This is a genomic window from Cyanothece sp. BG0011 (assembly GCF_003013815.1).
Lineage (GTDB): Bacteria > Cyanobacteriota > Cyanobacteriia > Cyanobacteriales > Microcystaceae > Crocosphaera.
On sequence record NZ_PRLH01000095.1, the window covers coordinates 1 to 57,671 of the forward strand.

General features: G+C 39.0%; 50 protein-coding genes and 4 pseudogenes (1 of these 54 running past the window's edge). 33 read left to right on the top strand and 21 right to left on the bottom strand.

The window, feature by feature from the left end:
- Positions 1-359, top strand: a pseudogene (locus C4E06_RS29545) (ester cyclase); the annotation flags it as partial.
- Between the two features lie 74 nt (positions 360-433).
- Here C4E06_RS29545 and ctpC read toward each other — a convergent pair.
- A complete protein-coding gene (ctpC, locus tag C4E06_RS11975) occupies positions 434-1,735 on the bottom strand; it encodes a carboxyl-terminal processing protease CtpC (RefSeq protein WP_107668275.1) in 1,302 nt (433 codons plus the stop codon).
- 200 nt (positions 1,736-1,935) lie between these two features.
- Here ctpC and C4E06_RS11980 point away from each other — a divergent pair, with 200 nt between their 5' ends.
- From C4E06_RS11980 to tal, 4 genes are all read left to right on the top strand, one after another.
- The gene (locus C4E06_RS11980) at positions 1,936-2,769 is read left to right on the top strand and encodes a cell division protein FtsQ/DivIB (protein WP_107668276.1); all 834 of its coding nucleotides are present in this window, start codon (positions 1,936-1,938) and stop codon (positions 2,767-2,769) included.
- A gap of 118 nt (positions 2,770-2,887) precedes the next feature.
- On the top strand, positions 2,888-3,157 hold the full coding sequence (locus C4E06_RS11985; RefSeq protein ID WP_107668277.1) for a hypothetical protein: 270 nt from the start codon (positions 2,888-2,890) through the stop codon (positions 3,155-3,157).
- Positions 3,158-3,247: 90 nt separating this feature from the next.
- On the top strand, positions 3,248-3,850 hold the full coding sequence (locus C4E06_RS11990) for a hypothetical protein (protein WP_107668278.1): 603 nt from the start codon (positions 3,248-3,250) through the stop codon (positions 3,848-3,850).
- A gap of 300 nt (positions 3,851-4,150) precedes the next feature.
- The gene (gene tal, locus C4E06_RS11995) at positions 4,151-5,302 is read left to right on the top strand and encodes a transaldolase (RefSeq protein WP_107668279.1); all 1,152 of its coding nucleotides are present in this window, start codon (positions 4,151-4,153) and stop codon (positions 5,300-5,302) included.
- A gap of 76 nt (positions 5,303-5,378) precedes the next feature.
- Here the strand turns inward: tal and C4E06_RS12000 are convergent, their stop codons facing one another.
- Positions 5,379-5,783 (bottom strand): 4a-hydroxytetrahydrobiopterin dehydratase, encoded by a 405-nt coding sequence (locus C4E06_RS12000; RefSeq protein WP_107668280.1) that lies wholly within the window; start codon positions 5,781-5,783, stop codon positions 5,379-5,381.
- 152 nt (positions 5,784-5,935) lie between these two features.
- Between C4E06_RS12000 and queC the strand changes: the two genes are divergently transcribed.
- Positions 5,936-6,640, top strand: coding sequence for a 7-cyano-7-deazaguanine synthase QueC (queC, locus tag C4E06_RS12005; RefSeq protein ID WP_107668281.1), 705 nt, complete (start codon positions 5,936-5,938; stop codon positions 6,638-6,640).
- Here queC and C4E06_RS12010 read toward each other — a convergent pair.
- Positions 6,606-7,661: a hypothetical protein gene (locus tag C4E06_RS12010; protein WP_107668282.1), complete on the bottom strand. Its 1,056-nt coding sequence runs from the start codon at positions 7,659-7,661 to the stop codon at positions 6,606-6,608. The two genes, queC and C4E06_RS12010, sit on opposite strands and share 35 nt — an antisense overlap.
- Positions 7,662-7,786: 125 nt before the next feature.
- Here C4E06_RS12010 and C4E06_RS12015 point away from each other — a divergent pair, with 125 nt between their 5' ends.
- Complete coding sequence (locus C4E06_RS12015) at positions 7,787-8,377, top strand: chromophore lyase CpcT/CpeT (protein ID WP_107668283.1); 591 nt, start codon at positions 7,787-7,789, stop codon at positions 8,375-8,377.
- Between the two features lie 4 nt (positions 8,378-8,381).
- On the opposite strand, the gene C4E06_RS12020 is transcribed toward C4E06_RS12015, so the two are convergent.
- The 3 genes from C4E06_RS12020 to apcB all read right to left on the bottom strand — a co-directional run bounded on the left by C4E06_RS12020 (position 8,382) and on the right by apcB (position 10,274).
- Entirely contained in the window at positions 8,382-8,777 is a 396-nt protein-coding gene (locus C4E06_RS12020; RefSeq protein WP_107668284.1) for a shikimate kinase, read from the bottom strand.
- A 325-nt stretch (positions 8,778-9,102) separates the two neighbouring features.
- On the bottom strand, positions 9,103-9,663 hold the full coding sequence (locus C4E06_RS12025; protein ID WP_198648576.1) for a shikimate kinase: 561 nt from the start codon (positions 9,661-9,663) through the stop codon (positions 9,103-9,105).
- 101 nt (positions 9,664-9,764) lie between these two features.
- Complete coding sequence (apcB, locus tag C4E06_RS12030; protein ID WP_107668285.1) at positions 9,765-10,274, bottom strand: allophycocyanin subunit beta; 510 nt, start codon at positions 10,272-10,274, stop codon at positions 9,765-9,767.
- 203 nt (positions 10,275-10,477) lie between these two features.
- Between apcB and C4E06_RS12035 the strand changes: the two genes are divergently transcribed.
- A complete protein-coding gene (locus tag C4E06_RS12035) occupies positions 10,478-11,089 on the top strand; it encodes a DUF1997 domain-containing protein (protein ID WP_107668286.1) in 612 nt (203 codons plus the stop codon).
- Positions 11,090-11,166: 77 nt separating this feature from the next.
- Here the strand turns inward: C4E06_RS12035 and C4E06_RS12040 are convergent, their stop codons facing one another.
- The gene (locus tag C4E06_RS12040) at positions 11,167-11,412 is read right to left on the bottom strand and encodes an RNA-binding protein (protein ID WP_107668287.1); all 246 of its coding nucleotides are present in this window, start codon (positions 11,410-11,412) and stop codon (positions 11,167-11,169) included.
- Positions 11,413-11,733: 321 nt separating this feature from the next.
- Between C4E06_RS12040 and clpB the strand changes: the two genes are divergently transcribed.
- The 3 genes and pseudogenes from clpB to C4E06_RS29220 all read left to right on the top strand — a co-directional run.
- On the top strand, positions 11,734-14,352 hold the full coding sequence (gene clpB, locus C4E06_RS12045) for an ATP-dependent chaperone ClpB (RefSeq protein WP_107668288.1): 2,619 nt from the start codon (positions 11,734-11,736) through the stop codon (positions 14,350-14,352).
- Positions 14,353-14,403: 51 nt separating this feature from the next.
- Entirely contained in the window at positions 14,404-14,910 is a 507-nt protein-coding gene (locus tag C4E06_RS29215; protein WP_255412147.1) for an Rpn family recombination-promoting nuclease/putative transposase, read from the top strand.
- 1 nt (position 14,911) lies between these two features.
- A pseudogene (locus C4E06_RS29220) lies at positions 14,912-15,193 on the top strand (DUF2887 domain-containing protein); the annotation flags it as partial.
- An 11-nt stretch (positions 15,194-15,204) separates the two neighbouring features.
- Here the strand turns inward: C4E06_RS29220 and C4E06_RS12055 are convergent.
- On the bottom strand, positions 15,205-15,795 hold the full coding sequence (locus tag C4E06_RS12055) for a Uma2 family endonuclease (protein ID WP_107668289.1): 591 nt from the start codon (positions 15,793-15,795) through the stop codon (positions 15,205-15,207).
- Between the two features lie 272 nt (positions 15,796-16,067).
- On the opposite strand from C4E06_RS12055, the pseudogene C4E06_RS12060 reads away from it, so the two are divergent.
- Positions 16,068-16,791: pseudogene (locus tag C4E06_RS12060) on the top strand (DUF3120 domain-containing protein).
- Positions 16,792-16,856: 65 nt separating this feature from the next.
- Positions 16,857-17,831, top strand: coding sequence for an adenylate/guanylate cyclase domain-containing protein (locus tag C4E06_RS12065; protein WP_107668290.1), 975 nt, complete (start codon positions 16,857-16,859; stop codon positions 17,829-17,831).
- On the opposite strand, the gene C4E06_RS12070 is transcribed toward C4E06_RS12065, so the two are convergent.
- Positions 17,832-19,292 (bottom strand): carotenoid oxygenase family protein, encoded by a 1,461-nt coding sequence (locus tag C4E06_RS12070; protein ID WP_107668291.1) that lies wholly within the window; start codon positions 19,290-19,292, stop codon positions 17,832-17,834.
- Between the two features lie 11 nt (positions 19,293-19,303).
- Complete coding sequence (locus C4E06_RS12075) at positions 19,304-19,804, bottom strand: alpha/beta hydrolase (protein WP_107668292.1); 501 nt, start codon at positions 19,802-19,804, stop codon at positions 19,304-19,306.
- A 523-nt stretch (positions 19,805-20,327) separates the two neighbouring features.
- On the opposite strand from C4E06_RS12075, the gene C4E06_RS12080 reads away from it, so the two are divergent.
- From C4E06_RS12080 to C4E06_RS12090, 3 genes are all read left to right on the top strand, one after another.
- Positions 20,328-20,906: an HMA2 domain-containing protein gene (locus C4E06_RS12080; RefSeq protein WP_107668293.1), complete on the top strand. Its 579-nt coding sequence runs from the start codon at positions 20,328-20,330 to the stop codon at positions 20,904-20,906.
- A 72-nt stretch (positions 20,907-20,978) separates the two neighbouring features.
- Positions 20,979-23,099 carry a heavy metal translocating P-type ATPase gene (locus C4E06_RS12085; protein WP_107668294.1) on the top strand — a complete coding sequence of 707 codons (2,121 nt, stop codon included), beginning with the start codon at positions 20,979-20,981 and terminating at the stop codon, positions 23,097-23,099.
- A 17-nt stretch (positions 23,100-23,116) separates the two neighbouring features.
- The gene (locus C4E06_RS12090; RefSeq protein WP_107668295.1) at positions 23,117-23,359 is read left to right on the top strand and encodes a hypothetical protein; all 243 of its coding nucleotides are present in this window, start codon (positions 23,117-23,119) and stop codon (positions 23,357-23,359) included.
- A 133-nt stretch (positions 23,360-23,492) separates the two neighbouring features.
- Here C4E06_RS12090 and C4E06_RS12095 read toward each other — a convergent pair whose 3' ends face one another.
- Both C4E06_RS12095 and C4E06_RS12100 read right to left on the bottom strand, forming a co-directional pair.
- Positions 23,493-23,789: a DUF5132 domain-containing protein gene (locus tag C4E06_RS12095; RefSeq protein WP_107668296.1), complete on the bottom strand. Its 297-nt coding sequence runs from the start codon at positions 23,787-23,789 to the stop codon at positions 23,493-23,495.
- Between the two features lie 107 nt (positions 23,790-23,896).
- Positions 23,897-26,806: a starch-binding protein gene (locus tag C4E06_RS12100; protein ID WP_107668297.1), complete on the bottom strand. Its 2,910-nt coding sequence runs from the start codon at positions 26,804-26,806 to the stop codon at positions 23,897-23,899.
- 472 nt (positions 26,807-27,278) lie between these two features.
- Here C4E06_RS12100 and mutS point away from each other — a divergent pair, with 472 nt between their 5' ends.
- From mutS to gyrA, 8 genes and pseudogenes are all read left to right on the top strand, one after another.
- Entirely contained in the window at positions 27,279-29,933 is a 2,655-nt protein-coding gene (gene mutS / locus C4E06_RS12105) for a DNA mismatch repair protein MutS (protein WP_107668298.1), read from the top strand.
- A gap of 6 nt (positions 29,934-29,939) precedes the next feature.
- On the top strand, positions 29,940-30,569 hold the full coding sequence (locus C4E06_RS12110; RefSeq protein ID WP_107668299.1) for a class I SAM-dependent methyltransferase: 630 nt from the start codon (positions 29,940-29,942) through the stop codon (positions 30,567-30,569).
- Between the two features lie 192 nt (positions 30,570-30,761).
- Positions 30,762-32,000: a permease gene (locus C4E06_RS12115; RefSeq protein WP_107668300.1), complete on the top strand. Its 1,239-nt coding sequence runs from the start codon at positions 30,762-30,764 to the stop codon at positions 31,998-32,000.
- 263 nt (positions 32,001-32,263) lie between these two features.
- A pseudogene (locus tag C4E06_RS29550) lies at positions 32,264-33,462 on the top strand (ATP-binding protein).
- Positions 33,463-33,478: 16 nt separating this feature from the next.
- Positions 33,479-33,838: a phosphomannose isomerase type II C-terminal cupin domain gene (locus C4E06_RS12125; protein WP_107668301.1), complete on the top strand. Its 360-nt coding sequence runs from the start codon at positions 33,479-33,481 to the stop codon at positions 33,836-33,838.
- A 207-nt stretch (positions 33,839-34,045) separates the two neighbouring features.
- Entirely contained in the window at positions 34,046-34,867 is an 822-nt protein-coding gene (locus C4E06_RS12130; protein WP_107668302.1) for a pentapeptide repeat-containing protein, read from the top strand.
- A complete protein-coding gene (locus C4E06_RS12135) occupies positions 34,809-35,282 on the top strand; it encodes a TspO/MBR family protein (RefSeq protein ID WP_107668303.1) in 474 nt (157 codons plus the stop codon). The genes C4E06_RS12130 and C4E06_RS12135 overlap by 59 nt, the downstream gene beginning before the upstream one ends.
- A 200-nt stretch (positions 35,283-35,482) precedes the next feature.
- Positions 35,483-38,071 carry a DNA topoisomerase (ATP-hydrolyzing) subunit A gene (gene gyrA, locus C4E06_RS12140; RefSeq protein ID WP_107668304.1) on the top strand — a complete coding sequence of 863 codons (2,589 nt, stop codon included), beginning with the start codon at positions 35,483-35,485 and terminating at the stop codon, positions 38,069-38,071.
- 299 nt (positions 38,072-38,370) lie between these two features.
- Here the strand turns inward: gyrA and C4E06_RS12145 are convergent, their stop codons facing one another.
- The 3 genes from C4E06_RS12145 to C4E06_RS12155 all read right to left on the bottom strand — a co-directional run bounded on the left by C4E06_RS12145 (position 38,371) and on the right by C4E06_RS12155 (position 41,536).
- Entirely contained in the window at positions 38,371-39,147 is a 777-nt protein-coding gene (locus C4E06_RS12145) for a hypothetical protein (protein ID WP_107668305.1), read from the bottom strand.
- Between the two features lie 229 nt (positions 39,148-39,376).
- Positions 39,377-40,369 (bottom strand): pentapeptide repeat-containing protein, encoded by a 993-nt coding sequence (locus C4E06_RS12150; protein ID WP_107668306.1) that lies wholly within the window; start codon positions 40,367-40,369, stop codon positions 39,377-39,379.
- A 21-nt stretch (positions 40,370-40,390) separates the two neighbouring features.
- Entirely contained in the window at positions 40,391-41,536 is a 1,146-nt protein-coding gene (locus C4E06_RS12155; RefSeq protein ID WP_107668307.1) for a hypothetical protein, read from the bottom strand.
- Positions 41,537-42,011: 475 nt separating this feature from the next.
- Between C4E06_RS12155 and C4E06_RS12160 the strand changes: the two genes are divergently transcribed.
- The 6 genes from C4E06_RS12160 to C4E06_RS12185 all read left to right on the top strand — a co-directional run bounded on the left by C4E06_RS12160 (position 42,012) and on the right by C4E06_RS12185 (position 46,929).
- Complete coding sequence (locus C4E06_RS12160; RefSeq protein ID WP_107668308.1) at positions 42,012-42,305, top strand: helix-turn-helix transcriptional regulator; 294 nt, start codon at positions 42,012-42,014, stop codon at positions 42,303-42,305.
- Positions 42,306-42,324: 19 nt separating this feature from the next.
- On the top strand, positions 42,325-43,179 hold the full coding sequence (locus tag C4E06_RS12165; RefSeq protein ID WP_107668309.1) for a phosphate ABC transporter substrate-binding protein: 855 nt from the start codon (positions 42,325-42,327) through the stop codon (positions 43,177-43,179).
- Entirely contained in the window at positions 43,136-44,014 is an 879-nt protein-coding gene (pstC, locus tag C4E06_RS12170) for a phosphate ABC transporter permease subunit PstC (protein WP_107668310.1), read from the top strand. The genes C4E06_RS12165 and pstC overlap by 44 nt, the downstream gene beginning before the upstream one ends.
- A gap of 142 nt (positions 44,015-44,156) precedes the next feature.
- Positions 44,157-45,002, top strand: a complete 846-nt coding sequence (pstA, locus tag C4E06_RS12175) for a phosphate ABC transporter permease PstA (RefSeq protein ID WP_107668326.1) — start codon at positions 44,157-44,159, stop codon at positions 45,000-45,002.
- Entirely contained in the window at positions 44,999-45,784 is a 786-nt protein-coding gene (locus C4E06_RS12180; RefSeq protein ID WP_198648580.1) for a phosphate ABC transporter ATP-binding protein, read from the top strand. The genes pstA and C4E06_RS12180 overlap by 4 nt, the downstream gene beginning before the upstream one ends.
- A 65-nt stretch (positions 45,785-45,849) precedes the next feature.
- Complete coding sequence (locus C4E06_RS12185) at positions 45,850-46,929, top strand: hypothetical protein (protein ID WP_107668311.1); 1,080 nt, start codon at positions 45,850-45,852, stop codon at positions 46,927-46,929.
- Between the two features lie 5 nt (positions 46,930-46,934).
- On the opposite strand, the gene C4E06_RS12190 is transcribed toward C4E06_RS12185, so the two are convergent.
- Positions 46,935-48,086 carry an alanine--glyoxylate aminotransferase family protein gene (locus tag C4E06_RS12190; RefSeq protein WP_107668312.1) on the bottom strand — a complete coding sequence of 384 codons (1,152 nt, stop codon included), beginning with the start codon at positions 48,084-48,086 and terminating at the stop codon, positions 46,935-46,937.
- Positions 48,087-48,329: 243 nt separating this feature from the next.
- On the opposite strand from C4E06_RS12190, the gene thyX reads away from it, so the two are divergent.
- Together thyX and dut are read left to right on the top strand one after the other, a co-directional pair.
- Positions 48,330-48,983 carry an FAD-dependent thymidylate synthase gene (gene thyX, locus C4E06_RS12195; protein ID WP_107668313.1) on the top strand — a complete coding sequence of 218 codons (654 nt, stop codon included), beginning with the start codon at positions 48,330-48,332 and terminating at the stop codon, positions 48,981-48,983.
- A 147-nt stretch (positions 48,984-49,130) separates the two neighbouring features.
- Positions 49,131-49,559, top strand: a complete 429-nt coding sequence (gene dut, locus C4E06_RS12200) for a dUTP diphosphatase (RefSeq protein ID WP_107668314.1) — start codon at positions 49,131-49,133, stop codon at positions 49,557-49,559.
- 69 nt (positions 49,560-49,628) lie between these two features.
- On the opposite strand, the gene C4E06_RS12205 is transcribed toward dut, so the two are convergent.
- The 5 genes from C4E06_RS12205 to C4E06_RS12225 form a co-directional block, all read right to left on the bottom strand.
- Positions 49,629-50,837: a class I SAM-dependent methyltransferase gene (locus tag C4E06_RS12205; RefSeq protein WP_107668315.1), complete on the bottom strand. Its 1,209-nt coding sequence runs from the start codon at positions 50,835-50,837 to the stop codon at positions 49,629-49,631.
- 89 nt (positions 50,838-50,926) lie between these two features.
- Entirely contained in the window at positions 50,927-52,495 is a 1,569-nt protein-coding gene (locus C4E06_RS12210; RefSeq protein ID WP_107668316.1) for a hypothetical protein, read from the bottom strand.
- Positions 52,496-52,549: 54 nt separating this feature from the next.
- The gene (locus C4E06_RS12215; RefSeq protein WP_107668317.1) at positions 52,550-53,923 is read right to left on the bottom strand and encodes an NAD(P)/FAD-dependent oxidoreductase; all 1,374 of its coding nucleotides are present in this window, start codon (positions 53,921-53,923) and stop codon (positions 52,550-52,552) included.
- A gap of 56 nt (positions 53,924-53,979) precedes the next feature.
- Positions 53,980-54,957: a glycosyltransferase family 2 protein gene (locus tag C4E06_RS12220; protein WP_107668318.1), complete on the bottom strand. Its 978-nt coding sequence runs from the start codon at positions 54,955-54,957 to the stop codon at positions 53,980-53,982.
- A 35-nt stretch (positions 54,958-54,992) separates the two neighbouring features.
- Positions 54,993-55,865, bottom strand: coding sequence for an FkbM family methyltransferase (locus tag C4E06_RS12225; RefSeq protein WP_107668319.1), 873 nt, complete (start codon positions 55,863-55,865; stop codon positions 54,993-54,995).
- Between the two features lie 622 nt (positions 55,866-56,487).
- On the opposite strand from C4E06_RS12225, the gene C4E06_RS12230 reads away from it, so the two are divergent.
- Positions 56,488-57,671, top strand: the 5' portion of a protein-coding gene (locus C4E06_RS12230; protein ID WP_198648584.1) for a hypothetical protein. 532 nt of this gene lie beyond the right edge of the window; 1,184 of the gene's 1,716 nt are visible here — the first part of the coding sequence; its start codon is at positions 56,488-56,490; its stop codon lies beyond the right edge, outside the window.

Consider the following 57,671-nt stretch of genomic DNA (forward strand, 5'->3'; position numbering starts at 1 on the left):
GATGTCAGTGATCAAGGCACCTATAACCTTTTTATTGACAAAAACCCCCGGTTACGATCCCACCGCAGAAGACTTTGAATCCTCTTTTCAACTGTTTCATAAAGCCTTTCCCAATGGGTTTTTAATGGGAACTGATCGAAGTCTTATCCGGTCCACCGAATGTAACCTTTAAGTGGCGACATTGGGGAACCTTTAGCGGTCCCTATAAAGATCATCAACCCACAGGAGAAACCATCGAAATTACAGGAATGAGTCTCGCTAAAGTGACCGATGACCTTAAAATCTTATCCGTTGAACATTATTTTGATAATAGTACCTTCCTCAAAAAATTAACCTCTGGTTGTCCCGTTGCTCATTAACTCAGATATGGCAAAAAAAAGGAAGAAAGTTGAACTTTCTTCCTGTCATCATCAACTTTTTTGCTTAATTGAGGTTATCGCATAGCACCCCTGGCATTAGTAGCACCGGACTTGGCGATCTCTTTTTTCAACTCTTCATAAGCTTGGTCAAATTGAGGATCACCAAAGTCTCCAATTTTATCCCGTTCCTGTTGAAGGTCTTTTCTTTGTTCCTCGGTCAATTCCACCACAATATCAGGGTCAATTCCCTGTTTGTTAATATCTCGACCACTGGGAGTCAAATACTTAGCAATGGTGACAGCTAATCCTGAGGTACCATCCCCTAACCGTCGTACTGACTGAACTAAACCCTTACCAAAGGTTTTGGTTCCGACTAAAGTCGCCCGGTCGTTATCCTGTAAAGCTCCCGAAAGAATTTCACTAGCACTGGCAGAACCCCCATCGACTAAGACAACCATTGGTTTATCGGTTAAAGCGCGATTCGTAGCTTTTTGGGCTTCTAGTTCCCCATTGCGGCTAACTGTAGAGACGATTCTACCTTCATCAAGCCACATCCGAGCAATTTCTACGCTAGAGTAAAGCAGTCCTCCTGGATTAGACCGTAAGTCTAAGATATAACCAGTCACTTTCTCCGCTTCAGCCTCACGAATTGCGTCCCGCATTTCTTCACTGGCATGGGCGCTAAACTGAGTTAAACGAATGTAACCCACCTTACCCGTCGGAGTCTCTTTAACCTGAGCTTTAACGGGATGGAGTTCGATGCGCGCTCTGACGATGGGATAATCAATTTCTTGATTGGTGCGACGAATGGTTAAAGTAACTTTACTTCCTGGTTTACCCCGGATCAGTTTAACCGCGTCTTCAACTTCCATCCCTTCGGTGGTTTTGCCATTGATCTTAATAATGACATCTTTCGCCAAAATGCCGGCTTCAAAAGCTGGCGTATCTTCGATGGGCGCAACAACTGTTAATTCTTTGGTTTCTTCATCCTTGGTGAGCTGAATACCTACCCCAGTTAGTTCTCCGGAGGTATCAATTTGCATATTTTTGAACTCTTCGGGGTCCATAAAACGGGTGTAGGGATCACCCAATTTTTCTAACATTTCCCGAATCGCTTTATAAGCTTCTTCTTTCGTGCCGTAAGTTTTAGACTCCCCGACATATTCCTGACGAACGGCAAGCCAATCGACTTGATTAAACGTAGCATCTACATAGGTATCATTAATAACTTGCCAAACTTCGTCGACTAATTTCTTTGGATTATCTTCTAAATAGGCAAAGCTACGAGAAAGACGTAACCCGGCTCCAGTTACAGCGACGGCGGTCAAAACTGCTGCAGTTGCACCGAGAACTAACCCTTTTTTGTAATTGACCATAAGCTAAGTAGTGTGTTTATGAAACTTCTATAACAGGCGAGTGCTGACTCTAAGACAGGAACTTGTCTGAATTATTTTTATTCAGTATATCTTAGACTTTTGTTACTTGACTTAGTAAACTCATTTTATCGAGTTATTTTTTTATAGAGTAAGCCTCCCACCAATCATAACATTGTCTTCATGGTGATGATATAAATCTTATGACAGATAGTAACTTAATTCCTTCAGATTCCTTACAAGATCAACGTCAAACAGATTCCTTACAAGATCAACGTCAAACCTTACGTCATCAACGCCGTTTAAAAGCATGGCAAGGAGTATGGCGATTTCTATTCCTCTGCGGTATGACAGGGGGATTAATCTGGAGCGTTAGTTTGCCCCATTGGCTCATTCGAGAAAAATCACAAATTAAAATTCTGGGTAACCAACGACTGCACACCGAACAAATTCACACCATGCTGGAGATGAATTATCCTCAGTTAATTTGGAAGTTACCTATCCATGACTTAAGAGAAAAACTTGAAAACCAACCTCCTCTAGAAAGCGTTTATCTGACTCGTCAGTTACTTCCCGTAGAAGTGACCATTATGGTCAAAGAAAGAGAACCGGTAGCAGAGGCAACCATGGGAGGTAAGGCCGGTTTTATCGATGATGAGGGGGTTTGGATTCCTCAAACCGTCTACCAAGACGCGAAGGAAAAACCCTCTGTTAAGCTCAAAGTGTTAGGGTTAACTCCACAAAGTTTAACCTACTGGAAAAGTATTTATCCTTTAATTCTCAATTCCCCGATCGAAATCACCACAATCGACTGGGATGATCCCAGTAATTTGATTTTACACACCGCCTTAGGAAAGGTACATTGTGGAACCTATACCAATCAAGAGCGGTTTGTTGAGCAACTCCAAGGGTTAGGCAAACTCCGTCAACTCTCTTCTACTGTGGCCCGAGAAAGGATTATTTATATCGATTTATCTAAACCGGATGCTCCTTCTGTTCATCTTAAAGATATTCCCCCAGAATCTGATCAACCCTGAATCTATCACTTGAGGGAAATGATCTCGGCTTGAGAATCTAACTTTTTAGGGATGGTTACTGCCAACAAAAGTGTTTAGATTGAATTAGACAAGTTGAATTCAATTTAATTATTAACTTATGAATAACTCCACAGAAAACGAAAATAAAAGAGTGCTTAACGAAGGCGATCGCGTTAAAGAACCAAATAAAAGCATTGAAGAAAAATCAGAACAAATCGCAGTGGATACCTGGGATATTGTGGGTCACGAGGTTGTCCCTACTTACTTCGTTGTTGAAAATGAAGACGGTTCTCAAGAAGCATTACACCACATTAAAGACGCAGAAGAAATTAGTGACGTTATTCGTCAAGCTAGAACGGATGAAAACGGTGAACGCCAATGGTGGTAACACTAACCTTAAATCATCAATCACAATTATAGTCCCCAACTGCTTTAGGTTGGGGATTATTTTTATTGAAAAAATATCTAATAACTTTTTATGATATCTAAAGAAACATTGGAGATCCGTTGGTATGGGTTAGACTTATTACCCCCCAACATTTATAACTGGTTTAAGTCTGATTGTCCTGGTAAAATTTTAGATCAGTCTCATGGTCGCACCGATTATTATTTATGGACAAAAAATAATCCCTCCATGAGTATAAAGTTAAGGGAAAATGTTATAGAAATGAAGTGGAAAGATAATCATTTTGATTCACTATGGTTAAATTTAGACCGCGATCCTACCAGTTTTTGGCAAGGGGATATTGAGCGTTGGATCAAATGGACACACAACCAACCCTTATCTTCTGATTTACAAAAAGTAATTAGAAACAAGGATGATAATTGTCCTTGGATAGCCGTTCATAAGAAAAGATGGCAAAAACTTTATAATAATGTAGAAATTGAAATCACTGAAATTACCATTAATCATCAACAATATTGGAGTTTAGCCTTTGAAATGGAAGAAAGTTTAGAACAATCAATTGGTCGTTTTTCCCAAACTATTAAAGATGTTTATCAAACGACACATCAATTACATTTAGATAATCAACAGTGTTACGCTTATCCTCGTTTACTACTGAATCAATTCGGTCACTGATAACTGTTTATTGATAGCGTTTCTCACTCTTATGAGGTACACTTTCAATTTGTTATTACTATTGCCTATTGCCTATTGCCTATTGCCTATTCCCTTAAAGCGATCACCTGTGTACCTCGCGAGCATGAGAACTGCTATTTACTTATGTCTTTTGATAGAAGTGAGAAAGCTTTATTTTTTTTATAATAGTAAATGGGGATGACGTGACAAAAAGAGAGGAAAATGTAAGTAAAAAGTATTTAAATTAATCAACCATACAGTAGAAAAAATAATTGTTAATTTTCAGGAGATAAACAGCCTATGAGTACCAACCCTTTACTACAGATGCAAAACTATGGCCAAAGCATTTGGATGGATAATTTAACCCGTGATGCCATAGAAACAGGGGAACTTAATCAATTAATAGAAAATCGGGGTTTACGGGGTTTGACTTCTAATCCAGCGATTTTTGAAAAGGCAATAACAGAAAGCGATCGCTACGATCAAGCCATTAAATCCGGTCACGAAGCAGAAAAATCCAGTCAAGAAATTTATGAATCTTTAGTGTTTGAAGATATTCGCAAAGCTTGTGATCTTTTTCGTCCTATTTATGAAGAATCAAACGGGTTAGATGGCTATGTAAGTATCGAAGTTTCTCCCCACCTTGCCCACGATATTAAAGGAACCATTGCCGAAGCCATTCGTTTTTATCAGGCCATTGATAAAGAAAATGTCATGATTAAAGTTCCTGGAACCTTTGAAGGATTTGCCGCCATTGAACAGTTAATTAGTCGGGGCATTAATGTTAATGTAACCCTCCTGTTTTCAGTGGATAACTATCAACAAGCGGCTTGGGCTTATATTAGAGGGTTAGAAACCAGAGTTAACAACAATCAACCCATTGATAATATTGCTTCGGTTGCCAGCTTTTTCCTCAGTCGTATCGATACAAAAGTAGATCAACGCATTGAACAAAGAATCCGAGAATTAGGAACAGAAAGCTTAAATAAATCCATCCGTTTACGGGAACTTAAAGGGGATATAGCAGTGGCTAATGCCAAAGTTGCTTATCAAACCTTTAAAGAAATTATTGCGAGTCCTCGCTGGAAAGCATTAGAAGAAAAAGGGGCAAAATATCAACGACTGTTATGGGCAAGTACCAGTACCAAAGATCCCGACTATAGTGATGTTAAATATGTCAACGAATTAGTGGGAGAAAATACAATTAATACCTTACCTCCTAACACTTTAGAAGCTTGCGCCGATCACTGTGATCTCAGCCCTAACCGCATCGAAACTAATGTGGATGAAGCTTATCAAGTGTTTGAAAGTTTAAAGCATCCTGATATTAACATTGATATGGATCAAGTGCTTGATGAATTACTCAAAGAAGGGATCGAAAAATTTGTGAATCCCTATGATTCTTTACTGGAATCTATCGAAAATCAAGCAAAACAATTAACCCCCGGTTAAAGCTTGACAATTTGATAGTAAAGGGATAACTAAGATAAAACCTCTCCTAAAATGGAGAGGTATTCTATTCGTTTTTTTATTGTTTAGCCAGTTCATTAGCTTTTTGAGCTAATTCTAAATCCTTATTCGTAATACCACCAGCATCATGGCTAGTTAAATCAATCGTGACACGATTATAAACATTAAACCATTCAGGATGATGCCCCATCGACTCAGCCACTAATGCAACACTAGACATAAAACCAAAGGCTTCAACAAAGGAATTAAATTGAAATTCCCGATGTAATTTTCCGTCTTTTTCTGTCCAACCCTCTAGTTGTTTTAACTTGTTTTGTAAATCGTCAGTGGATAATACGGTAGCGTTACTCATAATCATCTCATTGTTAACAGCAGCAGCTAGATTCGTAGAAAAATGAAAGGGGTTAAGATTGCTTATTATCAGCATAAAAATAACCGTCACAACTAATAATAATCCTTTCATTTCATTACCCTACAGTGTCTAACATTTTTTCTTCTATTAGCTTAGCAAAAAATGGGTGATATTCGTTAATCAATTATCGCAAATATAACTCAAATAGGATAGGATAGTGATGAAAAAATTATGATAGTCTTTCTATTGTTGATTCCCTCGTTATGACTCATCAACCCCTTGCCGTTGTTCTTTTATCAGGAGGCTTAGACTCTGCCACTTCAGCAGCGATCGCCATTAACCAAGGTTATGAAGTGATCGCCCTTTCCCTACGCTATGGACAACGTCACCACAAAGAGTTAGACGCAGCCAAAAATATTGCTCAAGCCTTGAATATTGCTCAACATTACATTATAGATGTCAATATGGCTCAATGGGGAGGCTCATCTTTAACGGATAGTTCCTTATCGTTGCCCCAAAGTGGGGTAGATGCCTCTGTGATCCCCTCAACCTATGTGCCTGGTAGAAATACGGTTTTTATTGCCTTAGCCCTCTCTTTAGCCGAAGCCAAAGGCGCACAAGCCATTTATTTAGGCATTAATGCAGTGGATTATTCTGGTTATCCTGACTGTCGCCCCGACTATCTCCAAGCCTATCAAACTTTAGCGAATCTTTCTTCTAAAGCAGGACTCGAAGGAAAAGCCCCTCAGCTAGTTGCTCCCTTGATCACCAAAACAAAAGTCGATATTATTAAAGATGCGATTAAATTGGGGGTTCCTGTATCTAAAACTTGGTCATGTTATCAAGGAAAACAAGAACCCTGTGGCTTATGCGACTCTTGCCGTATCCGGGATCGCGCTTTAATTGAAGCAGGATATCCAGAGTTAGCCACAGCTAAGGGTAGAGACTTTTACGAACAAAACCGATAAACCCTGTTATTGCGATTAATAAGAGCATTTTAAGGGAACTAGGTTCAGGAATCGTTTTTGAGAGTATTTGTAAACTATTTTGCTCAGTTTGATTATTTTCTCCTATAGTTTCAACATCCTGACGATTAATTTGAGTGGCATTGATACTACTTTGATTAGCAATTCTATTGATAAACAGATCGATATCAAAATCAAGATTAGGATCATTAGATGGGGTTATAGGACTAGATAAACTTGGATCAGTGTCAGTAAAATAAAACCAATTAATAGCATGGATAAATTGATTAATATTTTGATGAATTAGATTATTATTATTATCCATAAAGGTTTCTTGAATAGTCAATTGAAAAATATTTAAATCTTCCTCTAAATTATCAATCCATTGACTAAAATCATTATTAGTCAAAATAGTATATTCAATCCTTTGCTCAATGGTTTGAGAGACAAGATTATTATTCCCCAAGATGACAGTATCTTGTAAGCTTAACTGAAGAAAGTCAATGAAACTATTTTCCATAATTTGCTTAAATAACACATTTAAATCCAACAAATCAATCGTATTAGAAAGAGGGTTTAAATAAAAAATGTTATTTAATTCTTGCTGACTCTTTTGAGATATATTGTTATCGTTTCCCTTAAGAAAAGCTGTTTGTAAGTTGAAGTGACTACCCTCACTAATATCATTAGAGTCAAAAAGATAATTGACATCCAACCCATTCAAATCAGTTGTTGCTGAGTCGAGTCCAAAAACAGTTTGATTAAGCTGTTGGTCAATAAGGTTATTGCTATTACTATTAACAGTTATAAAATTTCCCCGAAGATTTAAAACAGGAATTATAGACGCTTCAAGAGAAGGCAAAGAAATAAAATTAAAACTAATAGTTTGTTGAATCTCTTGATCAACCTCATTCAATTCACCCTCAATTAAAACTTCTTGAATAGCTATTTGAGGTATCATCCCTTGAACAGAGATAGGGATCATAAAAGATAAATTAACGATAATAAAACTAAACCACTTCATCGGACAATTAACCTCACTTCACAAAGACTTATCTATTGATAACGTAATTGTTTGTAATGTGTCCACTATTCAAGATACAATAACAATCAGGTTCACTTTCTATCAATTTAGACGGAATAAGTATTATGTCTCATGCTACAGATGTAAAAACCTTAGCGCGTTGGATGTGTTCTGATTTTAGTAATCAAGAACAAGCCTTTGAAAATCCACCTTTTTATGCGCATATTCGGGTCTGTATTCGTCCTTTACCTGTTGCTAATTTCCCCGAACCCAGTTTATTTTTAGAACAAGCTTATGATTATGCTTTAAACCAACCCTATCGAGTTAGAGTATTAAAATTAAACATTGTCGATGAAAGAATCGAATTAGAAAATTATAAATTAAAAGACAAAGAAGCCTTTTTAGGAGCGTCCCGTGAGCCAGAAAAATTAAAAAAAATCACCCCTGATGATATCGAATTAATGCAGGGGTGTGATATGTTTGTTGATTGGACAGGAACCAGTTTTAAAGGAATGGTTAAACCGGGGAGAAATTGCCGTATTGTTCGTAATGGAAAAGAAACCTATTTAGACAATAGTTTTGAGATAACTGAGCATCAATTAATTAGTCTTGATCGCGGTTATGATCCCGTTACCAACGAATTAGTGTGGGGATCGGTTGCCGGCCCATTTCACTTTCAACGTCGTCAAAGTTTTGCTGATGAAGTCGAATTTTAAGCCCTTAGTTTGGGTTAATTCGGCCGCCATTTAACACTTGATCAATCCGTATTTGATGCGGAGATTTTTGCGGTTCATTATCACCCCCGATCATTTGGGTACAAGTGGGACTACTAAAACAAGCTTGAATATCTTTTTCGGCTTCTTCTCTGGTAGAAACTTGAGGATTTTTATCCTCTTCTAACTCGGTATTTTCTTCAGGTTTTGACTGAGAATTGATAGGAGTAGAAGGAATAACATTAGTCTCAGAAGAGGGAGTACATAACCCCGATAAATCAATGGTATTTCCTGCTTGATCAACCCCATAGCAACTGGGGAAAGCTTGAACTTTATCAGCAATAGCAGTTATCCCTATTAAAGAAGAGAAAATTAATAAACCAGTTGTGAAAAATTTTTGCATAAAACTTGCCTATCATTGCGATCAATAGTCACTGCGATCGTAATAGTGGATGATTATGATAGACATCGCCAAATCTACGGAAACAGGGGATTAAAATTCAGTAGATCGAAAACTTACTTGTTTGGGCTGTAAGGGAGCAGGGAGTGGGGAGAAGGGGAGATCATTTTAAAGTATTTTAGAGTAAATAAAGGTTTAAATAGCTACAAATCTCTAAAAATATAAATTATACTCACTAAATTTTTAGTCTTATCCTATTTTTTCTCCCCCGCTCCGGTCTCCGAAGCTCCCCTGGAATCCTAACTAGGATCTTTATGATCTACTTAAATTAGTTAAGCTCTTGGGAAATGTTTAACTTAGGTTGAATTACAGTCGGCACTAATTCTAAAATTTGCTCAACAACATCCTCAGAGGTTTGATGTTCATCAATGATAATTTGTAAATCACTTTGAGCATATAAAGAGCGACGTTCCTCTAACAAAGATTGTAACTTTAACCCTAAATCTGTTTCTTGCAAGAGGGGACGAGTTTTATTTTTCGCTAAACGTTTGCTGAGGACAGAGACAGGGGCATCTAACCAAACAATTAAACCATGATGTAAATAACTCCAATTAATTGGCTTTAAAACAATGCCACCCCCGGTGGCAATGACACTTTTGGTACAAGATGATAATTCTGAAAGGACTTGACTTTCAAGATCACGAAAAGTCTCTTCTCCTTGGGTCGCAAAAATATCAGTAATACTTTGTTTTGTCACTCTTTCAACTAACACATCACTATCAAAAAAACGATAATTTAAACGCTGTGCTAATTTTTTTCCCACTGTTGTTTTACCACTTCCCATCATACCGATGAGAAACACATTAACCCCTTGGAGTAGATTGTCCATAGTTATGATTAAATCTCTAAGTCTGTCCGCCGATTTAATTATAAAGAAAAAAGCGATCGCTTCTGAGAAAAGCGATCGCCTCTCTTCCTTAAAAAAAGTCATTAAACAGAGATTTCACTAAACTCACGACTCATGTGATCAAAGGGTTGATCCACAAACGAAGTGTCTTCAATCCCTGCATCAGCGGCCATGGCTTTGACCTTTTCTTTCATGATTTGGATACCTCTAACCGTGGGGGCAATGGGAACCCCTAAGGAGTTATAGGTTTCCCGTAACCCTTGTAAGACTCGTTCGTCGAGAACGGTGGGGTCTCCGGCGACTAAAGCATAACTCGCGTAACGGAGATAGTAATCCATATCCCGTAAACAAGCTGAATAACGACGGGTGGTGTAAGCGTTACCCCCTGGACGAATGAGTTCTGGAACTTCTTCAAAGAGTTGAAGTCCTGCTTCTTTAACGATCTCAGGGGAATTAGCGTTAATTAAGGCAGCCACATTGATGCGATCGGTTCCTGACTCAAAATAGGATTTGAGGTTGGCCATAGCATCCCGATCTAAATAGCGGCCCGTTAGATCATAGTTTCTAATTAACGTGGTAACGGCATCTCGCATTAAAGTTTTCTCCCAACAACAATTTTTTATGGCTTACCAAGAAGCCGAGTTTTTCCAGTGAGAAGGAATTTATCTCATCATAAACCCCTAGATCCCTTCCGTCTAGGGGTGTTAGAATAGGTTCTTAAGCAAAATTATAGATTTTACCGATTTTCCTGTAGTGTATTTCTTATCACACTACAAGAGAACTCATAACATTTTCAATGCCTAATCAAAATTTTTCACACCCGATTCAGTTTAAAGCGTCCGAATCCCTTTCTTTACCGGTTCAACAAACACCTATTCCCATTCACCATTATCTGAGACAACCCCAACGATTAGTAAAGGCGATCGCCGATCCTAAGTTAATGGAACAGTTATCGGATAATGAGTTTCGTCTTAAGATGCGTCCTTTAAATTTTATGGAGATGTATCATTTTCAACCGACGGTGATTTTAGGGGTTTGGTCTGATAATAAAGGGACGGTTTTTTTAAGATCCCAAGATTGTGACATTCGGGGAATTGACTATATTAACGATCGCTTTTCTTTAACTCTCAAAGGGAAATTATGCCCTCAAGAAAAAGAGGGAAAAACCTATTTACAAGGACAGGCCAATTTAACTGTTGAAGTGGATTTACCTCCCCCATTAAGATTAACCCCTGAGTCTTTATTAAAAATGACGGGTAATGGTCTTTTAAGAGGGGTTCTCAATCGCATTAAAAATCGTTTGCTTAATCAATTATCCCAAGATTATCACCACTGGGTTGATTCTCAGTCTCAATCTCTTAAAAATGAAGAGGTTAGTCGTTTTGGTGAACCTTGTCCGGAATCTTAACCTGCTGTTCAAATCATAAAAAAAGAGATTCATCTAACGAATAGATGAATCTCTTCCATACGATAAACTTAGTAATACTATCTACGAGGACGGGCTTCATCGACTTTCATCGTACGTCCCATCCATTCAGCCCCATCTAGGGTCTCAATGGCATTAGTTTCGTTTGCTTTTGTTTCTAATTCCACAAAGGCAAATCCTCTAGGACGGCCCGTATCTCTATCTGTGGGGACATGGACTCTTTTGACTGAACCATAATCCGAAAAAACAAAGTTTAGGTCTGCTTCTGTTACCTCGTAAGGGAGGTTTCCGACGTAAATTGACATGAACGATCTATCTTGATTTCAACGTTTCGAGCGTAATCTTCGGAGAAAATATTACCGATACTAAACAAATAAAACGGCTAATTCTAATTAACTTATTTTTCTCTCAGTTTGTAATGCTCATAATTAATTATAACACAATTTCGGGGGAATTTGTCAAATTTTTCCCTTCAAGTCTTGTCTTTTATCTGTTGATTGTTGACTGGTGACTTCTGCCTCTAGGCCATTGGTAAACCCAACCTAGAAAAGTAGGGTAAACCGCCGTTATTAATAGAGTCAGGCAGATTACAATTACAGTGTAATTAATTATAGATAATTCTAACAATGCAACCAACTAATCCTAATCAATTTACAGAAAAAGCCTGGGAAGCCATTGTGCGAACCCCTGATATTGCTAAACAAAATAGTCAGCAACAAATTGAAAGTGAACACTTAATGAAGTCTCTAACGGAACAAGAGGGACTTGCAACCAGTGTCTTCAATAAAGCTAACATTAGTGTTCCGAAATTACGCGATCGAACCGAAGATTTTATTCGCCGTCAACCGAAGGTATCTAACCCTGGAGAGTCAGTTTATTTAGGTCGTAGTTTAGATAGTTTACTTGACAGGAGTGAGACGTTTCGCAAAGAATTTGAAGATGACTATATTTCCATTGAACATTTACTCTTAGCCTATTGTAAAGATGACCGTTTCGGCAAAAATTTGTTCAAGGAATTTGGTCTAAGTGAAAACAACTTAAAAGAGATTATTAAACAAGTGAGAGGAAATCAAAAAGTGACCGATCAAAATCCTGAAAATAAATACGAAGCCTTAGAAAAATATGGACGAGATTTAACCCAATTAGCCAGAGAAGGTAAACTTGATCCGGTGATTGGTAGGGATGATGAAATTCGCCGAACCATTCAAATATTGTCCCGTAGAACCAAAAATAATCCCGTTTTAATTGGGGAACCTGGGGTGGGTAAAACGGCTATTGTAGAGGGTTTAGCACAACGAATTATTAACAGAGATGTCCCTGAATCTTTACGGGATAGAAAGTTAATTGCTTTGGATATGGGGTCACTCATTGCTGGTGCAAAATATCGTGGAGAATTTGAAGAAAGATTGAAAGCTGTTCTCAAAGAAGTTACCGATTCTCAAGGTAATATTATCCTCTTTATTGATGAAATTCATACCGTTGTGGGTGCCGGTGCCACTCAAGGGGCTATGGATGCAGGGAACCTATTAAAACCGATGTTAGCACGGGGAGAATTGCGCTGTATTGGGGCAACAACCCTGGATGAATATCGGAAGTATATTGAGAAAGATGCAGCCCTAGAAAGACGGTTTCAAGAGGTATTAGTAAATGAACCGAATGTAGTGGATACCATTTCTATTTTACGGGGACTGAAAGAGCGTTATGAAGTCCATCATGGGGTTAAAATTGCTGACACTGCACTCGTTGCAGCAGCCATGTTATCTAACCGTTATATTAGCGATCGCTTCTTACCGGATAAGGCCATCGATTTGGTAGACGAATCAGCCGCTAAATTAAAGATGGAAATCACTTCTAAACCCGAAGAATTAGACGAAGTTGATCGCAAGATTCTTCAGTTAGAAATGGAACGCTTATCTTTACAAAAAGAAGAAGATGAAGTGTCCCGCGAACGGCTAGAAAAATTAGAAAAGGAATTAGCTGATCTTAAAGAGGAACAATCCCAACTTAATGCCCAATGGCAAGCAGAAAAAGAAGTCATTGATCAGATTCGGGAACTCAAAGAAACCATCGATCAAATTAACTTAGAAATTCAACAAGCAGAACGGGATTATGACCTTAATAAAGCGGCTGAATTACGCTATGGTAAACTGACAGATTTACAGCGACAAGTTAAAGAGTTAGAAAGCAAAATTGAAGAACGACAAACCACAGGTAAAACTTTATTACGGGAGGAAGTTGTCGAGTCAGATATTGCTGAGATTATCTCCAAATGGACAGGAATCCCTATCAGTAAATTAGTGGAATCTGAGAAGGAAAAACTATTACATTTAGAAGACGAATTACACGAGAGAGTGATTGGACAAGAAGAGGCGGTAACCGCCGTTTCAGAAGCAATACAGCGATCTCGTGCTGGACTTTCTGATCCCAATCGTCCGACTGCCAGCTTCATTTTCTTGGGTCCCACTGGGGTAGGTAAAACGGAATTAGCCAAAGCGTTAGCGAAGAATCTTTTTGATACCGAAGAAGCCATCGTTCGTATCGATATGTCTGAGTATATGGAGAAGCATAGTGTATCCCGTTTAATTGGTGCGCCTCCAGGGTATGTAGGCTATGATGAAGGGGGACAATTAACAGAAGCAATTCGTCGTCGTCCTTACTCAGTAATTCTCTTTGATGAGATAGAAAAAGCACACGCTGATGTCTTCAACATCATGTTACAAATTCTCGACGATGGACGCTTAACAGACTCTCAAGGTCGGGTAGTAGATTTCAAAAATACTATCATTATTATGACCAGTAATATCGGTTCTCAATACATTTTAGATGTAGCGGGAGACGATACTCGTTATGATGAAATGCGTTCTCGTGTCATGGACGCAATGCGTAATAATTTCCGTCCTGAATTTCTCAATCGTATCGACGAAATTATTATCTTCCACAGTTTACAAAAAGAACAACTACGAGAAATTGTTAAGCTACAAGTTCAACTTCTCAGAAATCGTTTAGAAGACCAAAAAATGTCCCTCAAATTAGCTGATGTGGCCTTAGATTTTGTTGCTGATATCGGTTATGATCCTGTCTATGGTGCAAGACCTTTAAAACGGGCGGTTCAACGGTACTTGGAAACTCCCATTGCTAAGTCAATTTTAAGGGGAGAATTTAAACCCGGGGATACTATTTTCACAGACGTTGAAGATGAAAGATTGACTTTCAAACGGCTACCTTCTGAGATGTTAACTGTTTAATTTGTCGGGTGGGCATTGCCCACCTTTTTTATGTAAAATTTATTTTCAATCATGAAAACTGATCCTATTTTTTATCGACTGTTTCAAGAATATCCGAGTAGTTTCTTTGAATTAATTGGAGAATCTACTAACTTAGTCGATGCTTATAAGTTTGATTCTTTTGAAGTGAAACAAACTGCATTTAGAATTGATGGATTATTTATTCCGAAAGCGTCTAATAGGGATAAAAAACTCTATTTTATTGAAGTCCAGTTTCAAAAGAATAATTATATTTACTCTAATCTCTTTTCTGAGATTTTTTTATATTTAGATAAAAATGATCCCTTTCAAAATTGGCAAGCTGTTGTTATTTACCAGAAAAAGAGTCTCGAACCCACAGAATTAACCCCTTACCAAGAATTATTGAACTCTGATAAAGTTATTCGTATCTATTTAGATGAATTATCCTCAGACACCTCTAGTCTTGGTTTAGATATAATAAAATTAGTGGTTAGTCAATCCCCAGAAGTTCCTCAAAAAAGCCAAACAACTCTTAAATCAAGCAACAGAAGAACTTAACGATAGACCCACTTGTCAAAATGTTCTTAATTTGATAGAAACTATTGTTATTTACAAGTTTCCAGAAAAAAGTCGAGAGGAAATCGAAGAAATGTTAGGATTAAATGATTTAAAGCAAACTCGCTTTTATCAAGAAGCCCATGACGAAGGTAAAGCAGAAGGTAAACTTGAGGCAAAATTAGAGTTAATTCCTACTTTGATTAAACAAGGGTTTACTATCGAAAAAACAGCTAGTTTATTAGAACTAGATATAGAATTAGTTAGAAAGTTAGTCTCATCTTAAGAATTAAAAAATTATTCTAACCCTTCCGTAAACAATTTTTTAGCTTGTGGTCTAGAGGGCAAATTAACACATTTGACTAATAAATGAATATCTAATTCTGGTAATAAAACACTATTATTAACCTGTTCATATTCTCCATGACGTAAATAGTAAATTGATAACTGATTATTTTGCCAAAACCAAACTTCTGTTACCTCAAATCGTTTATATTTTTCTAACTTATTAATTCCTCCACTGGTGAAGATAACTTCTATGGCTAAATCAGGATTTTCTCTAGTTTTATCGAGATAATAAGACTCATCAGGTTGAAACGATGCACCTTTTATTTCTGCTTCACGGGTTGCACTTCCCACAGGAAGATAATCAATATCTTTTTCACATAAATAGAGTTCAATTAAAAACCCTAATATCGTTTTAATTCTTTCATGTTCTTCCCCTGTTGTTGTCAGTTGAATTTGTCCATCTAAATAACTTATTTTCGCGGTTGATTGTTCATTAATAATAGATTGTATCGTTTTAAATTGTTGCCAATTATAGCAGCCTGGAAAAACAATAATTTGTTCAGCCGTCGAGTTAGTTTCTAGATTTAATTGTGTGGTCATATTATTATTTTTATTTCACAATTTTTCTATTTTCAATAATTATGCTCAGAAACTTAATAATATTATAACCCTATAAATTTTTGTCAGGGCTTAGGGGCATAACACTCTAGTAGGGGTTGAACAGTGTTCAACCCCTACGTATTGACGGATCTAGAGAATTTCGTTAATATAAAATCATATGCCCCCCTAGGGGATATACCCTAAGAAGAAGTTTTGCGATAAGTTAAGTAAAGTAAAGAAAAACTCATAATATACATAAAGGTTAACAAACGTTGATTTCTACCCCATCCACCGTGACCACTCATTCTCTAACGTCCCCCGATCACTCCTCTGCGGGTGAACCGTTTTTCAGTCGCCCAATGGTCAAAAATTGGCTCACCTTCTTGGCCGCTGGCTTTTTTGGTGTCTGTTCCCGTATTCATAGAAGCTCCCCTAGTGCGTTTCTGCCCTGAAATTAGCGTGATTATGACCGGGGGGTGGTTATGGTTAGCCTTTTACTTAATGAAGCGTCCTAAAACCCATTTATGGGGAGATTTGTTATTCGGGTTTAGTTGGAGTTGGTTAGCCGGTGCAATATACTGGGGTTGGTTTCGTTGGGAACCCTTAATCCATCTTCCGGTTGAATCTATCGGTGTTCCCGTTGCTGTGTGGTGTCTCTGGCGAAGATGGGGGAAAGTGGGTAATTTCTTTTACGTCGGTTCCCTGTTAGGAACTGCCATCACCGATGTTTATTTTTACGTTACGGGTTTGATTCCCCATTGGCGACAATTGATGCAAGTAGACCCCAGTTTAGCCACCCCTATCTTTCAATCTGCCTTAGAACAAGTGCAAACCCCCTGGGGGACCAGTTGGGCCGTGGTATTAGCTAATGCACTCTTGGGAATTGGATTATGGGCCATGCAAAAATCCGATCGCCATTGGTGGGCGTTATCAGGTGCGGTATTGAGTACAATCTTAGTAGATAGTCTATTTTGGGTTGCTGCTTCTTTTGCATAACTCGGTACAATGTAATAGGCTTTGTCCCTTGACTTATTCTTGTACTGCCACCCTGTCAAACATCTGTGGATAATCTCGCCAAGACTCCCCATCTGTTGCTAGATACTGCTAAAGGTAAACGTTATTTTCCTTTGGTAGGGAGGAATTATTGGACCATTGGCCGAGGAAGAGATAATGATTTTGCCATCGGCGATCATTGTATTTCTCGTAACCATGCCATTTTGCAATCTACAGAAACAGGAGATTTCTTATTAATTGATTTAGGCAGTCGAAACGGAACCTTTGTTAATGATCGTCGTGTCAGTATTCCTGTCACCCTGAAAAGTGGGGATAAAGTGACCTTTGGTAAGACTGATGTGGGGTTTTACGGTCCGCCCCGTCATCGCAATGATATCACCCCTCCAGAGTTGGCCGATCGCGATACAATGGTTTTACATGAACGTCGCTTAACCTCTGTGATGGTGGTGGATATGAGGAACTTTACCTCCTTAACCAGACAATTAGATGAAGAAATTCTGTCCTCTTTAATTGGTAACTGGTTTCGTCAGTCCGGTGAGATTATTCGTAACGCCGGCAGTTGGGTGGATAAATATATCGGTGATGCGGTGATGGCCATTTGGTTTCATGGAGAAAATGAAGTCACCCAAGGGGATGTGATGCAAATTTTTCAAGCAGTCTGCGATCTCAACCAGATGACTAAACAGCTAAGTGAAGAATATCCCGTTCCTTTTGAGTTAAAAATTGGTGCCGGAATTAATACCGGGTATGCTATGGTGGGTAATACTGGCAGTGGGGATCATCCTGATTATACGGCCATTGGAGACACGGTTAATGCAGCCTTTCGCCTAGAATCTGCCACAAAGGAGTTAGGGTTAGATGTAGCTATCGGAGAAGATACCTATCTCTATTCGGTGGACTTTAAAGACATTGATCAGTTATTTTCTCAGTACACGGTTAAGCTGAAAGGATATGAGCAACCAACCATTACCTATGGCATAACCTTTCAAGAGTTAGAGAAGTTATTAATTAATCATCAATAATTATCCTGCAATCCAATTCCCATGAAAACCACTGGGGACCCGAACCGGTAAATGAATGGTTGCAATGGGTTCAGATTGAAAATTGTTAGGATCAATGATCACAAAATCACTGGTCTGGGTGTTTTCATTATACACAAAAGTAACCACATAGCCATCTAATTCAGATTGACCATTACCACTGGGAATAAAGGCAGCTTCACCCCCATAACATCCAGGTTTAAATTGATGAATTTTATGATTGTTCTTGGCCAAATCATATTGAATTAATGAAGGAAAATAATTGGGGATTTGTTTCTTAGATAAGATTTCAGTGTCAATATGGGGGGCGTAACCAAAGCGATAAGCTTGCCCTAATTTTTCATTGTTGATGGTAGGAAAATCAACATAATGATCGTCTAGTTTCTCTGACACAATAGCATGAGTTTTCAGATCAATAGACATTCTTTGCAAGTTGGATTTATTACTTAAAATCGCTTGCCAATGACTTTCCATATTAATCTCAGGATAGTGAACAAAATCAATAACTATTTTCTCATTTTCCTCAAATCCATTCATAAAATGCCACACCCAAAAAGGATCAGTTTTGATGTAAATTGGCTTTTTATTGCTATCATGACGATCCACTAAAATAATGGTGGTTCCTTGTTCGGGTTGCCATAGAAAAGGCTTTTTATTGGCTTTTGCTTGTTCTAAATTAAATACGAGGGGACAATCAAAAAAGATAGCATAATTCTCTGTAAGAACCATATCATGAAACATGACCGGCCGAGGAATATCAATGGCTGTTTCTCTGATAATCGTATTGTTTTGATCGGCAATATAATAATGTAAATACGGAGCATTAAAAAAAGAATAACGATAAAAATGTAACTCTCCCGTCTTAGGATCTAGTTTAGGATGGGCCGTCATTGATTGTTCTAATTGTCCTTGAAAATTCCACTCTCCTATGGTGTCTAAATTCTTATCAATTTCGTAAGGTAAACCAATTTCATATAATGCTAACAATTTATCGCCATAACCAATAACATTAGTATTAGCATAATTTTTGAATTTTAATTCATCTAGTTCTTGACCTTCAAACATTTCATAAACCAGTCCACTGGTGGTTATCCAGCGATTTTTATAACTGACTTCTCCGTTGTTAAAATAAACCCCATGTAACATACCATCCCCCTCTAAAGGATAATTATATGAACTTGGTTTAAACATAGGATTAGGACCATTTCTAACATACATTCCCTGTAATTCTTGGGGAATATGACCCGATATTTTTAAATTCGTAATATCCACTTCTTTAAATACCGGTGCATTAATTCCTTGTAAAAAACTATTGTTACTTTTCCAACTTTTATAGGATTTATACTGTTTATAAATGGGACTGGATTGACTGGGCAATTGATGATAGGCGATCGCAGTCATGGCCGCCAGGGAAGATTGAATTAAAAATTGTCTTCTTTTCATAATATTTTTTCTTAAAATTGAGTATTTTTAAGCATTTTTTGAGCAAGTTTCGTATCAATTGAAATCCCTTCTGTGGGAAAATGGCGCATAATATCAATAGCGGTCCATCCCTCTTCTCCTTGATGAATAGCTGCGGAAATTAATGCTCCTCGAATGGCATAAAATCCATTAGAATTAGGATGGGTACTAAATACTTCTCCCATGCTTTTTAATAAGTCTTCCATTAAAGGCGTTCTTAATAAACGAGAAAACCTAACCCCGTCTATAGTATGGCGTTTTTGCAAGGTTTTTCTTAATTCTAATAGGGCTTCTTCGTCAAATTGACTGGCATAAAAAGCAAATTCTTTGGTAATTCTACCTTCTTTTGCGTAAATTTCTAAAGAATCAACCGATAAAGAAAACTTTAACGGCCCATAAATTAAATAAAGAGTTTCTGCACTGAAAACAGGCCGGGGCATTAAAGGAATTAAAAATAAAGAAATCCCTAAGCAAATACGAGTGATACACTTCATTTTTGGTATAAAAAGCTACTATTTTTTTACTCATCTTTTCTGATTCTGTTCACTCTAATGCAGCTTTTAGAGTTGACCCATATTTACTAACAAAATTTTAAGAAATAATTGCTCCAATAACTTATGGAAACTAATTTTCAAGAAAATAGGGAGCGCCGAAGAGGGAATCTAACGTTAAGAGATGGTAAAGAATAGGTTACATCTCTTCTCCATTCTCGACAGTCGTTATAAAATACTATTGAGAACAATTTTTATTAACTTCTCAGTCAGGGGTAAGGAGTCAAGACAAAGTGTGTTCTACTGTCTGTGATTAGTAGAGAGCTAAAAACCAGTCAACTCAAGACCTTTTCAGTAGTGATCTCAGGGAGGGTCAAAAATAAGGGATAAAGTGGGTTAAATAATCCCTTATAATTAAAGTAGAAAGCCCTATTGTTTATTGCTTTAAGAATAAGCATAGAGCAAATCTTAGATTGTCTCAGCCAATAACGGTCATTAATTCAGTGAATTGATAGGAGAAAGTATCATGATAGATAATGCTTTAGGAGCCGTAACGAACGAACAAGACCATAGTCAAACCATCGGCGAACAAATTGGAGCCACCGAGGAACAATTAATTAATTATTTAAGACAACATAATGAAATTGAGATGATTGCTCCTGTTCTGATTGGGGTCTTTGTTACCAGTCGATTTCAACTCCGTGGGGCTAATGCGTTATTGGTGAATTTAGCAGTTGCTAGTTTATGTCGACAAGTTTTTGCTACTATCAAAAGTCAAACCCCAACAACACAAAGAACCGAAGCAACAAACGGTAGAATGAACTCAACTGATGAATCTGAAAGTGAATATCAAATCGTTCATTCTGTTCCTGGAAGAATCCGTATTAAAGTTCCTCAACTCGCAGAAGATGCTGACTTTGCCAGACGATTAAAACAGTTATTAAATAACGATGAATATGTTATTAAAGTTCGCGTAAACCGTTCTGCTGCATCGGTTGTCATCAACTATGATGGGCAAGGGGTATCCGATATGGAGCTTGGTTTACGATTACTCAGTATTTTGAATGAAGCAAAAGAAACTGAAGGAGTAGGGAGCATGGGTTAGAAGAATTCATAATCATTAAAAATACAAAAAGACAACGAGGAAACCCTCAAAACTATAAGGATAAAAAATGAAATGAAATCCCTACCTTTGATGATTCATCAAGTCCCTGGAAGAGTAAGGGTTAGAATACATCGTTTAAGTTATGATCAATCCTTTGCTAAACTTCTTAAGGAACATTTGATAACAGTAAAGGGGATAAAAAAGGTACGTTTAAATTGTTGGTCAGCTTCTGTTATTATTCATTATGAAAAAAATAGAAATATCAATATTCATTATCAGATTCTTTTGAGTATTAACCAAGCAGAAACCACTAACGGGGTTCGCCCAAAAGAAGATAGTAATAACAGTAAAAAGCTAGAGGAATGGTCGAGTCTAACCTATCCAGGGTTAGCCACCCTTTTCTCCTTAACTGCCCTCAAAATCAAACTACCCGGTTTAAGATTGATCGCGATTTTAATGTTACTGCGGGCTGCGTTTCCTGTGGTACAAAGGGCTTATGATAGTGTTGTTAATCAGCAAAAACTGAATATTGATTGTATCGACACCTTAGCTTTAGTGTTTAGCGGTTTACAAGGGAAAATAGTCACCCCATCTTTAGTTATTACTCTCCATGAACTCGGCGATATTATTAGGGAAAAAACCGCCCGTTCCACTGAAACGAAAACCAGCAATTTATTAGATACCATTGGCAATTTTGCCTGGGTAGAACGAAACGAAACCATTGTTTCGGTTGAAAGTCATACCGTAGAAATTGATGAAATTGTTGTTGTTTATCCAGGGGAAAAAATACCAGTGGATGGCATTGTGATTAAAGGAAATGCCACTATTGATCAACAACAATTAACCGGGGAATCAATGCCCATTGTTGCCGAAAAAGATACCTATGTTTATGCTTCAACCTTGGTAAGATCAGGAGAAATACGCATTAAATCCGAACGTATTGGACACAATACCCGTGCAGCAGCCAGCTTTGAATTACTAGATAAAGCTCCAGTTCACGACACTCGAATGGCGAACTATGCCGCGAACTTAGCTGAACAGTTAATTATGCCCTCATTATTATTATCAGCCATTATTTTAACGGTTACTAGAGATCCCAGTCGAGTGGCTTCTATTCTGACTTTAGATTTTGTTACGGGGATTCGCGTTTCTATGCCCACTGCCTTTTTAGGTGCCTTAAATCATACCACCCGTCATGGCATTTTAGTGCGGAGTGGTCGCACCTTAGAACTCTTATCAGAAATTGATACCATTGTCTTCGATAAAACGGGAACCTTAACCCAAGGAAATATTGAAATTGTTCACATCGAAACCGTGGACCAAGGGTTAGACCAAAATAAACTCCTGCAACTGGCCGCATCAGCCGAACAACGTATTACTCACCCCGTCGCCGAAGCCATCGCCCATTATGCTACCAAACGAAACATAGACATCTTACCCCGTCAATCTTGGGATTATGAGGTGGGGTTAGGCATGGTAGCCACCATCGACGGACAAACGGTTTTAGTGGGGAGTGAGAAGTTATTAACCAGTAAAGGCGTGACGGTTATTGAAACAGTCACTCAACAAAAAAATGCGGGGTTGTCCCCTGTGTATGTGGCCTGTGATGGGGTGTTTCAGGGCATTCTCTATTATAGTGATCCCCTGCGTCCCCAAAGTGCCAAATTGATCCATTCCTTGCAACGAGACTACGGAATGGAAGTGCATCTGCTCACAGGGGATCACCAAAAACGGGCGACAGAGGTAGGAAAACAGTTAAATATCCCCCCTTCTCAGGTTCATGCAGAGGCATTCCCCGAAGATAAGGCAAAAATTGTTCAAAACTTGCATCATAGCGGTAAAACCGTCGCTTTTGTCGGGGATGGCCTCAATGATTCGGTGGCCTTAGCCTATGCAGATGTGTCCATTTCCTTTGAAAACGGTTCCGATATTGCCAGGGAAACCGCAGATGTGGTGTTGATGAATAACGACTTAAACGACTTATTAGAGGCCATTTCCATTGCCCAACAAACAAAACAGTTAATCACCCAAAATACTTTAATGGTGGTTGCCCCGAATATAGCAGCCTTGGGGTTAGCCACCACTGTCGGCCTTAACCCATTGTTAGCCACCCTGGTTCATAATGGAACTGCGATCGTGGCTGGCTTGAATAGTTTACGTCCTTTGGTTCAACATAAACTCGAAAGCAACTAACATAGGAGATCGAAATCATGTCACCGATACACTGGGATAAATCTGTATTAACTTTCCACGTTAAAGAAATCATCGAAGATCATCATCACAAGGGTGATTCTTCTGGGGTGTTGGGTTTAGGGGCAATTTTGCTGGGAACCCTTGCCCTCCCTGTCGCCGTTAAATTTGGACGGCCCGTTCTCAAGTCTATTATTAAAACAGGTTTATCCCTTTCTCCCCAAACCCTAGAAACCCCTTCTAATACCAAATCTCAAAAGTAACTCGACAGTGTAGCTATAGATTACTGTAGGGGTCAACGGCCGTTGACCCCTACCATAACCCTAATAATTAAACAGAGGCCATCGGCCTCTGTTTAATACTTCAACTCCGAACCCCGACCTCCTAACTGCTAACTCAACTTATGGAGCTTTCGTTGTAGCTTTCAGACTGAGAAGCGGGTAGGGATGCCTTTTGTGCTTGTTCTGCAATGACTTCTGCTTTCGCCTCTGCCACGAGATCCGCCATAACCTCTCCGGCTTCAGCAAAGGTTCCTTTTGTTTTTTCGTAGAGAACAACGCCGGTTTTGACCGTTGCCTTGGCCACCGGTTTGAGTAAGGGAAGAACCACAGGCGTGATCACTAAGGCCCCCAGTCCAATGGCTATGGTTCGATTAGGATTATTTTGATAGGCTTTTTTTAGGGTTTCTAACATTTTTTCTTCCTCATCAATCAATTAGCTATGGGGGGAAAACTTAGGACTGCCTTAGATTCTCTAGGTCTTCCACTACTTGTATTATACCACTATCAACAGAAACTAACTTAAGTTAAATAGCCCCCATTTTCGCCTATTTTTCCCTCTCCATTTAACACATAAATACCGGCTGAATTAGCCTGAACCATAAAAGAAAGGGTATTACTATTTACCTCGATCTTTTTACCGGTTACTGCATCAGAATAAGTCCCATTTTTGACATTATTAATAGTAATTTGTTGGTCGCTGCCAATGGTTAACCCCACCGCAACATAACTATTACTCCCTGCATCTTCTCTGACAAAACTCATGGCATTTCCCCACTCATTCACCTGACTCATGGCCCCTTTTTGTAGTGCCGGAATACGACTACGAATGAGGTTTAACCGTTGAATATGTTGATAAAGAGGATGACTTTGGGTGGTTTGAATGGTATCTTTTTCGAGATGGGGACCATAATAAGCCCTTCCCGTTTCATCTAAGGTATCATCATTACCAATAATATCCTGGGGTTTTCCTTTCATAAATTCGATTTCTTCCCCAAAATAGAGACAAGGAATACCTCTGATCGTCCACAATAAATTATAAGTAGCCGCCGCCCATTCTGTCTCACCTTGGAAACGAAAGCGAAAGTCATTATCGGGTCCGACATCATGGTTTTGTAAAAAGGTGACTAAAGTGGTTGCATCCCCATAAACCCAATCATTGGCTAAAATAGCCCCAATACCATTAAAACTGCCCCGACTGACATTATCCCGAAAGGTAGAAAACAGCGAAAAATCTAACACTGAGAAACCAGAGTCACCCCCAGAGTTCGGATCTTTGGGATCATCTCCTAAACGAGTGTACCACCAAGGGCGTAAAAACGAGGGTGCATTGTCATCGCCGAATAAATCACCCCATCCCGTCCCTTTCACCAGGTTTTCCCCAAACACAAATAAACCAGGTTTATGGGCCTTCCAAGCATTGATATATTCTAATAAATTATTGCGCTCAACGTGCTTGACGGTATCGATGCGTAGCGCGTCCACACCCATGTCTAAATACTGACAAATAGCATTGATCAGATAATCTTTGACATTGTCTCGTCTCGTGGCCAAGTCAATGGTATCCCCTGCCATATGTTTAGTCTGAATAGAAACATTTTCCCAGTCTCCCCCGGCCATAAACCCGTCTTGATGATACCATTCGGGGTCAAGATTATTGGCATCGATACCAAAAAAGCGGTTAGGGTTATACCCTTCTTTGGGAACAGTTTCCCCGGTCAGGGGATCAACTAAGGGGACGACTCCCTCAGCATCAGAAGTTTGTCTTTCTTTGAACCAGTCAGGGGCCACCGGGTTATCATTATCTTCTTTAAACTCGTTTTGATAGTTGCCTAAGTTGCCTTGATAGGGACCATAGTTAACTTGTCCCTGTTGTGATCCTTGGGGGACAAAATATTTAATGGGAAGATGATCGATCCACACTTTGCCCCTGATACCGTATTGACAGGAATGGTTAACCACCACATCTTGTATGATTTTTATGCCTCTTGCATGGGCCTCATTGATTAAATCTTGATAGGTGGCATCGGGAGACTCTAAACGGGGATCGATCTTGGTCCAGTCATAACCGTGATAACCATGATAGTCTAAACCGCTTCTATTTTCGATAGGAGGGGTGATCCAAATAGCGGTAAACCCTAAGTCTTTGATATAGTCTAATTTTTGAATTAATCCTTTAAAGTCCCCTCTCCAGTGAGGATCTTCTGCTTCTCCTGCTGCGTTAAACTTGATGCGATCGCGACAGAAAAAGTTATTACTGGGATCACCATCATAAAAGCGAGTGGTAATCAGAAAATAGATGGTTTCTTCTCGAAAGTCTCTCGGTTCGATCTGACTGCCAACACTGTAGTAAAAGTCTGCATAGGTTTCATTATCGGCACCATCAATGATTAAAAATCTCACATTAGTGGTGGTGTCTAGGAGCATTTTTGGCCCGGTTAACCCATTGATGGCGTTTCCTTGAACATAAATATTACTGTGGGTGGTGGGTTCAGTGCCATCGTTGGTATAGTAAGCAATGATGGGGGTTTCACGGGGATCGGTAATGGTAAAACGAGGGGCGATCGCTTCTTGATAGTTGCCTGAGTCTTCACTCGCTGTAATGGTGGGTTTTCTGAAGTCTGCGTTCGGATCAATGGTATAAATAAATTCAAAAATAGCCCCCATTTCTCCCAATGCGTTACGTCCAATACAACGCAAAGTCGTGTTAGTTTCGATTAAAATGGGTTGCTCATAAAGGTTTGATTGAACACTGGGTGTTGTGCCATCGGTTGTATAGTAGATAGCATCGTCTTCGTTGTCACTTGAGAGGGTAACACGCTGTGATTCTTGATAGGTTGCCCCTTTTGGCATAGCGGTAATCACAGGAATGGCAGGCCGTTGGGGGTTTTGATCGTACCAGTTATCCTTTAAAAACCATCCTTCCCTATTTCTGCTTAAGTTATCGGTTTGTTTCCCACTGCCATCATTAAAGATAATCTTCGCTGTTTCAACTTCTGGGAAATGATAACCATACCAGTCATTCCCCTCTGCTGTCATGGGAACCCCTGGCCATTCAAGGGTGGGGGAAGTGGGACTGGTATCCCAATAGTAAATATTAACGGTTTTTTGCCAGGAGGTGGGCCGTTTAAAATGGACCACTAGGGGAGTGATGGGGGTGTCAGGGTGGCGATCGTACCATTTATTATTCAAGTACCAACCGTCTCCTTCTCGTTGTAAGTCCCTCGTTTGTTGTCCCTGGCCATCATTAAAGATGAAACGGACCCTATCTACTCCTGAAAGGCGATAGCTATACCAGTCATCCGCTTCTGCTGTCATGGGAACCCCTGGCCAGGATACTGAGTTAGAAGAGGGATAGGTGTCCCAATAATAAACATTAATGGTTTGTCCCCAAGAGGAAGGACGCTTAAAGTAGATGAGGAGATCGGCCATTGTTGAGGTTTCCCTTATGCTGTTGTAAGCTCAACCTATCATGTTGCTGTTCTACTTTTTGACACCCTTACAATGTTTTAAGGAGACTAGGATAATAATCAAATACAAAAATTGGTAGGGGCATAATATATTATGCCCCTACACCGTATTTTATTAAGTCGTAAACGGCTGTATTTATTCATCAGGGGTTATCTTGCGGTGGGCAATATTAATATGAACCATGATAATTTTTTATCTTGAATGAGTATTGCCCACCCTACAGATAAGATGATACTTTTTAATATTTTTCTTGTATTTTACTAATTATAGTTATCTGGCATAGTTTATAATGGACTGGCTTGAAACATCAATCAAATGAATTATCTTAAGAAATATAAATAAGTTATTAGTTATTAACTCTCTCCCTGCTCCGGCTCTCCCTTCTCCCCTGCTTATCTCAACTTTAACATTACTTTCCAACCACTAATTATCAATGTCCAGTTATTCAGAATCAAACCCTAATCCTAATATTGCTACCAGTAAATCTCCTCATACTGATTATCGTCCCCTTGAGGTTAAGAAATTAACCCCAATGTATCAACATTATGTGAAAGTCAAACAACAGTATCCTAACGCTTTATTACTATATAGAGTCGGTGATTTTTTTGAATGTTTTTTTCAAGATGCTGTTACCATTTCTCAAGAATTAGAGTTAATGTTAACCAGCAAAGAAGGGGGAAAAGAAATCGGTAGGGTTGCCATGACTGGGGTTCCTCATCATGCTTTAGACCGCTATAGTCGTTTATTAGTAGAAAAAGGCTATGCTGTGGCGATTTGTGACCAAGTAGAAGACTCGGCCCAAGCGGCAGCCCAAGGGCGAATGGTAGAGCGAAAAATAACTAAACTTTTAACTCCAGGAACCCTAACCGATGAGGGAATGTTATCAGCAAAACAGAACAATTATTTAGCTGCGGTTGTCATTGCCGGGGAACACTGGGGACTTGCTTATGCTGACATTTCAACGGGGGAATTTTTTACTACCCAATCAAAAGAATTAACTAATCTCAATCTAGAGTTATTGAGGCTACAACCAGCCGAGATTTTAATCCCTACCAATGCCCCTGATATTAACAGTTTATTGCGCCCTGGTGAGAAGTCTCAATATTTAGCTGATGTCTTACCCGATTGTTTTTGTTATTCCCTGCGATCGCAAACGCCTTTTACTCTAAATGAGGCAAAAAGTAAGCTATTAATTAACTTTCGTGTTCGGTCTTTAGAAGGGTTGGGTTGTGACCATTTACCCCTGGCGATTCGAGCAGCCGGAGGGTTATTAGAATACATCGAAGATACACAAAAGGCTCATCAAGTTCCCTTACAATTATTACGCACTTATAATCAAGTTGACTTTCTGATTTTAGATTATCAAACCCGTCGTAATTTAGAAATAACTCAAACCGTCAGAGATGGTAGTTTTCATGGTTCGTTATTATGGGCGTTAGACCGCACCTGCACAGCAATGGGGGGTCGTGCTTTACGCCGTTGGTTATTAGAACCTTTAATCAGCATTAAGGGAATTGTTGCCAGACAAAACAGCATACAAGAGTTAATTGATAATCCGACTTTACGGCAAGATATTAGACAGTTATTACGCAGTATTTACGACTTAGAAAGAATTAGCGGCAGAGTGGGGGCAGGAACAGCTAATGCTAGGGATTTATTGTCTTTAGCAGAATCATTGGTTAGGTTAAAAGAGTTAGCAGAATTAGCGTTACAAGGTGAATCTGCTTATTTGAAAGCCTTACAAAATCTTCCCCCAGATTTAGAAAAATTAGGTCAATATGTGATCGATCATTTAGTGGAGTCTCCCCCCTTACATTTAAAAGATGGCGGTGTTATTCGAGACGGAATTAATGCTGATTTAGACACCATGCGAAAACGGCTAGAAGATGACCGTCAATGGTTAGCTAATTTAGAAATTACAGAGAGAGAAAGGACAGGAGTTTCTAACTTAAAAGTTGGGTATAATAAGACCTTCGGCTACTATTTAAGTATGCCTCGAAGTAAAGCGGCCCAAGCACCCGATAATTACGTTAGAAAACAAACATTAACCAACGAAGAACGCTATATTACCCCTGAGTTAAAAGAACGAGAAACCCGTATTTTAACCGCACAAGATGATCTCAATAAATTAGAGTACGAAATTTTTGTAGAATTGCGTTTAAAAGTAGCAGAAAAAGCTCAAGAAATTCGTAAAATTGCTAAAGCAGTGGCTGCTATTGATGTGTTATCAGGGTTAGGGGAAATTGCCGTATTTCAAGGTTATTGTCGCCCCGAAATTTTGGACAGTCGCTTAATAGAAATCACAGACGGTAGACACCCTGTGGTCGAACAATCTTTAGGGTTTGGTTTATTTGTGCCTAACTCCACTAATATGGGGGATAATCAACAAGAAACTAGCCCTGATTTAATCATTTTAACGGGTCCCAATGCCAGTGGAAAAAGCTGTTATTTAAGACAAGTTGGCCTCATTCAATTAATGGCCCAAACCGGTAGTTTTGTCCCTGCTACAGAAGCAAAATTAGGCATTAGCGATCGCATTTTTACACGTGTAGGTGCAGTAGATGATTTAGCCACGGGACAATCAACATTTATGGTAGAAATGAATGAAACGGCTAATATTTTAAATCATGCTACTGAAAAATCCTTAATTTTATTAGACGAAATTGGCCGAGGAACGGCAACGTTTGACGGACTTTCTATTGCTTGGGCAGTGGCGGAATACTTAGCAACAGAAGTACAAGGGAGAACGATTTTTGCGACTCATTATCATGAATTAAATGAACTGGCTTCTATTCTTTCTAATGTGGCTAATTATCAAGTTACAGTGCAAGAATTACCCCATGAAATTGTCTTTTTACACCAAGTTAGACCGGGTGGGGCTGATAAATCCTATGGCATTGAAGCCGGAAGATTAGCCGGGTTGCCGACTTCTGTTATTAGTCGAGCAAAACAAGTGATGAATCAAATAGAAACTCATAGTAAAATTGCCCTGGGATTACGAGAAGGAATTAGTCAAGTTAATCCTAATAAAAACAAAAATAATAAAGCTGACTTAATCGAGCAATTAGATATTTTTGATGATTTTTAAACTCCTATGAATGAAAACACTATCCACTCTCAATATAATAAACTTGCTAAAAACTATGATAAACGCTGGCAAAATTATCATCATAATAGTTTATCCTTTCTGAAAAATTGGGTAAATATTTCTTCTACTTCTACCATCTTAGACGTGGCTTGTGGGACAGGAATTTTTGCAGAAATGTTACTTCAAGATAATCCTCATTTAGAGATTATTGGGGTTGATATTTCCTCAGAAATGTTAACCATAGCTAAGCAGAAATGTCAAGGTTATGATCAAGTTAAGTTCTATCAAAGTTCGGTGACTGCTTTACCCTTTGAAAGTCATAAGTTTGATTATGTTATTTGTGCCAATGCGTTTCATTATTTTGATAATCCCATCATTGCGTTAATGGAAATGAAGCGACTGGTTAAACCCAATGGTCAAATTATAATATTAGATTGGTGTCGAGATTATTTAACCATGAAAATTTGTGACTTAATTTTAAAACTATTTGATCCTAGTCATAAAAATTGTTATAGTCAAGCAGAATTAAGTCAATTTTTAGCCTCTACAGAATTAACAATTATTGACAATACTAAATTTAGTTTTAGTTGGGTTTGGGGTTTAATGGTATTTACAGTAACCCCTAAGTTTTCTTAGTAATTTCTTAGTCAGGTGGGCAGTGCATCGGCGGACAATACTTAATCAAATTTAATTAGTAGGATGGAAACTGCATCAGCTTACTAAAGAATAAGCCCCATTTTGACAAAAATCACCCTTTAGTTAGATGAAAAGTTATATTAAACCTGTTAATTTTAAGATTATATTGACTGAAACAATATAATCTAACTTATGAATTATGAACAATTCTTAAACTTGTATAGTGAGGCGGTTTTAACCTCTTTAAGTTTTTTCTGGAAAGCATTATGGGCATTTATTTTAGGTTATATTGTCAGTAGTGCCATTCAAGTTTTTGTAACCCGTGAAAGAATGCAAAAAACCATGGGAAAAGCAGGAAAAAAGAGTATTGCTTTAGGTACGTTTTTCGGCTTTATTTCAAGTTCTTGTAGCTTTGCTGCGTTAGCAACCACTAAATCTTTATTTAAAAAAGGTGCTGGTTTTATTCCTTCTTTAGCTTTTTTATTAGCATCAACTAATTTAGTCATTGAATTAGGATTTATTATTGCTATCTTTTTAGGATGGCAATTTGTTGTCGGGGAATATGTAGGGGGTGTTTTATTAATTCTTTTTACTTGGGAAATTGTCAGATTAACTCGTCCCAAAAAATTAATTAGAAACGTACGAAGAAAATTAAACGACACAGAAGGAGAAGAAAAAAGCGATACGGATACACCCAACTGGAAAGAAAAAATACAAAGTAAACAAGCATGGAAAAAAGTTGCTAAAAAGTATTTTATGGAATGGGGTATGGTATGGAAAGATGTTACCTTTGGTTTTACGATAGCGGGAATTATTGCTGCGTTTGTTCCTCAATCTTTTTTCCAAACCCTGTTTATTAATGCTGGTAATAATCCGGGATTTTTCTCCATTTTAGAACATACCATTATCGGTCCAGTGGCAGCCTTTTTTACTTTTATTGGTTCAATGGGAAATATCCCCTTAGCCTCTATTTTATACAGTAACGGGGTTAGTTTTGCCGGGGTAATGGCTTTTATTTTCAGTGATTTAGTGGTGTTTCCTGTAATACGAGTAAATGCTAAATATTACGGTTGGAAACTAGCCTTATATATTGTTGCTGTCTTTTTAGGGGCATTAGTAGCAACCTCAATCGTCATGCACTATGGTTTTGCTGCTTTGAATTTACTTCCTGATAGTAGTAATAGTCAAAGTGTCGCCCAAACCGAACGATTTGCTATTGATTATACCTTTTGGTTAAATCTCGTGTTTATCGCCATAACAGGATATTTAGCTTGGTTAAACTTTGGCGGAAAAAGTAAGAAGAAACAACAAGAGCATAGTCATAAAGATAATAGTAATGGTGGTAAAAAAGGAATTATAGAAAAATTAGTTTTTTGGTTAGCTATTTTTTCTTTTATCTGGTTAGCTGGGGGGTTAATTGCGATGGTTTAGTTATATAGCTAGTCTATTGCAATCATGAACCTACTTGTTGAGAAGAATGAACAGGGAATTCCGGAACGGGGAACGGAGAACGGAAAATTTTCACAACTCATTTAAACTGGCCATAGCAGTACAAAAAAGGTGTTTGTCACCCCGGTTCAGAAGTTCCCCACGTCCCACTTAATTAGAATATTGATACACTTCATTGAAAACCGCTATATTAGGGCAAAATCGCGCTACTCTAGAAATAGACAGCAAAGCAGGACAAGATTATTATGGGTCTAACCAATGTCATCAAGGTCTTGTTAATTGAGGATAATCTAGCAGAAGCGAGACTGTTGCAAGAAGTGCTAAAAGGGGCAACAAGGCAAGAATTTCAGTTAGTCCATGAAAAACGGCTAAAAGACGCTCTAAAGCAGCTAGAAACCCACACATTTGACATCATATTACTCGATTTGACCTTACCCGATAGTCAAGGTCTAGATTCTTTGTCCCCGATTATTAATCATAATTCTCATATTCCTATTGTGGTTTTAACCAATATGAATGATGAAGAATTGGCCTTAGAAGCAGTTAGAAAAGGAGCGCAAGATTATCTCGTTAAACGCCACATCACCTTAGATATTTTAGTTCGTTCCATTTGTTATGCCATTGAACGTAAACAGATGGAAAAGCAATTAAAAAAAAGCTAATCAAGACCTAGAAAAAAAGAGTGGAAGAAAGAACGATTCAATTATTAAAAGCACAAGAATTAAACCAACTAAAATCTGAATTCGTTTCTATCCTCTCCCATGATTTTCGCAATCCTCTCAATACAATTTTATTATCAACAGGATTATTAGAGGATAGTCACGACCAATTAACCAGAGAGCAGCAATTATCCTATTTTCAGATGATTCGCCAAGCGGTTCAAGACATGAATCAACTACTGAACGAAGTTTTGTTATTAGGAAAAGCTGATTCGGGAAAATTAAAACCTAACTTTGAGCAGCTTAATCTTAAGGAATTTTGTCAAAAAATTCTTCATTCTTTACACCTTTCTTTTGAAGATAAAAACCAAATTGTGACTCAATTTAAAGGAAAGTTTGAAGAAGAATTATGGGATGCTAAATTACTTTGGCATATTTTACATAATTTATTAAATAATGCCCTTAAATATTCTCCTCAAGGGGGCCAGATTTTTTTTGATATTATTGCTGATGAAAAAATAGTGACTTTTCGCATTGAAGACCAAGGAATTGGTATTTCTCAAGCATCACAAAAACATCTTTTTGAAAGCTTTTATCGCGCTGATAATGTAGAAAATATTTCAGGAACCGGATTAGGTTTGTCCATTGTTCGTAAATGTGTAGACGCTTACCAAGGAGATATCTTTGTAGACAGTCAGTTAAACAAAGGGACAACCTTTACAGTTATTTTACCCCGACAGCAACCAGTTATGAGTAAAATAGAAAAAAGTATCGAACAAATATAGTTATGAGTTGGGTATTATGAGTACACAAAAAGATTCTCATCCTAGCGAATTTACTCGCACTCCTCCTTGGGGAAGGGTGACTATGTTAGAAGAAGGCCCCCGTTATCGCATTAATCGCATTGAAGTTAATCCCGGACAACATATCAGTACCCAAATGCACTATCATCGTAGTGAACATTGGATAGTCGTTTCAGGAACCGCTAAAGTTATTTTTAATGGGGAAGAACATCTTTTAAAACAAAAAGAATCGACCTATGTTCCCATGAATACTCGTCACCGAGTTGAAAATCCTGGGGTTATCCCTTTAGTGATGATTGAAGTTCAAAATGGAGAGTATTTAGGGGACGATGATATTATTCGTTTTACAGAAGAATAAAGCAATCACTCAGACACATTCATCAGTAAAGATGGTATAATAATGTTGTCAGGAATAACTCATATTTTTAGTGAAAAGTCTTAAAATAATCTGGATTTTTGTTATTATATGGCCAAATATTCGATAGAATGAAAAAGGGGAGTTAGGGTTAAGAATATAGCCACAGCTACCAGCCAACTGAAGAACGAGGAAACAGGAGGAATGAAGATGAAAATCTTAGTGAGCATACTTCTGTTAACCCTGGTTTTGTTATTCATCAATGGCTCTAAACCTGACCTAACACAGAGATTATTAATCTCACGGGAATGTATCGGTTGTGATTTAGAAAATGCAGATTTACAACAGTTAGATTTAGAAGGCGTGAACTTAGAAAAAGCGAATTTGAAACACGCTAATCTCCACGAAACTAACTTAAATAAAGCCAATCTAAAAAATGCGAATCTACAGCAAACAAGGTTAACAGACGCTCAATTAAAACAAGCGAATCTAACCAAAGCTAATTTATTTGAAGCTAATCTATCTAACAGTAATTTAGAAGAAGCTATCTTAAAAGAAGCTAATCTCATCAATACTAATCTCAATAAAAGTATTATAAAAAATGCTAACTTATACAAAGCTTTACTAACAGGAAGTAAGCTATCTCATGCCAACTTAGAAGGAGCTAACTTAGAAAAAGCTGATTTATCAACCTATAAAGAATTACCCACTTTATTAAATCATACTAACCTGAAGAAAGCCAACCTCAAACAAAGTGATTTAGAAGGAGCTTGGTTAGTGAAAGCCCAATTAATAGAAGCTAACTTACAACAGAGTAATTTGAAATATGCTAACCTAAAAGGAGCCAATTTAGCCGGTTCAAATTTAAAAGAATCAAAGTCAACTTATGCCATTTTAGACCAAGTCAATTTCTGTGGTACAATGATGGAAAACGGAGCCATTTCTTTAAAAGGATGTTCAGTTCAGGGAATATATGATTTCTCCCCTATTAATCATCGCAAGCATTACTCTCTTAGTCGCCGTTTCAATTAACACAATTTTTAAAGGTGATTATGGTTGGTTTAACCGTCTTCGTCGTCCCCAATGGTTAACCTTTGAATGGGCAATTCCTTTCATTTGGATATTCGTATTTATTTGTGGGGTTTATTCAGCTTATCAACTTTGGATAAAACAACCAGGAAAAACTGAAACCTGGTTATTAATGGCAGGGTATTTATTATTAGAAATATTGATCATGGCCTATACCCCTGTTATGTGTAAACTGCGGAGCTTACAAGTAGGAACAATTATCGGTGCAACCGGTTTCTTTTGGGGGTTAATTCTCGCTGTTTTAGTCTGGCCAATCTCACAAGAATCAGTCTTTTTATTATTACCTTACTTATTATGGAGTCCCATAGGAACTTATGTTACCTGGGATATGATTTCACTCAATCCTTTAGATAAATAATTAAGAATTAAAAAACTAAGAATTAAGAATTAAAAATTGAGAATTTCCCACTTCTTATATAGTCTCATTGGCGGTTCTTTTTGTGTTAAAATAAGAAAGAATAACTTATTTAAAACCATTGACATTAATATTAAGCTTTTTTGTCAATTTTTAAGGCAATTGTCCTTTAAACTGTCCCTGTTAACGGAGTTAAGAGACTTATGACCATCCCTCAAGATAGAATTATCCCCACAGACTTGAGTAATGAAATGTCCCGTTCATATTTAGAATACGCCATGAGCGTTATTGTGGGACGAGCATTACCCGATGCTAGGGATGGTTTAAAACCTGTGCATCGTCGCATTCTCTACGCCATGTATGAACTGGGTTTAACTCCCGATCGCCCCTTTAGAAAATGCGCCCGTGTCGTCGGGGAAGTGTTAGGTAAATATCACCCCCACGGCGACACAGCCGTATACGATGCCCTAGTTCGGATGGCCCAAGACTTTTCCATGCGGAGTCCTCTGATCGAAGGCCACGGAAACTTTGGATCGGTAGATAACGATCCCCCGGCAGCCATGCGTTACACGGAATGTCGTCTGCAAGCATTATCAACCAACGCCCTACTCAGAGACATCGAAGCCGACACCGTTGACTTCGCTGATAACTTCGACGGGTCCCAACAAGAACCCATTGTCTTACCGGCCAGAGTCCCTCAGTTACTCCTCAACGGTTCCTCTGGTATCGCCGTCGGTATGGCCACCAATATTCCTCCCCATAACCTCGGAGAATTAATAGACGGAACCATTGCCCTCATTCATAACCCAGAGTTAAGCGAAAAAGAACTCATTAAGATTATCCCCGGGCCAGACTTTCCCACCGGCGGACAAATCTTAGGGCGATCCGGTATCCACGACGCATACATGACCGGACGGGGTTCGATTACCATGCGCGGTGTGGCCCAAATCGAAACCATCGAACAACGGGGCCGGCCCGATCGCGAAGCCATCATTATCACTCAACTTCCCTATCAAACCAACAAAGCAGCCTTAATTGAACGCATCGCCGACTTAGTGAACGAAAAACGCATTGATGGCATTTCTGACATCAGAGACGAAAGCGATCGCGACGGAATGCGAGTGGTAATAGAACTCAAACGAGACGCTTACCCCAGAGTCGTCCTCAACAATATCTATAAACAAACCCCCGTACAAGGCAACTTCGGGGCCAATATGTTAGCCCTCGTCAACGGAGAACCCCAACTCCTAACCATAAAAGAGTTCTTACAGGTTTTCCTTGACTTTAGAGTTGAAACCATCACCCGTCGTACTCAATACGAACTCCGCAAAGCAGAAGAAAGAGATCACCTCTTACAAGGGTTACTCATCGCCCTCGATAACCTCGATGCCGTCATTCAACTTATTCGCAGGGCAGCCGATAGCAGCAGCGCAAAAGAAGAATTAGTCCAAGAGTTTGGCCTCTCCCCAGTTCAAGCAGACGCTATTCTACAAATGCAACTCCGTCGCTTAACCGCCCTAGAAGCAGAGAAAATACACGCCGAACACGAAGAATTACAGCTAAAAATTGCCGATTTACAAGACATTTTAGCCAGACGGGAACGCATCGAAGCCATTATTGAAGAAGAATTAAGCCAGATCAAGAGCATTCATGCCACCCCTCGACGCACCGAAATTGTTCACGATGACGGAGAAATTGTTGATACTGACCTCATTGCCAACGAACAAGCCATTATCCTCCTCACCGAACAAGGTTACATCAAACGGATGCCCGTGAGTACCTTTGAGGCACAACAACGGGCCACCAGAGGAAAAGCAGCCGCCAAAATTAAAGACGACGATGTGGTTGAACACTTTTTAACCTGTTGCGACCACGATCAAGTTCTCTTTTTCAGCGATCGCGGGGTTGTCTATGCCGTGAATGCTTATCAGATCCCATCCTCCTCCAGAACCGCCAGAGGCATTCCCATCGTTCAAATGTTACCCATCCCCAAGGATGAGAAAATAACCTCCATCGTCGCCGTTAGTGAGTTCACAGAAGACGTTTTTCTCGTGATGTTAACTCATAAAGGTTACATCAAAAAAACCGCCCTTTCCGCCTTTAGTAATATTCGGACCAATGGGTTAATTGCCATTTCCCTCGGTGAAGGGGACCAACTGCGATGGGTAAGACTCACCAGAGAAGAAGATAGTATTATCCTCGGAACCCGTAAAGGGATGGCGATCCATTTCCACGCCGATCACCAACAACTGCGACCCCTGGGACGGGCAACTAGAGGCGTAAAAGCCATGAAATTGAAGAAAGGGGACGAATTAATTAGTATGGATGTGTTGCCGGCACAAGTCACCGCAGGGATAGGGGATGCAGCCGAAGACGAAGACGTTTTAGAGAATGAAACTGAAGAGTTAAGCGAAGAAGAAACCACCGGTGGCCCTTGGATCTTAGCTATTACTAATGGGGGTTATGGTAAACGGGTTCCTATTTCCCAGTTTCGTCTGCAACGACGGGCCGGAATGGGGGTTCGGGCGATCAAGTTTAAGTCAAAAACCGATTGTTTAGCCTCCCTTCATGTGGTCAATGCAGAGGATGAATTAATGATTGTGTCTAACCGAGGGATTATTATTCGTCAAGCTGTCGATGCTATTTCTATGCAGTCTCGCGCTGCTACCGGGGTTCGAGTACAACGGTTAGATAGTGATGATGCGATCGCAGCCGTTGCATTAGTTCCCCCGGCACCTGAAACCGACGAAGAAGAGGGGGAAGCAGAAGCAGTCGAAGTGGTTAGTGAGTAAACAATAATCTGCTGTAGGGTGGGTTAGGTGTGGGCTTTATTTTTTAATTAATAACTAATTATAGTGCTACGCACTGGGGAATAGGGAATGGGCAAGGGTTCTCCCCCTCACAAAAGGGGGAGTTAGAGGGGGTGGCAATGGTAAGCTGTAAAAGGGTTTCAGAGTTGGGAAATGTCCTAAACTTAATGCGTAGGGCTATAGTTTTTATACACACCGCAACCCACCACTTCAATTTTGCAAGATCACGTATTGCCGATTGCTCAACCATATTGAGCATATCGTTCAATCAGTATTTTAAGCTAACTATCTGTTTTGAGAAAAATTGAGATAGATCCTGGAGATGGAGTATAAACTGTTTGTAGTTTGAAATGACGTTCAGGATAGGTTCGTGCTAATATAGTTTGCAGGGCATTTGCTACATCTCCCTCATTTTGAGGATAATATCGAATCTGATCAGAAGATGCTCTATCACGCTGTGGTTTAACTTCAATGACTGATGTAACACTACTCTCCCTTAACGCCTCTTTAATCTCAAAAGCGATTGTTTTTTGTTCAGTCCTTTCCCCATTATAGAAAATTTGGATTTTATATTCACTCACCATATTGGCTTGTGGATATAGGTTTCGTATATTTTGTATAGCTGTTTCTATTTCTGATTTAACTTCTGGTTGAACCTTATTCTTCGCCCAAATAAGAATCATGATAGGTTCATCTACATGAGGAGACATCATCTCCAAGAAAGAGACAGCGTTTTTTTGTTTCTGTATATCCTGACTGGTAATCTCTTGATAGAACAGTTCAACATATTTAGTTTGTAAATTTTCTCTTCGTTGAACTCTTGCTAACTCCAATTGAGCATCAGTCAGTTTATTTTGGGCTGTCGAAACTTGGTAACCAGCCAAACCGGTGATACCAGACAGAAGTAACAACAAAAGAGGAATAACTAGCTTCTCTGAAAATTCTAAAATTTTAGTGGTTAATGATTTCTCTTTAGAGACAAGCGCAAGTATTGTGTCAAGCTTTTTATCAGATTCGATCTGTTGTTTTTTGTCTACTCCATTAAATTGTCTAACCATTACCGACCCCTCCTTTATCGATTCGTTAATCGACAAACTTAAACCAAAAGACCTCGATTTACACTTTGATTCTAGCTCTTTTGAATCAAGAATAAATTAATTTTTTGTTCAATTATTGCTTATCTTATAATAAGAATTGTTAAAAAAATCAACAATAATAAAAAACTAAACAGTTACTTATTTTCAGCGTCCTAACGATCTTTTTCCTTAAATTACCCTCTGACTTCATTCAACGATGAACTTTCCCATCTGGCATCGTTGCACCCCGTAAAATAACACCCGCCAAGTTAGCACTCATTAACTCTGCCCTGGTTAAATTAGCATTACTCATATTAGCCCCCATGAGATTTGCCCGTGCAAAAAATGCCTCTACTAAGTCAGCATCCGTTAAATTCGCCCCTGATAAATTTGCCCGACTTAAATCAGCGTGGTTCATCCGTGTTAACGTTAAATTGGCTTGATGAAGATTAGCACGGTTGAACACAGCGTGCGTCATGATTGCCCCTCTAGCCATGACATCACTCAACTCCGCTTGAGATAATTGCGCCCTAACTAGATTCGTGTTGGTAAGATTTGCCCCGTTTAACTTTGCCCCGGTTAGGTTAGTATCTGTCAGTAACGCCCCTTTGAGGTTAGCATTAGTTAAGTCTGCTTTGCGTAAATCAGCATCCCTCAAATTCACTTCTTTGAGATTGGCCCCCACTAAATTAGCCCGACTCAAATCAACCCCCTTCATATTAGCCCCTTGTAAGTCTGCCCTAGCTAAATTAGCAGCTTGGAGGTTAGTATAGTAACTCTTCTTTTCTTGGCGCATATTTGCCCCTCTCAGACAAGCACCGGTAAGGGTTGCCCCACTTAAATCTGCTCCTCGTAGATCAGCCGCGATTAAGTTGGCATCGAGAAAAGTCGCTAAGGTAATATCCGTATCCCTTAAATTCGCTCCTTGTAGTAACGTTCCATGAAGGGTAGCATTACGTAAATCTGCCCCACTGAGGTCCGCTTGAGAGAAATTAGCCCCACTTAAATTCGCTCCCACCAGATTCGCCTGGGTTAAATTAGCGCGGTTAAAATAGGAGAACAAAAGATTAGCCCCATGTAAGTCTGCTTCATTAAGGGTAATGCCGATTAAATCTGCCCCTAACAAGTTAATTCCTGGCAGTTTTAAGCCATTAAATAAGGTTTCTCCGGCAGAATAACGCTCAATTAGTTCACTGGGTTTCATAGAGGCGAAATGGCAACAATATTATACAAAAGGTTTTATGGCTTCAACGACGGTACTGGCAGTTTGCAGATGAGAATCGGGATCATTAAGAGATTTGGCCATGTTGTAGAGTTTTCCTTCAATCTCGGTAATCGAACGACCACTCTGAAGAATCTGCTCTAGAAGATCATCGAGGGTATAACTTCTCAAGGTTGACCAATCTTGTCCACTACGATCCCAAGGATGAAAGAGTAGGGAGAATAGCAATATTTTAGCGCGTAATGGATTGGTATATTGCATAATTTCTAAGCGAATCTCAAAAATATCATACTTAGGTTTAGCAGGAGAGGGCGCTGGAGTGGCTTGTACCTGTTTTAACTCAGTTACCATCTGTTCTGAGGTGATATCAATCACAGAGGTTTCAAAGGCTGAAGCCGGAGAGGGTTGCATATTTTGATAGTTGTCACTACTATTAATGGAAATAATTTGGGTACTGTAGCTATTAGAACTGTCAGAAGAGAGCATATCTTCTTGTTGTAAATTATCGTATAAGCCACCCATTTGATTGAGAATCACTTTAGCAATGGCAAGATATAAATTCTTTTTATTAATATTGTTAACTAATTGGATAAAGGCTTGTTTAAGGGCATTATAATCTGGATAAATTTCTAGGGTTTCCATGATTAAGTTGTTTAACCCATAATTTTTAATTCGGTTTAAATCATTTTCCCAACTGTTTTTAGTAATAGCATAAATTAATTTATGAATTCTAGCGGTTTCAGGATGATTGGATAAATTTCTCACTGCTTGTTCTATGAGAACACTACTATCAGAAACCTGAGTTTCTTTCGGATTAGTTGGCACTTCGATGACTTCGGTTTCTCGATGGAGTTCCCGATAAATCGGTCCTAGTTGTTCAACGATCGCTTTAGCCACACCAGCATACACTTTAGGACGGTTTAGAGTTTTGACTAATCTATATAAGGAAAGGGTCAGTTGTTCAAGGGTTTCTTGTTGCGTAATCAGTTCTTTAACTAAACTTTCCATCGACAAGCGATTGAGAACATTGAGATCGTTTTGCCAGGTTTTTTGACAAATACAAAAGATTAATTTTTTGACTCTGATAGATTCGGGATGGTGTTCAAGATAGTGAACCGCTTGGTAAAATAAATCAGATGATAATTGCATAATTACCCCTTAAATAGAAAAAAATACTGATGTTAAGTTGTCAGTGGATAGGTTAAAGTTTATCTTTATCTCAAACAAAAATAATTGACACTTCATTGTCTATAATACTGTCTATCCTTAAGTTAGAAAACAAACCATAGGCAATAGTTACACTCTATCGCTTAACTCAGAATCAGTAGAACCCAACGTTGCTTGTTTGGGCTACCAGAAAGGGGGGATCGAGGCGTAAAGTATACTATTTTAAAATTTTTTAGAAGAAATAACAACTTAAAACCTTATTTAAGCCTTAATTTCTTATTGATACTTCTTCATTTATCATTTATCTACTATTTTCTTTTTCCTATGCCCCGATTTCTCCCCCTACCCAGTGCGCCGCGATCGACTGAGGTTATCATTCGGTTATGTTTGGGTTATGCTATAGTAACCAAGACTTGAAAAATATTTCATATGAATAGATTTTGAAAATTTACCAACCATGATGAATGAATCAAAAAGTTGCGCCGATAAACTCAAAATATTAGCAGATACCACTCGGTTATCTGTTCTGAGAATTCTGATGGAAGGGTCTAAGCACGTGGGCGAAATTAATGATGTTTTAGGATTAGAACAGAGTTTACTGTCCCATCATTTAAAAATTTTACGCCAAGCAGGGTTGGTTACAACAACCAGAGATGGTAAATCCGTTCTTTATCATTTTGTGCCAACAATTCGACAAAAGGGAGTAACTAACGTCATTGATTTAGGCTGCTGTCTTCTCTCCTTTGAATAAGAATCAGAAAAATAATAGAATGAAAAAAATCAAAAAAATTCCCTTACTTGGACTGATTTTAACTCTGAGTTTAGGGATACAAAATTGTAGCCAATCTTCCCCAAAAACTAGCCAAACCAGCAATGAATTACAGGGAAAATTAATCTTAACTGGTTCGAGTACCGTCGCCCCTTTAGCCGCAGAAATAGGAAAACGATTTGAATCAGAGCATCCTGATGTACGAGTGGACGTACAAACAGGGGGATCATCCCGTGGCATTGCCGATGCACGCACAGGGGTCGCAAATATTGGCATGGTATCCCGTCGCCTCAAAGAACAAGAAAAAGACCTACAATCATTTGCGATCGCTCGTGATGGCATTGGTATTATTGTTAATCAAGATAATTCCGTCAACAGCTTATCCAATCAACAGATTATCGACATTTACACAGGAAAACTGAATAATTGGCAACCCATTAATGGCAAAGATGCACCGATTACAGTGGTTAATAAAGCAGAAGGACGATCTACCTTAGAACTATTTCTAGAATACTTTCAACTTGATAATAAAGACATTAACCCATCGGTGGTCATCGGCGATAATCAACAGGGGATTAAAACAGTAGCCGGCAACCCAAACGCCATGGGTTATGTCTCCATTGGGACGGCTGAATATAGTATCAATAATGGGGTTCCCATCAAATTATTACCCCTTAATGGGGTGGCAGCCACCACAGAGAATATACAAAATGAAACCTTTCCTTTATCTCGTCCTTTAAACCTAGTCACCACAACCCAACCGAAAAGATTAGATCAAGCATTTATCGAGTTTGCCCAATCATCTCAAGTTCATGATATTGTTCAACAACAAGATTTTGTCCCCGTCTCAAAATGATATCGTTTTTCTGTGGATTTTAAGATTATTAGCCTTAATCACAGGGATGATTGTCATTTTAATTACTAGCTTCTTATTGCTCGAAGCATTACCCCTGCTACAACAAGTCGGATGGTTAAGGTTTGTCAGAGATCAAGCTTGGCACCCCGTTCAAGGACTCTATAATTTAATGCCGATGTTGTGGGGAACCCTGTTAGTCACCTTGGGTTCTGTGCTGTTGGCCACCCCTTTAGGCATCGGTTCAGCCCTATTTTGTCAATATTATGCCCCTCCATTCATAGGGAAAGGATATCGAGCCTTAATCGAGTTATTAGCCGGTATTCCCTCGGTGGTTTATGGGTTTTGGGGTTTAGTGGTGCTGGTGCCACTGATTGGCAAATGGCAACCCCCCGGCACTAGCTTATTAGCAGGAATTATTATTTTGACATTAATGATTTTGCCTACCATCGCCTTGACAGCAGAAGCCAGTTTTGCTGAAGTGCCGACAGAATATGTGCAAGGGGCGGCGGCTTTGGGACTTTCTCACTGGGCAACCATCCGAGGGGTTATTATACCGGCTGCCCAATCGGGTTTAGTGACAGGTTTAATTTTAGCAACAGGACGAGCAATAGGAGAAACCATGGCCGTGTTGATGGTGTGTGGCAATGTGGTACAAACCCCTAAGAGCTTATTTGACCCTGTTCGCACTTTGACGGCCAATATTGCCTTAGAGATGGCTTATGCCCTGGGAAATCATCGCTCAGCCTTGTTTGTTACTGGTTTATTACTGATGATGCTGATTACTTTATTAATAGGGATTGCTGAAGGGATGAGTTGGAGCAAAGATTATGGGTAAACTCACATCTTGCACCAGCATAAATAAACTCAATAGAAAAACAAAAACAATGAATTCTAAGACAGTTAGAGTCAAAATAAACCTTTACACCCTACACCCTACACCCTTTCACTACTAGCCAATTTAAAACAAGATGCAAGATATGAGTAAACCTGCCAATCTTCAAATCAATTTACCCAGTCTTGTGGTTTGGGCGATCGCTTTGTTGATAACTGGGGCATTTGGTTGGATTTTAGGGGATATTCTTTGGCATGGAATCGGACAACTCTCTTGGGAATTTTTAACAACCGAACCTCGAAATGCAGGACGGGAGGGAGGGATTGCCCCGATTCTGGTGTCTACGGCCTTAATCTTAGGGGTTTGCCTAGTCGTAGCCCTTCCCCTGGGGGTTGGTACGGCCATGTTCTTAGCTGAATTTACCCAGACTGAAAATCGCTTTGGCCGTTTAGTGGGTCGCAGTTTAGATATTTTAGCCGGAGTCCCCTCGATCGTGTTTGGTTTGTTTGGTAATGCTTTTTTTGCCATTCAACTGGGATTAGGGTTTTCCATTTTGTCTGGGGGTTTGACCTTAGCTTGTATGGTATTACCCATTCTCATTCGCTCCACAGAAGCAGGATTTCGGGCGGTTCCCACTGACTATCGATTAGGGGCGGCAGCTTTGGGATTATCTCGAACCACGACTCTATGGAAATTATTATTACCGGCAGCGACACCAGGGTTAATGGTGGGTTTAGTGTTGGGCATTGGTCGAGCGATCGCAGAGACAGCGGCCTTGATTTTTACCAGTGGTTATGTAGATAGGATGCCAGGGTCATTATTGGATTCGGGGCGATCGCTTTCGATTCATATTTTTGATTTATCTATGAATGTGCCAGGGGGAGATGGGAATGCCTATGCTTCTGCGTTGGTGTTATTGATTTTATTGTTGCTGATCAATGGTACAGCTACCTGGATCGCACAATTTTGGTTAGCCAGGAGGTTTATATGAGAGAAAATCGGCCATCTTTACCTTCAATGCAAACAGAGCAACTGAGCTTATCTTACGGTAACAAAGTCGCTTTTACGGACATCACCTTGCCCATTGAAGCCGGAAAAATTACTGCTTTGGTAGGGCCGTCTGGCTGTGGAAAGAGTAGTTTTTTGAGTTGTTTAAATCGTCTCACTGATTTGATCCCCAATACTAAAGTGTCGGGGAGCATTCGCTTAGATTCCCTAGAAATTTTAGATAATACCCTAGATTTAATCGCCCTACGACGGCGAGTCGGGACGATTTTTCAAAAACCCAATCCGTTTCCCTTTTCCATTTGGAAAAATTTAGCCTTTCCGTTACAAGAACACGGCATCAAAAACCGTGAGCAACTCGATAGCATCATTGAAACCACCCTGAAAGAGGTGGGACTGTGGAACGAAGTCAAAGATCGACTTAAAACCTCTGCCTTATCCTTATCTGGGGGACAAAAGCAACGGTTGTGTATGGCTCGTGCTTTGGTGTTGCAACCGGAAGTCTTACTATTAGATGAACCTTGTAGCGCACTCGATCCCATTGCCAGTGGGGTGGTAGAGGATTTAATTGCCAGTTTGCGAGGGCATTATACGGTGGTGATTGTCACCCATAACCTAGCACAAGCCAGACGAATGGGTGACTATGCTGCTCTGTTTTGGGTACAAGAAGCAGTCGGTCAACTCATTGAGTATGGAACCATCGAACAAATTTTCTTAGATCCTCGACACCCTTTAACCACTGCCTATGTGAATGGGGTTCGAGGGTAGTCAAGAAACTAAATGTCTGTCAATGACATCTTTACTACTATAGCTAAAGTCTAAGTTATATTCCTATGGGTAACTATCATTCTGATCAACCGATTCAACCTGAGTTTGAGCCACACTTAGGGGATATCGACCCCCGCACCACAGAAACCCTTAACCCTGACATTGTTATCGACTCAAACCAAAATGAAACCGAAGAATCATCAGAAATTGCAGAAATTTCTATTGTCGAAGAAGCTGATCTTCCTTTGACCCATGACTGGTTTAACTTGGCTCGTAAATTACGGGGACAAAATCGAGAACTCCTCGATACCATTGTCACCCTAGAACAAGCTTTGGCTGAGTCACGACAACAACTGCAAGACTATCAAGAGCGATCGCGTCATCATAACGCTTTGCTATCCCAGCAAACCGCCCAACTTCAAAGCACCCAAGCCGAAAATAGTCATCTCCTCGAACAACTACAAACCTCTCAAACTTGTCTACAACAACAGCAACTGAACCTAGACGCACTACAACAACAATTACAAGCCTCTCAAGAAGCCTTCGCTCAGTTAGAACGAGAATGTGCCTTACTCAAAGAGGAAACCCTACAAAATAAACATCAGTTAGTTCTCAAAGAAAGACACATTAACGAGTTACAGCAACGCCTACAACGACAACAACGCTACAGTTTACAGTACAAAGCCGCCTTAGATGAATGTTTGAGTAGTCATGGAAAAAAACGACCATCAGCCCAAGTTAACTCTACGGTTGAGCGTCCAACGGCTCCTAATGTGGTTTCTATTCAACCTTGGTCTGATTCTCCAGACAAGAAAATAGTGCCTAGTCTTACCCCTTCTTCTGTGGCATCAGAAGCCTCAAAACCGACCTCTGATGCCATTGATGACACTTTAGAAGAGTTATTTTCCCTCACCCCTGAACCCAAACCAGAGCCGACTCCGACGGATGAGCAAACCATAACCGAGGAACCCACTCCCATGGATAGCCAAGAAAATAGTAGCCTTGAGGATCAGACGGCTACTTCTTCAAAGGGTTTATTAATGAGTAGTTCGGTGCCTTTTAGTTTCAGTATTGACCGTCATCGTAAAGAAGATGCTGCTAGGGAAAAGGTGGATTTACCTTCTTTTCTTCGTCGTCAATCTTAAAGCGGTTAATTGCCTAAGACTTGAGCGGCCGCAGCCATTCCTGCCCCAGATTTCGCCCCTTGATCCCCTAACCTTTCTAAGGTGGCTTCTAAGGCAGCGATCGCCGTTAAAACGTCTCGCTCGCTGACAAATCCTAAATGACCAATGCGGAAGATTTTCCCTTTGAGGTGATCTTGTCCCCCGGCTAAAGCAATATCAAATTGTTTTCTCATGGTGGACCGAATGGCCTCGGCTTCAACGGTAGAGGGCATCACCGCCGTTACTGCATGGCTGGCTGCGTCATCGGGGGCAAATAAACCTAATCCTAACCCTCTGGCTGCTGCACGGGTGGCCTGGGTTAACCGTTGATGACGGGTAAACATAGCCTCTAACCCTTCAGCTTTCATCATTTCTAAGGCCACTTTTAACCCGAACATCAGATTAATGGGAGGGGTAAAGGGTGAACTGTTTTTATCTGTGGCTTTTTTGTAAGTGCCTAAATCTAAATAAAACTTAGGTAAGGTTGCTGTTTCGTAGGCTTTCCACGCTTTGGGGCTAACGGCTACAAATCCTAACCCTGGCGGAATCATATAGCCTTTTTGGGAGCCAGAGGCCACCATATCCAGTCCCCATTCATCTACTGGTACACTGACGGCCCCTAAACTGGTTACGGCATCCACCATGATTAAGGCTTCCCCGTGGGCTTTGACATGGGTGTTAATGGTTTGTAGGTCGTTGAGAACCCCGGTCGAGGTTTCAGAATGGGTGATAATGACGGCTTTGATGGTTTTTTCGGTATCCGCTTCTAATTTTGCTTTAAAGGCTTCGGGATCAAGGGCTTTACCCCATTCTGCGGTGATTTCTTCCACTTCTAATCCGAAGGCGCGAGCAATTTTTCCCCAACGTTCCCCGAATTTTCCGTTGTTACCCACTAAAACGCGATCGCCGGCACTCAAGAAATTAATAATTCCTGCTTCCATGGCCCCGGTGCCACTAGCGGTTAACATCAGTACATCGTTTTGGGTTTGATGCAGCCATTTGAGGTTTTCGGTAATTTCCCCGATAATTTGGCTAAAGTCCCCACTACGATGGCCGATCGGGTGTTTGGCCATGGCTAATAGGACACTTTCAGGGACAGGGGTTGGCCCTGGAATCATGAGCATATGTTTATCTTGCATTACTGTTTGTCTCCTGCTTGTTTTTCTAAATCAATTATCCCCTGTAGAATCGACATGAGGATAGTGGCTTCACAGGGAGTCCAACCTATCAGTTTACCCTGTCCCTTTCCAGACTAAAAAAATCCTTGTCTGTTATGGCTTTTTTTAAGCTTTAATTCAGATTTTATCTATAGTAATGTTATATTGAGTCTTGGCCTTTTAATGTCTTTTCGTACGGCTCAAAGAAAAAATTCGGAACGCGTAATGGAAATCAAATTTAATTCAGGACAAGTCAGTTTAATAACCATCACTCCCAATGCTGAAAAATTAATCGCTTATTGTGCTAGAGTTAGCAGTAAAAATCAAGAGAATCCTAAGATAGAAAAATTACTAAGATATTGTCTTAAACATGGTCATTGGTCAATTTTTGAACAAGCATCTATGACGGTGGAAATACAATGTCCTCTTGCGATTGCTATTCAAATTTTAAGACACCGATCGTTCTGTTTCCAACAATTTAGTAAGAGATATCAAGAAGTAGAAAAAGATAATTTTGCTTATTTACCAGAAATCAGATTACAAGATTATAAAAATAGACAAAACAGTATTATTCCTGACAATGATGAGTTACAGAACAAATACAACGAAAAAATTAGCAAGTTATATGATGACATTTTTAACCTTTATAAAGAAATGATTGAGGATGGTGTAGCCAAAGAATGCGCCCGTTTTGTGTTACCTGAATCAGTGATGACTAAACTGTATATGACGGGTAATATTCGCAGTTTTATTCATTATCTTCAAGTTCGGACTTCCAATGATGCACAAAAAGAACATAGAGAGGTTGCTAATGCTGTGGGTGAAATCTTAAAAAAAGAATGTCCGATTATTTGGAATGCTGCTTTTGAGGGAGTTTAAGAAACTGTTCCTAAAGAAACCATAACAATAAACTTTGTAGGGTGGGCAAGGTTTTCAAGGATGAAGTTAGTTTAGAAAAGTTTTTGACTTGCCCATCCTACCATCTACCGTCTTAAAATTCTATTTATCAACAGTCTCTAAACAATCATGAAATTAAAAATAAAACGATTAAACGAGAATGCGATTCTACCCAACTATGCTCATTCTGATGATTCAGGAATGGACTTATTTTCGATTGAAGAAATAGCCATAAAACCAGGAACCCAAGAACTGATTAAAACGGGAATAGCTATAGAATTACCCGAAAATACAGAGGCACAAATTAGGCCCAGAAGTGGATTAGCTTTAAAACATGGTATTACGGTATTAAATACACCTGGAACCATCGATCAAGGCTATCGCGGAGAAATTGGTGTTATTTTAATTAATCATAGTAACCTCACCTTTTTTATTGAAACAGGGATGAAAATTGCTCAATTAATTATTATGCCGGTTATTCGATGCGAAATTGAAGAAGTCCAAGAATTATCAATAACTCAAAGAAATGAAGGGGGTTTTGGTTCAACAGGTGTTTGATTTTTTAGGCAGTAGGAAACGAGGAATTAATAATTAACTATTGCCCATTCCCCGTTCCCTGTTCCCTCTTTAAATATCTTCGGGATTAACCGGAAAATAGAACTCAATTCCTTGATCAATTAAATGTTGATTATTAGCTAAAATTTCTTTCTTGAAGTTCCAAGCTAATACATAATAAATGTCAGGAAGTTCTGTTAATTCTTTTTCGATAATAATAGGAATGTGCATTCCAGGTGAATAAAGTCCGCGTCTGAGTTCATTTTTTTCGACTAAATAATCAAGGTATTGTGTCCCTACACCGAAGTAATTTAACATAGTATTACCTTTCACCGGTGCGCCAAAACCCCACACAGTTTTACCTTCTTTTTTAGCCTTATCTAAGTAGGCTAAGTTATCAGCTTTCATCTGTTCAATACGTTTCGCAAAGTCTAGATAAGTGGAGAATTCATTGCTTTTTTCGTCTACTTCTGCTTGACGCATTTGTTGTAAGCGATCGCTTGGTTTTTTCTGTCCTTGATGAGTGACAAACCCAATAATAGATCCACCGTGAATGGGAGATAAATAAGCATCAAACATGGCTAAACCATGACGATTTAATAAGACTTCAATGGTGTTTAAGTTGTAATATAAAAGATGTTCGTGATAGATTTGATCAAAGGCTAAATTATCAACAATGCGCTTCATATAAAGGAATTGAACCACAAAAACACCATTATCAGTTAAAGCTTCTCTTATTCCTTCAGTCACAGAATGTAACTCTTCTAAATGGAAAAAGACACCGGCTGCATTGATAGCATGAAATTTGCGATCGAGGCGTTTAACCACCTCTAAATTAAAGAAATCATTAACCGTGGGAACCCCTGCTGCTTCGGCTATTTTTGCAGTGGTTTTTGAAGATTCTACCCCTAAGACATCATACCCCAAGGCTTGAAAATGTTTCAGTTGTGTTCCATCATTTGAACCAATATCTAAAACAGACTTATTAGGGGTATCTTTAAAGAAACGATCATCCACTTCATGGGCAACATTTTTAAAGTGTTCACTGAGGGATTTTGTCACCCCAGACAGATAGGTATGATCCCCAAACATGATCTCTTTTTTAACGGTATAATCTAACTGTACCGTTCCACAATCATGACAGTATAAAACCCGTAAAGGATAAAAGGGTTCTTTTCCTACTTCTTCAGGTTTTAAGAAATTATTACACCAGGGTTGATGTCCTAAATCAATCGCTAATTCTAAGTTAGTCGAATCACAAACACGACAAATAGTATTCAAGGTTAAAGTTTCCTCCCGGTTAATTAGTTATGTCTTCAATTATTAAAACATTTCGTTGGCATTTTCTCCAATTCCTCATTCTGTATAGTTTATATATTTTCTAAAGATTGATAATAATCTGTGAAAATTTTTTCAAATACTTGAGGATCTTGGCGACTGAAATAGGGGACTTTAATCAATTTTGTTTGTGTTTCATTGGTTACATAACTATCATAAGTTTCTTGAGGTACTTTCTCCATAAGCACCGTTTTATCCCCTAAAGATAACTGAATTTTTGAATCTCTATCATAATAGTTAACTTGATAACCTTCTAAGCGAAGATATAAACTACTAAAAGTCCAAATCCATTGTTCAGTGGCTATATTATCGTCTTTATCTAAGTAAATAGCGGTGACATTTTTATCTGGTTTTTCTAGTGCTTTGGCCATCTGACGAGCAAATTTTATAGGAGGATGTAAGCTATCAATTTGAGCTTGACGAACTTTATTATATCCTGTTAAATAAGCCCCGGATACTCTCGGACCATCGTGGGTTGCTGTATAGGTAGGTTCAGGAGTAATCGCAATAAATGGAATATGGTTAAGGATGTGAATGGAAACAATTTGTAGACAAACACTCAAAGCAATAAACGTCAAGGATATTCCTTGAAATTGTTTTTTAGTTAATTTATCTTTAATTTCTAAAGCCATCCTAGCCAAAATAAAGGGGAGAAAGATTATCCCAGGAATCAAGTATTTCGGACTGGTTAATGTCGGTAATGGATATAAAATAATCAGACTAGATACTATTAATATAAGGGGTTTCCATTGTTTAGATTTAATACTTTGAATAACAAAATAAATCAAAGCAATGATTAATAAAAACCAAATTAGCAAATTAGTAATTGTCCATAGGTTAGCCCAGGATTCAGCCATTGTCCAGTTGGCCGCTCCTTCTTCGTGGCTTTTAGCTATGTTAATTAACTGCTGGGGGTTAAAAATATCAGTTAACCAAAAGATGCCTAGAAGAACAAAACTTGAACCAGCATAGATACCATAGTTTTTAAACCTTTGTTTTAGGGATTTATCAAACAGCATTAAGCCCCAAATCAAGGGAAAAGCCAAAACAAAATCAAAGCGAAAAAATATCGCTGTCGTTAAGGTAATTCCTAAGATAAAATAGCGAATATTGTTCCAAAGTTGTATGGATTTTAGAGGACTTTTTTGCCAAAATAAAAATAGTGAGGCAATAGCCATAGGAACCATGGCATAGACGGTAGAATTATAATAGAGTCCAGAAAAAAATAGTTCAGGAAAAACAATTAAAAACGAAAAACAAAGAATTATATTCAGACGTTTTTGAGCAAATAAATAAACCGCCGTTAAGAGAATAAAGATATTCGTAGCCCCTAAAATTTGAGGTATAATAAATAAAAGTTTCGGTTGATCAAGCCAATTCATCAACCCAAGATTCACTTCATAGGTTAAAGGTTGCCAATAGTATCGATAAACTAAATCTTTTCCTTTATAGGCAAAGTTAACTATCCCTTCTAATTGTTCAACGTCGTCTCCTTCCCAACCGACGCGATCGCCAAAAAATAAAAATAAGGCGAGAAGTAAAACATAAAAAATAATCGACGACAATAAAACAGATTTTTTCGTTTTTAAATTAACATCCATAATTCAACTCAATTGCTTAATCCAAGCTCAGAAAATAGACGATTCTCCTAATTTTTATTTCACTAACCGATATTGAGTTTCCACAAAACTAGCAATTTTCTGTCCTTCACGAATAGCATAATTAGTGCCTCGATCTTCGGGATAAATTTGAGCCATAGTGGAAATATAAAACCCTGGTAAAGGGGTTTCATGACTCGGAATTAAACGACTATAATGACGAACCACAATGGGTTGAGAATAACGGGCGCGCCAGAAATGATAATCAATAATCCAATCACGACTAAACTCAGGAAACATTCTTTTTAAGTGAGGAATGGCATAATTTAAAGCTTCTTGATCACTCATTTGATAGAGTGTTTCGCTTTCGGGTAAATATTTAGATAAATAAACAATATGTTGTCCCCCGTAGGTTTCTTTGGGTTCAAAATTTGTGTGTTCAATCACCCCCACAAAGGGAAAATTAGGATCATTAACATTGAGCCAATAAGTCTCAGATAAACTACGATTGAGTTGCAGCACTAAACAAACATTCGCCAAATAGTCCACAGAGCGAAGTTTTTGAATATAATCAGAACTCAAATGATCGTCGAGGAGATCAGCGATAATGGGTAAAGCGGGAGTAGCGATCACCCCATCGGCCTCGATGATACCTTGATTCGTTTTGACCCCTGTGAGGCGATCGCTTTCTACTATCACCCCTTCTACGGTGATGTTGGTTTTAATTTGACCCCCACGAAAGGCGATCGCTTCTGCCAACTTTTGGGCCAAGGCAGCGAACCCCCCGCGATAATAAGCCAACATTTCCGCGCCGTCTTTGTTACGACTACCGCCGCGTAGTTTAACTTTATTCCAAAACCAAACCGCCGAAACCTGATCAGCAAAGGGGCCAAACTTACCCCTGAGCAACGGTTCCCACACAACCCGATACACCTGGGAACCACACACCTTTAACAACCATTCTTTAGCTGTCAAGGACTCTAGTTTGCGCCAATTTTTGATCCGACGGGCCCACAATGCAAACAACCCTAAACGAAGACGATTAAACCAATTTAAGGGCTTAAAAGTTAATAAATCTAGGGGAGAACTTAACTTAAAGAAATTGTTAGCGTAGTAGATGCCGGTGCGAGTGGGGCGATAAATCACTTGATCTTGGGCTTCTAATTCCTCCACTAAGGCCATGACATATTTATCATTGGTAAACCAGTGATGATAGAACTTTTCTAAGGGTTGGCCATTGACTTCAAAACTACCCGCTAAACCCCCCACTTCCTTATCTCTTTCTAAGACAGTGACTCTGTATCCTTTGCGGGTGAGTTCGTAAGCGGCCGTTAACCCGGTAAAACCACCGCCAATGATCACAATATGGGGGGGGTTTCCCTGAGTCGGGGAGAATTTTGAGGTTGAGGGCAAAGAAGGATTAAATGTCATAATTAAAAAGAGATATTTAACGGATATCTATAAGGGCAAATCTTTGGTTTAAAGGACTAAACCAAGTGTTTATCATTATTAATCGATTGTTGGGTCTCGAAAGAATAGTTTTTAAACCCTAGTCGTTCTCGAACTAAGTATAGAGGACGTTCTTTGTTTTCGCGGTAAATGCGGCCAATATACTCACCAATGACTCCTAAAAAGACTAATTGAATGCCACCAATAAACAGGGTTGAGATAAACAAAAGGGTCCAACCCGGAACCCAAATGGAGGTAAACAATCGTAACACTAGGGCGTAAAGAATACCAATGATAGACAGGACAAAAGTAAACAGACCCACCCAAATGGCCATTCTCAGGGGAATCAGAGAAAAGGATAAAATTCCATCCGCCGCAAAGCGTACCATTTTCCACAAGGGATATTTACTCACCCCGGCCAGTCGTTGTGAGCGTTGGTAAGGAACTCCGATTTGTCGAAACCCCACCCAACTCACCATCCCTCTGAGGAAGCGATCGCGTTCTGGCATGGTTTTTAAGGCTTCTACTACCCGACGATCCATTAAGCGGAAGTCTCCGGTATCGAGGGGAATGGCAACATCGGAAAGACCGTTAATAATGCGATAAAAGGCTTTAGCACTCCAGAGTTTAAACCAGGTTTCTCCTTGGCGATCGGTTCGCACGCCGTAGGCCACATCATAACCTTGATACCAATAATCGATCATGTCTTTGATGACTTCGGGGGGATCTTGGAGATCGGCATCGATTAACACGACGACATCCCCCGAAACATGGTCAAGTCCGGCGGTTACCGCCATTTGATGGCCAAAGTTACGGGACAGCAAAATCACTTTAACCCGTTCTTCTTTTTGTTGTAGAGTGCGTAGGTGTTGGGCGGTTTGATCTTGACTCCCATCATCGATATAAATAATTTCCCATTGGGGGGTTATCTCATCTAAAACCCCCACTAGGCGTTGATGGGTCGCTTGAATCACTTCTTGTTCGTTATAACAGGGGACAACAACTGAGATCAACAACGGTTTCACTCCTCCTCCTCATCAGTTTAGTTCCTTTATTTTGCCTTTTGGGGAGTACAAAATAAGGTATGTTCTTTCATTTCGACATCATAACCTAAGGCTTCTAGGAACGGTTGAACCCCTAATAAGGATGATTTTCCGGTTTTCACGTCTTCATGAATATCAATACAGAGATAGGGATGATAACGATCTAAGGTGGTTTTTGCCCCTTGTAACCCGTAGAGTTCAAAGCCTTCGATATCAATTTTCATGGCTTTGGGTTCAATATTCATGGTGGCCACATAATCATCAATGGTCATCACTTCGACTAAATAACTGTCGTGTTGACGATGACGGTTGCTCTCTGGGGTACTGAGGGTTGACACATCAGAAGCCCAAAAAAAGTCTTTTTCTGAGGTATATTCTAAAAATTCTGCTTTTCCCGGTTCATCGCTCACGGCAGCCGGCACAATGGTTATGTTTTCGATGTGGTTGAGGTCTACCATTTGTTTGAGAAAGGTTTGGGTTTTTCGGGCGGGTTCAAAGGCATGGACTTGACCTTTTTTGCCCACTGCTTTGGCTAGGGGTAAGCTAATCACCCCAAACGCGGCCCCAATATCGAGAACCACATCCCCATACTCAATGTTGGAGCATAACCAGTCAGCGCAATGGGTTTCGATCATAAAGCTGAGATGATCTTCTTCTCCTGGCATCAAACAATGTTTGTAGACTTTCAGGGGGTCAATGGGGGCTAAAGCATCGATCCGATTAATGCGACATTGAACCACTGAGCCTGATTGAATAAAATCTAGCATTGCTTGGGTAAATTCCCGTTTTTGGGCGTGAAGCACCCGATCAATGGCTTCTAATGTGTCTACAATACCGATAACTCGACGTAATTTTGTAATGAGATAATCTTTAATGTCCATAAAAGTGTTTTATAAATAAATCGTTTATGATTCGGCTTAATGATTTAGATAGACTCACTGAACTATTTTTAATGTTCTTTGACCAAGAGTTGATAAATTAGTTCCACATTATAACGTAGGTTGGTCGACAATAAATCTAACTGGTAACCTCTAAAATGGTGAAAAAGAAGTAGTCGGACATAAATATAATCAACTGTTTTAAGATTTTTAAGGCAACAGGCAAGTTAAAGCCCTGTTTCTCATTGTTTATACAGTATCCCCTCTCCGGCGCTCCCTCTGATCCGGCGCTCCGGCGCTCCCTCTGCTCATCTTAGGGGTACAGAAGAGGGTGTGTTCTTTGACCTCTAGATGATATCCTAAGGATTCTAAAAAAGGATAAATAAGGTCGATCTAAAAGTTTATTATTAAGGATTAAGCTTTTATCTCGCTTCCTTATGACTCCTCAACCTATCTATAAAGTTCCTGTTATATCTTAATTATCTAGAAAAGTTCTCGAAAGCTTGACAAAATATACTTTATATGGTAAAGATGGTCATTAGTCTTTATGGGGCTGTTCCCTTTATTTATGCAGTTTAAATCTCTAAATATTAAGCAGTTTTCGCCACAACTATTCTTTTTATTTTTGATAGTTATATATTATAGCATCGGCTTATATTTGATACTCAATACATCAATTACTTCTGATGAATCGGCTTATGTTGGGGCGGCTTATTCTTATACTCAAGGATTAGGATTAAATCGAGAACATCCTCTTTTTTTTAAGTTAATTAATTCTTTGATTATTAATCTATTTTACCCTGATTATAATCTAACCATTCCCCCTATTAATTTTATTCGTGGGGAGGAGAGTATTGAGGCCCGTTTGGCGGCTTTTAATTTAGGTTATAATCTCTTGATGCAAAACCTAAATAATTTTCATAAACTATTATTTAGTTTACGCTTACCCTATTTAATTTTTAATGGGTTTATTTTTTTCTGGCTTTATTTATATACTTTTATTTTTAAGAAAATTCCTGACCAAGTTTCTTTAGTATTTACAATTTTATTCGTTTTTTCTCCTAGCTTATATAGTCATAATTTTTTAATCGCTTTTGATGTTAGCGTTGCTGTGTATGCTGTATTATCCATTCTCACTTTAATGGTTATTTATGAAACAGTTATCAAGGGTGATTCTCAATTTTTTCTGATTCATTTCCTTGTCTTTAGTTTTTGTTTATTGGTAGCCATTAATTCTAAATTTAGTAACTTAATCCTCCTTCCTATTACCATAGGAACTTATATATTTATTGGACTTTATTTATTTAAAAACCAAAAATCTAAGAGACTAATAAACTTTTTAAGCTTGAGTCTTTTGAGTTTGATCATACAAGCTACAATAATAATTTTAATGTATGGTTGGGCATTTAGATATTTAGCTGAATCCTCACTGATGGATAAAATATTAATTTATATTGATGGAATTAACATGACTTTGAGTACATCAACATTAATCAGAGAGCCTTTTTGGAATGGACAGTTTGTATCAATGACCTCCTTAGGATACTTAAGTAAAATTTTTTGGTTTAAAGAAAATCCTGGTCTATTGATAATGGGATTATTTTTAGGGTTAATTTTAGTTTATAAAATCAGTTCTCAGAAGATAGTCATCAAAGATTATATTAATAAACAAACCTTACCCTTAATCATTTTAGGGAGTGCTTACCCTCTCATTTATTTTTTATTAATTCAAGATAGTCGTAATATTATTGGTTATCGATATTTCTATCCAGTTATCCTATTTGTTTACTTATTAATGGCTAGTTCAAC

Bases quoted from the DNA above. Each gene is read 5' to 3' on its own strand.
- C4E06_RS12130 (WP_107668302.1), top strand. From the start codon at position 34,046: ATGAAAATCTTAGTGAGCATACTTCTGTTAACCCTGGTTTTGTTATTC.
- tal (WP_107668279.1), top strand. From the start codon at position 4,151: ATGAGTACCAACCCTTTACTACAGATGCAAAACTATGGCCAAAGCATT.
- C4E06_RS12035 (WP_107668286.1), top strand. From the start codon at position 10,478: ATGCCTAATCAAAATTTTTCACACCCGATTCAGTTTAAAGCGTCCGAA.
- pstA (WP_107668326.1), top strand. From the start codon at position 44,157: ATGAGTAAACCTGCCAATCTTCAAATCAATTTACCCAGTCTTGTGGTT.
- C4E06_RS12215 (WP_107668317.1), bottom strand. From the start codon at position 53,923: ATGACATTTAATCCTTCTTTGCCCTCAACCTCAAAATTCTCCCCGACT.
- C4E06_RS12135 (WP_107668303.1), top strand. From the start codon at position 34,809: ATGATTTCTCCCCTATTAATCATCGCAAGCATTACTCTCTTAGTCGCC.
- C4E06_RS11985 (WP_107668277.1), top strand. From the start codon at position 2,888: ATGAATAACTCCACAGAAAACGAAAATAAAAGAGTGCTTAACGAAGGC.
- C4E06_RS12210 (WP_107668316.1), bottom strand. From the start codon at position 52,495: ATGGATGTTAATTTAAAAACGAAAAAATCTGTTTTATTGTCGTCGATT.
- C4E06_RS12090 (WP_107668295.1), top strand. From the start codon at position 23,117: ATGTCACCGATACACTGGGATAAATCTGTATTAACTTTCCACGTTAAA.
- C4E06_RS11990 (WP_107668278.1), top strand. From the start codon at position 3,248: ATGATATCTAAAGAAACATTGGAGATCCGTTGGTATGGGTTAGACTTA.
- mutS (WP_107668298.1), top strand. From the start codon at position 27,279: ATGTCCAGTTATTCAGAATCAAACCCTAATCCTAATATTGCTACCAGT.
- C4E06_RS29215 (WP_255412147.1), top strand. From the start codon at position 14,404: ATGAAAACTGATCCTATTTTTTATCGACTGTTTCAAGAATATCCGAGT.
- C4E06_RS12025 (WP_198648576.1), bottom strand. From the start codon at position 9,663: ATGGACAATCTACTCCAAGGGGTTAATGTGTTTCTCATCGGTATGATG.
- C4E06_RS12155 (WP_107668307.1), bottom strand. From the start codon at position 41,536: ATGCAATTATCATCTGATTTATTTTACCAAGCGGTTCACTATCTTGAA.
- C4E06_RS12225 (WP_107668319.1), bottom strand. From the start codon at position 55,865: ATGGACATTAAAGATTATCTCATTACAAAATTACGTCGAGTTATCGGT.
- C4E06_RS12070 (WP_107668291.1), bottom strand. From the start codon at position 19,292: ATGAAAAGAAGACAATTTTTAATTCAATCTTCCCTGGCGGCCATGACT.
- C4E06_RS12095 (WP_107668296.1), bottom strand. From the start codon at position 23,789: ATGTTAGAAACCCTAAAAAAAGCCTATCAAAATAATCCTAATCGAACC.
- ctpC (WP_107668275.1), bottom strand. From the start codon at position 1,735: ATGGTCAATTACAAAAAAGGGTTAGTTCTCGGTGCAACTGCAGCAGTT.
- C4E06_RS12110 (WP_107668299.1), top strand. From the start codon at position 29,940: ATGAATGAAAACACTATCCACTCTCAATATAATAAACTTGCTAAAAAC.
- thyX (WP_107668313.1), top strand. From the start codon at position 48,330: ATGGAAATCAAATTTAATTCAGGACAAGTCAGTTTAATAACCATCACT.
- C4E06_RS12000 (WP_107668280.1), bottom strand. From the start codon at position 5,783: ATGAAAGGATTATTATTAGTTGTGACGGTTATTTTTATGCTGATAATA.
- C4E06_RS12085 (WP_107668294.1), top strand. From the start codon at position 20,979: ATGAAATCCCTACCTTTGATGATTCATCAAGTCCCTGGAAGAGTAAGG.
- C4E06_RS12040 (WP_107668287.1), bottom strand. From the start codon at position 11,412: ATGTCAATTTACGTCGGAAACCTCCCTTACGAGGTAACAGAAGCAGAC.
- C4E06_RS12055 (WP_107668289.1), bottom strand. From the start codon at position 15,795: ATGACCACACAATTAAATCTAGAAACTAACTCGACGGCTGAACAAATT.
- C4E06_RS12015 (WP_107668283.1), top strand. From the start codon at position 7,787: ATGTCTCATGCTACAGATGTAAAAACCTTAGCGCGTTGGATGTGTTCT.
- C4E06_RS12190 (WP_107668312.1), bottom strand. From the start codon at position 48,086: ATGCAAGATAAACATATGCTCATGATTCCAGGGCCAACCCCTGTCCCT.
- C4E06_RS12160 (WP_107668308.1), top strand. From the start codon at position 42,012: ATGATGAATGAATCAAAAAGTTGCGCCGATAAACTCAAAATATTAGCA.
- C4E06_RS11980 (WP_107668276.1), top strand. From the start codon at position 1,936: ATGACAGATAGTAACTTAATTCCTTCAGATTCCTTACAAGATCAACGT.
- C4E06_RS12100 (WP_107668297.1), bottom strand. From the start codon at position 26,806: ATGGCCGATCTCCTCATCTACTTTAAGCGTCCTTCCTCTTGGGGACAA.
- C4E06_RS12080 (WP_107668293.1), top strand. From the start codon at position 20,328: ATGATAGATAATGCTTTAGGAGCCGTAACGAACGAACAAGACCATAGT.
- clpB (WP_107668288.1), top strand. From the start codon at position 11,734: ATGCAACCAACTAATCCTAATCAATTTACAGAAAAAGCCTGGGAAGCC.
- C4E06_RS12020 (WP_107668284.1), bottom strand. From the start codon at position 8,777: ATGCAAAAATTTTTCACAACTGGTTTATTAATTTTCTCTTCTTTAATA.
- C4E06_RS12165 (WP_107668309.1), top strand. From the start codon at position 42,325: ATGAAAAAAATCAAAAAAATTCCCTTACTTGGACTGATTTTAACTCTG.
- C4E06_RS12010 (WP_107668282.1), bottom strand. From the start codon at position 7,661: ATGAAGTGGTTTAGTTTTATTATCGTTAATTTATCTTTTATGATCCCT.
- C4E06_RS12115 (WP_107668300.1), top strand. From the start codon at position 30,762: ATGAATTATGAACAATTCTTAAACTTGTATAGTGAGGCGGTTTTAACC.
- C4E06_RS12185 (WP_107668311.1), top strand. From the start codon at position 45,850: ATGGGTAACTATCATTCTGATCAACCGATTCAACCTGAGTTTGAGCCA.
- C4E06_RS12180 (WP_198648580.1), top strand. From the start codon at position 44,999: ATGAGAGAAAATCGGCCATCTTTACCTTCAATGCAAACAGAGCAACTG.
- apcB (WP_107668285.1), bottom strand. From the start codon at position 10,274: ATGCGAGATGCCGTTACCACGTTAATTAGAAACTATGATCTAACGGGC.
- gyrA (WP_107668304.1), top strand. From the start codon at position 35,483: ATGACCATCCCTCAAGATAGAATTATCCCCACAGACTTGAGTAATGAA.
- C4E06_RS12145 (WP_107668305.1), bottom strand. From the start codon at position 39,147: ATGGTTAGACAATTTAATGGAGTAGACAAAAAACAACAGATCGAATCT.
- C4E06_RS12075 (WP_107668292.1), bottom strand. From the start codon at position 19,804: ATGAAGTGTATCACTCGTATTTGCTTAGGGATTTCTTTATTTTTAATT.
- dut (WP_107668314.1), top strand. From the start codon at position 49,131: ATGAAATTAAAAATAAAACGATTAAACGAGAATGCGATTCTACCCAAC.
- pstC (WP_107668310.1), top strand. From the start codon at position 43,136: ATGATATTGTTCAACAACAAGATTTTGTCCCCGTCTCAAAATGATATC.
- C4E06_RS12125 (WP_107668301.1), top strand. From the start codon at position 33,479: ATGAGTACACAAAAAGATTCTCATCCTAGCGAATTTACTCGCACTCCT.
- queC (WP_107668281.1), top strand. From the start codon at position 5,936: ATGACTCATCAACCCCTTGCCGTTGTTCTTTTATCAGGAGGCTTAGAC.
- C4E06_RS12150 (WP_107668306.1), bottom strand. From the start codon at position 40,369: ATGAAACCCAGTGAACTAATTGAGCGTTATTCTGCCGGAGAAACCTTA.